Below are 54394 nucleotides of genomic sequence, written 5' to 3'. Positions count from 1 at the left end.
GAGCGGTTTCCGGCCCGGCCCCACTCTATGGGAACGCCCTCGCACTCGTCGGCGCGGTCTGTGCGGCGGGCTACGTGCTCGCCGGGCGCTCGCTCCGCCAGCGAATCCCGCTGATTCCGTACGTCATCGTGGTCTATTCGGTCTGCACGGTCGTCCTGTTCGCGCTCACGCTTGCCGACGGCGCGGCGCTCGTTGACTATCCCGCGAGCGAGTGGCTCCTTTTTCTTGGGATGGCGGTCGGTCCCGGCATCTTCGGCCACACGGTATTGAACTGGGCGCTTGCCCACCTCGAATCGAGCGTCGTCAGCGTCTCGCTGCTCGGCGAGCCAATCGGCAGCGCGCTGCTCGCGCTCGTCCTGCTCGGTGAGGTGCCGAGCGTCATCACCGTCGTCGGCGGAGCGGTCATCCTCCTCGGCATCACCGTCACCGCACGGTCCTGACCGTCGGGCCGAACGGCCTGCGATAGCGGCGGCGCGCGATGAATCCGGCCGGAGGCCGGAGAGCGCGCGAGGGATGAACGAGTGAGCGACCAGAGAGAGCGAGCGAAGTGAATCGGCTGGGGAGGGTGTGACATGGTGCTGTGCGGTGATGGTAGCAGTCGAACCGCGAGCGACCGGAGGGAGCGAGCGGGAGTTTTCAGTCCAGGTTTTTGCGAGGAGTGGTTGGCGAGCCGAGCGGGACCGAAGGTCCCGCTGGCCGTGCGAACGGGCGGCGAAGCCGCCCGTGAGCAGACGAAACGAGCCAACCCGAGGAGTGAAAAGTGGGTGGCGGTAGGCTGAAGGGGCGACCGGTCGCGGTCTCGAACGGAATGGAAAATTCGACCGAACCCGTCGGCGCGACGAGAGCGAACAGAGCCGCCGCGGCGTTCGGGATGCTCTCGATTGTCGTTTCGCTTGGAGCAATCGGGGTGGCGATGCTGCTCTCGGTGCGATTCTCGATGGCGACGAGTGCGCTGTCGGACCTCGGGCGCGCTGGGTGGACCACGACGGCGGTGTTCAACGGTGGCCTTCTCGTGGCGGGGCTGCTCGCGCTGCCGCTCGGTATCGTACTCGCCAGAAACGCACGAACGCTGCTCCACGCCGCCGGGAGCGTCGCCTTCTCGCTTTCGGCGGTCTGCCTCTCGCTGGTCGGCGTGTTCGCACTGCCCGCCCCCGAGCACGGTCTCGTGGCAATCGGCTTCTTCCTCGCGTTCACCGTCGCGTTCGTTCTCTATGGCGCGGGCGACGTGCGCACCGGGGCGCGGGGCCGCGGTCTCGCAACGCTCGCGCTGGCGCTCGTGCATGTCCTCGGGTGGGTGGTGTGGCTCGGCGCGGGCACACCGGGCGGGCTGGCGATACCGGAACTCGTCGGCTCGGCGTGTCTCTCGGCGTGGGTGCTCGCCACGGCCGCGCGGCTGTGGTAGGTCAGTCGATGCGTTCGGCCGAGCGGTCGTGGCGCTTCGCCAGCTCGACGTAGTGCTCGCCCGCATGGGTCCACGGCGACTCGTCGACTTCCTTGCGGACTTCAGCGGGCGTGCCGGCGACGAGCGTGTTCGGCGGAATATCCATGCCTTCGGTGACGACGCTGCCCGCGGCCACGAGGCTCTCCCGTCCGACGTGTGCACCGTCGAGCACGGTCGCACCCATCCCGACCATCGCGCGCTCGCCGACCGTCGCCGCGTGGACGATGGCCGTGTGGCCGACGGTCGCGTGCGGGCCGATCTCACAGCCCTCGTGACAGACGGCGTTGTCCTGGACGTTCGCGCCCTCGCGGAGGACGATTGTGCCCGAATCGCCGCGTAGCGTGACGTTCGGCCAGACGCTGGCCTCGGCTTCGACGGTGACGTCGCCGATGACGACCGCCGATTCGTCGATGCGCGCCGACTCGTGGATGTTCGGTGTGGTGCCCTCGAACGAGCGGATAACCATGCACTTCGGCCGGCCCAGACACGGATAAACGTGCTTCGCGCCGAGGTGACCGTCGTTGGCGGCGCTTCGGACTCGCGTTCAGGACAACACTCTCGAACCGCGCTTCGTCTTCACCGGCGGTCTTCGTCCTCCGATTCGGTGGATGAACCGGTTTCCGCGAGCGTGCGGACCCGATAGAGCGTGGTCGTCCCGCTGAGTTCGTTTCCCACGGCAACGACTGGCTCGTCCACGGGACTGTCTGCCGCCGGGATGAATGTCACTCCTTCGGGACCGAGGTCGCCAGCGTCGCTCACGTCGGCTTCGCCGTCTTCAACATCGGCGAGCGGGTCGACCTCGAAGTTGCGATTGTTGATGTACTGGACGAACGACGGGTCGGTTGGCTCGGTGATGTCGTAGACGACGAGGCTGGCGATGCGTTCGAGACCCACAAACGCATACACACAGTCCCCGATACGTCCGACATCGACGCCTTCGGGTTCCGGCCCCTTCACCGTGCTCTGAGAATAGGGCGTGTTCCGGAGACCGTCGGTGTTGAAATACTCGGGGTGGTGCATCGCCGTGAGGAGTTCGAAGTCCGCCCCGCTGTCGGCGACGAGCGTGCCGTCCGTCCGCCAGATGGCGAACGACCGTCCGCCGAAGGCGTAGATGTCCTCGTGACGCCCGTCGCCGTCGATGTCGCCGAGGTGGGTCGTCGTGAGGAGGTTCCCGAGGTTCTCCGGACGCTGTAGGTCCTCGATAGTTTCGACGCCACTCACATTTTCGAGGTCGAACGCGTCGCGGTCGAGGGCCAGTTCACCCACTGTGGTGACCTCGCTGAACCCCTCGTAGTCGCGCATTCCACCCTCGTTTGCGGTGACCAGATACGTCTCGTCGTCGCCGGACTCCGTCCGGCTGCCCGAGGCGTCCCCCGACGCCTCGCTGTCCACTTCATAGGAGGTGATGGCGTCGGGCTGGTACATTCCATAGATGGGCCAGTTGCGGACCGTGAGTCGGTCGACGTCGCTCGCGTCGAGTTCGTTGCCGGTCGCGTCGTGGTCCTTGTAGCCAAAGGGGTGGATGTCGGTCACGGTTGCGGTTTCGATGTCCACGACGGCGAAGGCGTTGTTGACCTGCAACACGACGTAGGCGGTGGTGGAATCGGCCGAAACGGTGAGATACTCGGGTTCGAGGTCCACGGAGGCGCTCGCGTCAGGCCCGAACACCCGGACGCCGCGCTCGCGGAGTTCGTCCTCGCGGCCGTCGTAGGCGGTGAAATCGACCGACTCGACGGTCGCGTTCTCGATACCATCGCCGATGTCGATCAGGCTGACCGTCCCCGGCGGGTCGGTGGTGTAATCCTCGCTCGGCTCGCCCGAATCGGCCGTGAGGACCGTCTCGCCGTCGGGCGCGAACGTCACCATGTCCGGAACCGCGCCCACCTCGACCGTCGTCAGCGGCGTGTGTTCCGCAGCGTCGTAGAAGACGACTCGACCGTTCTCCTGCGAGGTCGCGGCGACCGTGGCGACCGCAAGCACGCTCGTCGCTCCTCCATCTTCGGCGGACGTGGCCGCTTCGGGTCGTTCGAGCGGAACGTCCTCCCGTAGAGCGATGTTCGTGACTTCGCCCGCGTCATCCCACACGTCGGCGAGAATCAGTCGGTCCACCCGTTCGGGAGTGTCCGGCGACGTTACATCGAGCACGTCGATGCCACCGACGTCTGCGTTCACGACGTACAGATGCCCGGTTCGGGCGCTGTGGGTGATGATCTCCGCGGCGTCCTCGTTGAACTGGCCCGACTCGTACCGGCCGACCTGTTCGAGGACGATACTGCTGTGCCCGTCCGTGCCCGGTGTCGTCGTGGAGTCACTCATCGTCCGTACTCACCCCGAAAATCCACGGGATATTGATTGTTTCTCCCGGTCGATACTCGAACCTCGGGTGTTCGACCCGGGGGACACGAAACTATACGGTCCCCGAAGCCGCGGTTGTGGGCGTATGCTCTCACTATCCGATACGCGAGTCATCGACCTGAGTCTTCCAATCGAACCGGGTGTGGCGAGCGAGCCGTGGCCAGCCGACATCGAACGCTTCGACCACGAGACGGGCGCGGACCTCCTCGCCGACGACCTCCACGACCTCGGCATCGAGGACGTGACGGGCGAGGACTTCCCCGACGGGATGGGACTTGCGTGGGAGGAAGTGCAGGCAATCACCCACACAGGAACCCATCTCGATGCGCCGTATCACTACGGTCCCACAGTCGGCAACGAACCCGCAAAAACCATCGAGGATGTGCCAATCGAGTGGTGCTGTGGCGATGCGGTCGTGCTCGATTTCACGTGGAAGGAGAGCGGAACCGAGATTACGCCCGACGAACTCGACGCCCAACTCGCAGACCTCGACCACTCGCTCTCGCCCGACGAAATCGTTCTCATTCACACCGGAGCGGACGAACTGTGGGGCACTCCCGAATACCTCACCGACTTTCCGGGCATGAGCGCGGCCGCGACGAACCATCTCACGGAGCAGGGCGTGCGGGTCATCGGCACGGACGCCTACGGCTTCGACAAACCCTTCGCGGAGATGGGGCGTCGGTACGTCGAAACCGAGAACCCGGAAGAACTCTGGCCGGCACACTTCGCTGGTCGCGAGGTCGAATACTGCCAGATAGAGAAGATGGCCAACCTCGATGCACTCCCGCGAAAAACGAACGTCCCGCTCGTGACGACGCCGGTCGCCATTGAAGGAGCGAGCGCCGGGTGGGTGCGGCCGGTCGCACTGTTCGAGAGGAAGGCATGAAACTCGCCACCTTCGAAGTCGATACGCCGCTCGGTCCCGTACGACGCGTCGGCATCCACACCGAATCGGGACTCATCGACGCGACGACAGGCTCTGCCTGCGTGTTCGAAGAACAAGGCGACGCCGCACCGGTCGAACTCGCTGAGGCCATCGTACCGCCGGAGATGCTCGCCGTTCTCGAACGCGGCGAGCGCGCCATCGAGACCGTCCGGGAAGTCGTCTCGTTCGTCGAGAGCGGCGGGCGCGAGCGCGGCCCGAACGGCGCGCGTGTCGTCTTCGACCCCACAGAGGTAGAGCTGCTGAGTCCGCTGCCGCGCCCGAACTCGTTGCGTGACTGCATGGCGTTCGAAGAACACGTCGAAAACACGATGGGCGAGGACGTGCCCGACGTCTGGTACGAACAACCCATCTACTACAAGGGCAACCCCGATTCGGTTTGTGGCACCGGCGAGACGGTTCTCTGGCCCGACACCTCGAATCTAATGGATTTCGAACTCGAACTCGCAGCGGTCATCGGGCGCGAGGGGCGCGACATCACAGTAGAGAAGGCCGACTCGTACATCGCGGGCTATACGATATTCAACGACTTCAGCGCGCGCGACGTGCAGGGCCGCGAGATGGAGGGGAACCTCGGACCGGCGAAGGGCAAGGACTTCGCCAACGCGCTCGGCCCGTATCTGGTGACGCCCGACTCCTTCGACGTCGAGGGCGCGACGATGACGGCCGAAGTCGACGGCGAGACGTGGTCGGAAGGCACGCCCGGCGCGATGGAGCACTCCTTTGCGGAGATCGTCGCCCACGTCTCGAAGGACGAGACGCTGCATCCCGGCGACGTCATCGGCAGCGGCACGGTCGGCGAGGGCTGTGGGCTGGAACTCGGGCGCTTCCTCGACGATGGCAATCGGGTCGCGCTCTCGGTCGAGGGTATCGGCACGCTCGAAAACCGGGTCGTGACGGACGAGGATTGACCGCCCGCGTTTCGCACTGGCGATTACGGCTCGACGACCGGCGTCTCGGATTCGTCGAGCGAGTCCGGCGTGTCGCGTCCGTCGAGCGCGTCCTCGATGGACGGTTCGAGGTCATCCATTTTCTTTGCGACGTGCTCATCGTCGCGCTCGTGAAACGCGGGCATCATTTCCTCGGGGAACTCATCGAGCCACGCTCATGTTCGACCACCCGTGTCCGTCATGCCACCCCCAGTTTCTCGCTCGCGGCCCAGTAGCTTCTGCACCGGATGAGTGGCTGTATAAATACCCGCTGATGCAACGGGATAGGCCCATTACAGAGTCGACACAACCGGACACAACGGTTCGGCCGCCGGGGCCGGGCACGAGGCCAATCATGTCACAGACGAACTTCGACGACCTCGAAGCGGTGTTCGAACAACCCGACGGGGAGTTCAAGGCGAACCTCCCGGAAGCGCTCGACGGCGCGGCGGAAAACATCGAACACCTCCTCGCGCTCCACCCCGACGCCTTCGAGACGCTCTCGACTCGGATGAGCACGCTCGACGACATCGGGACGGACGCAACCGAGGAACCCGGGACAGTCAGGGAATTTATTACTGTTCTCTGGGACGGTCTCTCGCTCGTCACCGAGATGGTGCCGGCAGTCAGTGAGGAAGTCACCGAGGAATACGCCGTCAACTGGAAGCCCACCCATTCGCCGGTGTCGTTTCACATGACAGCCGACCCCGAGACGGGCACGGTTGCGGGCGGGCTGGGGTTGCTCGACGACCCGGGAATCGGGTTCGAGCGCACGACCAACGTCATGTTCAGTATGCTCAACGACGACTCGTTCAACGCGACGCTCGCCTATGTGCAAAATCGCTACGAGGTCGTCGGCTCGCTCGAACGCGCGCGGAGCTTCAACGACATGATGGACACCGTCACCGAAAACACCGAGAACCTGAACCCGGAGTAACCGCCGACACCACAGTTCATGCCCCAGCAAAACACAGCCACGACGGACGCAAAGCCCATTCCCGGACCGAGCGAAACGGGGTTGCTCAAGCAGGCCGCCCGACTCCTCCGGGAGGACACGGCGACGATGTTGGAAGACCTCCGGCAACGCTACGGGCCAGTCGTCCGGCTACGGACACCGACCGACGGCACCGAGGCGTATCTGCTGGCCGAGCCGGCGTATGTCCAGCACGTCCTCGAATCGAATCAGGGAAATTATCGGAAGGCTGCGGTGTACCGCGACGAACTCGGCGAACTGTTCGGTCGCGGATTACTCACGAGCGAGGGCGACCACTGGAGCCGCCAGCACCGAACCATCCGGCCGATGTTCCGCTCGGACTCCGTGCGCTCGTTTGCCGATTTGGTTGCCGAACAGACCGACGCGATGCTCGATAGGTGGGCCAACCATGCAGCACGCGACGAGCCGATAGACCTGCTTGCCGAGATGGAGCGCGTAACCTTGCTCATCATCGGCAAGGCGATGTTCAGCACCGACATGGAGACCCACGCCGAGGACATCGCCGCGGCGCTCGACGTCTTGCGCACGGAGTTCCAGCGCCAGACGAACAGCGTCCGCCCCACCATCCCGGAGTGGCTCCCGACGCCGCACAACCGTCGGGTGAGCGTCGCGCGCGACGAATTAAATGGCATCGTCTACGATCTCATCGAGCAGCGCCGCGGACAGGCAGGAGAGTACGACGACCTGCTGTCGGCGCTCATGGCCGCCCGCGACGAGGAGACCGGCGAACGGATGGACGACGAGCAAATCCGCGACGAGATCATGACGTTCCTGCTCGCCGGTCACGAGACCACGGCGGCCGCGCTGACGTGGACGTGGTATCTGCTGGCGCGAAATCCCGCGGTCCACGAGGAACTCCACGAGCAGATTACGACAGCGTCGGGCAGGAGGGATGCGCCGTTCTCGTTCGGCGGCGACGACCCCACCTACGCGAAACGATGCGTGCAGGAGGCAATGAGAATCTACCCGCCGGTGCCGGTCTTCGTCCGCGAGGCGCGCGAGACCGACACCATCGACGGGTACGAAATCCCCGCCGGAAGCGAGGTGCTCCTCAGCCAGTACGTCATCCACCGCGACCCCGACCTCTGGGACGACCCATCGAGATTCCGGCCCGAGCGGTTCGCGGCCAGGACCGACGAAGACCGTCCACGATACAGCTACTTCCCCTTCGGCGGTGGCAGACGGATATGCATCGGTCGGCAGTTCGCGCTGATGGAGGACCAGATCGTCCTCTCGCGCGCGGTCGGGCGCTACCGCCTCGACCTTCGCTCGCCGAGGACGGAGCCGGGTGTGGATTCGGCGGTGACGATGGTGCCGGACGAACCCATCGAGATGCGTGTCACCGAGTGGTAGCCGCGGCGACGGTCGATGGGGTATGCGGCTCCGGAATCCACCGCTGACCCGAAAACGTGTGGGCGAGCGCCCCGCAGTTATCGCGTCCGCTCGACGAAATCGACGATTTCCGCGGCTATCGCCTCGCCGGCGTCCTCCTGGAGGAAATGCATCGCCTCGGCGACCCAGACGTCGGGTTGGTCGCTCGCGGTCGGAATCAGGTTCCGAAGCGGGTCGCGGTTCGGACCGGTGATCGGGTCCGAATCGGCGAAGAGGACGAAGGCCGGTTTCTCCCATTCGGAAAGTCGTTCTGCGGCTGCCTGCGTGGTTTCCGCGCCGTCGCCGCCGCCCTGCCGAGGCACCATGTCGGGCCAGACCCGTGCACCGGCCTTGTGCTCCTCCGTGGGGAACGGGGCCTCGTAGGCCGCGAGCGTTTCACCCCCGAGTTCGGTCGCCGTGGCGTTCTGGATGAGCATCCCAATCGGAAGTTCGTCGACACGCTCGACGAAATCGCGGAACTGCTCCCATGCGTCGGGCATCTCTTGGTTCCCGCTCGGAATCCCGGTATTCATCGGTACGAGGCGCGCGAAGCGTTCGGGGTGATGGCCCGCGACCGACAGCCCGAGAATGCCACCCCAGTCCTGACAGACCAGCGTGATGTCGTCGAGGTCGAGCGCCTCGATGAACGCGACGAGGGAATCGTAGTGCATCGAAAAGGAGTACTCCTCGGGGTCGTCGTACTTCTCGGAGCGGCCGAAGCCGACGAAATCGGGAACGACGACCCGTCCCTCTTCTGCGAGCGTCGGGACCATCTTCCGGTAGAGATACCCCCATGTCGGCTCGCCGTGGAGACAGAGAAACGTCTCCTCGCCGCTGCCCTCGTCGACATAGGCCATCTCCGGCCCGCCGACGTCGACGTACTGTGGCTCGTAGGGGTAGCCCTCGATATCGGCGAATCGCTCCGCGGGAGTGTGAACGAGTCCCATCGCGCCAGTCTATCAGGACCGACCACAAGTGCGTTGTCCCCGTTCGCCATCGCGGTATGAGCCCGCGGTGAAAATCTGCCGCGAAGACGATACCTATCGGTGTGTCGTGCGAGCGTTTCCTCATGCCCTCGGATCGGGAGCCGGCACTCATCACGGGTGCGTCGGCGGGCATCGGCCGGGCGCTCGCCGCGCGCTTCGCCAGGGCCGGCCACGACGTGGTGCTCGTCGCTCGCCGCGAGGAAAAGCTCCGAGCGCTCGCCGATTCGCTCGAAGACCGATACGACATCGCGGCCTCGGTCGTCGTGCAGGACCTCGCCGAACCCAGAGGACCCGAACAGCTGTACGAGACGGTGACCGAGCGCGGTCTCGACGTCGGCGTGCTCGTGAACAACGTCGGCATCGCCACGCAGGGGACGTTCACCGACATCGACCCCGGCCGCGAGCGCGACCAGCTCCGTCTCGACGTCGAGACGCCCACGGTCCTCTCGAAACTGTTCGGCCGCGAGATGGTCGCACGCGGCCGTGGGAAGATCCTCAACGTGGCGTCGAGTGCGGCGTTTCAACCGGGTCCGTTCATGGCCGTCTATTACGCCTCGAAGGCCTACGTGCTCTCGTTTTCGGAGGCCATCGCCGAGGAACTCCGCGAGGACGGAGTGACGGTGTCGGTGCTCTGTCCCGGTCCGGTCGATACCGAATTTCAGGAACGGGCGTCGATGGCCGACACGCCGCTCGGCAGCGGCCCGATGCAGGACGTCGAGAGCGTGGCCGACGCCGGCTACGAGGGGGTGATGGTCGGCGAGACCGTCATCGTCCCGGGCTATGGCTACAAACTGCTCTGGCATACAGTCGGAGTAATGCCACGCCCGCTCGTTCGCAAGACCGCGCGTTGGCTGAACGAGTGAGTCAGTACGACCGCGGCAGCCCGAGGTGGTGTTCGGCGATGAAGTTCTTGACCATCTCGTTCGAGACGGGTGCGGTCTGAGTCAGGCGAGCGTTCTGCCAGAGGTCATACACTTCGTATTCGGGCGTGAACCCGTTGCCACCGTGGGTCTGGATGGCTTGGGAGGCCGCTTCGGTGGCGAACTCGCTCGTCAACAGTTTGGCGGCGTTTGCCTCCATCCCGCAGTCCTCGCCGTCGTCCCACTTGGCGGCGGCATCGTAGGTGAGCTGCTGGGCGGCGGTGAGTTTGGCGTAGTACTCCGCCAGCGGGTGCTGGATTCCCTGATGGGCACCGATTGGCTGGCCGAAGACGTCCCTGTCCTTGGCGTACTCGACCGCGAGGTCAATGGCGCGCAGCCCGCCCCCCAGAGCGCTCGCCGCGCCGCCGATGCGTTCGGTGTTCAGCGTGTCGAAGAGGAGATAGAGTCCCCCATCTTCGGTCCCGAGGATGCGGTCCTCGTGAACCCGCAGTCCGTCGATGTCGACCTGATACTGGGTCTCGAACCACGGCACGGTGGTCTCCACGGGAGTGAGCGAGATGTCGTCCTGCTCGGCCGGTTCCGGGACCAGAAACATCGAGACCCCATGAGTGGGGTTCGAGCGGTCGAATTCTGACGTGCGCGCGATGAGTAGCATCTCGTCGGCGTTCTCGACACCGCTGATGAACGTCTTCTGCCCGTCGAGGACGAACTCATCCCCATCGCGCTCGGCCTCGGTCTCGATATTGAGCGTGTTCGTGCCCGCACGCGACTCGGTCAGCCCCATGCAGAACCGCATCTCGCCGTTTGCGATCTTCGGGAGGTACGTCTCCTTTTGGGCCTCCGTCCCGTGACGCTCGATACCGATACCACCGAAGACCGGTGTGAGGACGAAGATGATTCCTCCTTGGCCGCCGCCCCGGGAGAGCTCCTCGATGACGATGGCCATCTCCAACATGCCCATCCCCTCGCCGCCGTACTCTTCGGGGATGGCGACGCCGAGCCAGCCGTTGTCCGCGAGGTCCTGCCAGTATTCCTCGGGAAATTCCTTGTTGTTGACGCATTCGCGCCAGTATTCGGCGTCGTACTGGGCGGCGATGTCCCGCGTCGCCTCACGAATCATCCCGTGCATCTCCGTCTCGAAGGCGGCCATGCACACTGTGAGCGTCCACCGAACATAGTAATTGTGCCGGTCATCGAAGGCCGAATCGGGCGGGCGGCTTGTTCCGACCCTCCGCTGTGGCTGCCGCCGCAGTCTCAGAGTTCCTCGGCAGTCGATTGCAGCGGCTCGGAAAGGCGTTCGTCGGCGTCCGCTTCGAGTTTGTATCGCTGGACTTTCTGGGTCGCGCTCCGCGGGAGTTCCTCGACGAAGAACACCCGTCGCGGGTGGGCGTAGCTCGCCACGCGCTCCAGCGCGAACCGCCGGAGGGCCTCCTCGGTGAGGTCGGTCCCCGCCTCGGGGACGACGAACGCGACCGGGGCCTCGCCCTTCACATCGTGGGGTGCGGCCACCACGGCGGCCTCGGCCACGTCGGGGTGAGCGTAGAGGGCGTCCTCGACCTCGGCAGGATAGACGTTCTCGCCACCGACGATGAGCATGTCGTCGGCGCGGTCGACCATCCAGAAGTACCCATCCGCGTCGACGCGCGCGATGTCCTCGGTGTAGAACCAGCCCTCGTCGTCGAAGACTTCACTGTTCTTTTCGGGCCGTTCGTAGTACCCCTCGAACACCTGTGGGCCACGGACGGCGATTTCACCGGTGACGCGCTCGTGGTCTTCGAAGTCGATGTCCGGATTGGCGAACGGCGTGAGGTCGTCGGGCGCGACGAGCGTCTCCCTCGTTTCGGGGTCGACGAGTTCGAGGTCGATATTGGGCACTGGCGGCCCGATACAGCCCGCCGTCTTGCGCACCCCACGGGAAGGTTCTGTCGTGCCCGCGGGCGCGGTCTCGGTCATCCCCCAGCCCTCGGTCATCGGCACGTTCCACGCCTCCTCGATCTCCCGGCGGGTCGAATCGGCCAGCGGTGCGGCCGCACAGACCACGTTTTCGAGCGAGGAGAGGTCGTAGTCGTCGGGCTGCTGTCGGTATTCCCGAAACATCATCGTGTACATCGCGGGCACGCCAGCGAACTGCGTAATCGAGTGCTCGGCGATGGCCGAGAGCATCGGTTCGGCCTCCGGTTGGGGCTGGAGCACCATCGTCGCGCCCGTATAGAGGAACGTGCCCATGACCGCGTTCAGCGCGTAGATGTGGAACAGGGGAAGCACGAGCAGAATCGAGTCCTCGGCATCGACGTTGAGACCGCCCGTGTCGTACGATTCGATTGTCGAGAGGAGGTTCTCGTGGCTCAACAGCACGCCCTTCGGCTTGCCGGTCGTTCCGGAAGTATAGGGCTGGCAGGCCACGTCGTCGAACGCACGGTCGGGACCATCGAACTCGCTGCTGGCCGCGTCGAGTTCGTGAGAGTAGTTGACGACGCCATCCTCGGCAACGCCCGGCAGAAAGGTCGTTTCCACGCCAGCAGCATCGGCCAGCCCCGTCGCCTCCTCGGCGAGCAGCGGCGAGGCGATCATCGTATCGACGTCCGCATCATCGAGGACGAACGCGAGCGTCTCGGGGTCCATCCGCAGGTTGAGCGGAATCGGCACCGCGCCCGCACGGATGACGCCGAAGTACGCACTCGGGAACTGGAGCGTGTTCGGGATGAACAGCCCAACGCGCTCGCCCGGTTCGATGCCGTGCTCCCCGAGGACGTTCGCCACTCGGTTCGCCTCGTCGTCGAGTTCCGCGAAGGACTGTTCTTGCCCGAAGGCGACGAACGCGGTCTTTTCGCCGTAGCGATGGGCAGCCATCGCCGGGAGGTCGCCCATCTGTCGAAGGGGGCCGCCGTCGTGATACTCCATGCTATACGCCAACACGTATTTGCCGGCTGTATTAAGTGTTGGTGCGTCGGTGGCGACTACCGCGTGTAGCGGGCGACGCCATCGACGAGTTCCGCCTCGATTCGACCGGCGGCTTCGAGATGGGCGAGCGCCGCGACCACCTCGGGCAGGATGTAGGTGGTGTCGTTTGCACCGGCTCGCTGGTCGGCGATGTCGGCGGCCGTCCGGGATTCGTCGAGCGCTTCGACCGTGCGGTCGAGCATCCGGTCGAGGCTTCGGCGGTCGCGCTCGATGACGCGCCCGAAGTCGGTGTGAACGGGACCGTGACCGGGATAGACGCGGTCGGGGTCGAGCGAGGCGAGTCGGTCGAGCGCCTCGTAGAACGCTTCGATGGCCTCCTCGACACCGCTGTCGAGACCGGTATGGAGGGTCACAGGACGGAAGGGCTCGATGGCCATGTCGCCGGCAACGAGTGCGCGCTCCTCGCCCCGGTCGACGAAAAAACAGCAGTGGTCGGCCTGATGGCCGGGCGTGTGAATCGCCCCGACTGGCGTGCCGCCGATGTCGAGCGTTTCACCGTCCTCGACCCAGATATCGACCGATTCCGGCGGGAGGAGGTCACGATTTCGTTCGAGCGACTCGACGGCCTTTTCGATAGCACTGTCGCGGTCGTCACCGGTGAGACCCGCCCGCGTCGCGTTCTCGCGGACGGCAGCCGCGAGGTCCTCCGTGTCGCGCCCAAACCGCTCGCGGACGCCGGCAGGCGCGTACACTGTGGGGTCGGCCGTCACCATGACGGTCCGGGCCTGTCCGATGTGGTCGACGTGTGGGTGGGTGAGGACGAACTGTTCGATGTCCGCGAGGTCGTAGTCGATGGCCGCGAGTGCCTCCCGAAGCCGTCGTTCGGCATCGCTACCCGGCATCCCGGCATCGATGAGCGTCGGCCGCTCGCAGTCGATGAGGTAGCTCGCCACGTGGCCGGGTGGCCAGTCGACGTCGAATTCGATGCGGTGGACGGGCACCGCCCGCTCGCGCTGGGCCATTACCGCCGAGAGTCGCGTGGTGCGAATAAGCGTAACGCCCCTGATTCGAGACGTGATACCTCGAATACGGCGCAGTAGTTTGAAAGCATGGGGGTGAGAGACAGGGGTATGGAAGTCGACGTCGGCGAGGACATCGACGACGAGACCGCCCGCGTCATCGCTACCGCGGTTGCGGAACACCTCGGCCGGTCGGTCGAAATCGTCGCCGAGGGCGAGCGGGTCGCCGATGCCGGCGAGGGCGACTGGGACGAGGCCGGCACGGTGATAACCGACCGCGAGCAGCGTCTGCGGGACGACATCGAGAGCATCCTCGGCGGCGGTCCCGAACGGGGTCACGAGAAAATCGAGGAGTTGGGCAAGGCCTTCGTCCGCGACCGCCTCGACATGGTGTTCGACCGGATCGAGTACGAGGACGGCACCTTCGCCCGCCACAGCGACGATGACGACCTCGCTGCCGACGGCCTGCTCACCGGTATCGGAACCATCGACGGCCGCCGGGTGGCGTTCACCGCGAACGACTATACCGTGAAGGCGGGCTCGCTCGGCCGCGAAGGCATCGAGAAGGTCATCCGCATCGAGGAGCGCGCGATGGACCTCGAAATTCCAATGGTCCGCCTCATCGATTCGACGGGCGCGCGGCTCAACGCCGACGAACGCGAGCCGGGCGACACCCACATGGACCGCTACCACGGCGGGAAGATGTTCTACAACCAGTGTCGGCTCTCGGGACAGGTCCCCCAAATCGGCGTCCTGTACGGACCGGACATCGCCGGCTCGGCGTATACCCCTGTGTTCTGTGATTTTCTGATTATGGTCGAGGACATCTCCGGGATGGCAATCGCCTCACCGCGCATCGTGGAGGCGATGACCGGCGAATCCGTGGACATGCAGGACCTCGGCGGACCGGACGTCCACGCGACCCAGAGCGGGAGCGCCGACCTCGTGGTCGAAGACGAGGAACGCGCCGCCGAGAAGGCGCGGGAAATACTCTCGTATCTCCCGCAGAACTACGCCGAGAAATCGCCCGAGTGCACGCCGAAAGCGCCGCTCAAGAACCCGAAGGGTCTCGATGGCGTCATTCCCGAAGCACCCAACAGGGCCTACGACGTCCACGAGACCATCGACCGCCTCGTCGACAGGGAGTCGTTTTTCGAATGCAAGCCCAGATTCGCACCCGAACTCGTGACGGGGTTTGCACGCATCGACGGACGACCAGTCGGCATCGTCGCCAACCAGCCAGACCACATCAGCGGGGCCATCTTCCCCGATTCTGCCGACAAGGGCGCGGGGTTCGTCTGGACCTGCGACGCCTACAACATCCCGCTGGTCTATCTGTGCGATACGCCCGGATTCATGATCGGCTCGCAGGTCGAACGCGAGGGCGTCCTCCGGAAAGGGCGAAAGTTCATCTACGCGACCTCCAACGCGCAGGTCCCGAAGTTCTGCGTCATCACCAGAAAGGCCTACGGCGCTGGCATCTACGCGATGTGCGGTCCCGCCTTCGGCCCGGACGCGACGCTCGCGCTTCCGAGTGCGGAAATCTCGGTGATGGGTCCCGATGCCGCGGTTCACGCCCTCTTCGGCGACCAGATAGCCGACATGGACGGCGAGACGCGCGAGCAGTTCATCGAGAGTGCGAAAGCGGAGTTCGAGAAGTACGTCGACATCGAGGCCCAAGCCTCGAACATGGAGGTCGACGAACTCGTTCCGGCCGGCGACCTGCGCGAGCAACTGGAGGCGCGCCTCGCGACGTTCGCCACCAAACGCCGGGACGAGCGGCCCCGCCACCACGGCACCGTGCTGTTCTAAGGCGCGAACGCTCGGTGTGCGCCCCGTACCGCCCGCCACAGCCGCCCCCGGTCGGTATCGAAGGCCAGATACGACTCGCATTCACAATCCGAGGCACCGAAGCCCGCCACCGGTTGGCCGGGGAGCGCGCCGGCGACCGCACATTCGACCTCGGCGTCGGCCGTCCGCGCAACCGCCGCGATACGACTCGTGGGATGGCCGAGCAAGTAGTCGATATGCCAGTGGCGGGTGTCGTTCTCGCCGGCGGCGACCGCTCGGTGGCGCTCGATGCGGACGAATCCGCCGGAGCCGAGCGCACTGCCGGTGTAGGCGTACCAGCCCTGTTCGAAGTCATGTTCGCCGAGCGCACCGACGATGATGTCGGCTCGTTCGGACAACTCGACGAACAGGGTGTACGTTCCGCCGGGCATGGTCCGTTCGATGGCCGCCGGTCGCCTAACGGTCACGGAACGCCTCAAAACGACGTCGGGGCGAGCAACTGGCCGCCGTCGACGGTGAAGTAGCCGCCGGTGACGTAGGCAGCCGCGGGACTGGCAAGAAAAAGCACAGGAGGAACGCAGTCGGCGGGCGTCCCGAAGCGGTCCGCGGCCACGTCGTCGAGAAACGTATCGGGCAGTTCGCCACCGGCGGCCTCGGTCACGCCCTCTGTCTCGATGATTCCCGGTGCGACCGTGTTCGCCCGGATGCCGTGACTACTCCACTCGCTCGCCACGGTCTGCATCAGGTTGTGGACGCCCGCCTTTCCCGCACCGGAGTGGGCGTGATACGGCGCACCTCTCCGTGAATTGGTCGCGCCCATCGCCAGAATCGCGCCGCCGTCGTTTTCCCGCATGTGCTCGCCGACGGCCATCGTACAGTAGGCCGTCCCGTCGAGGATGGTGCCCACGACCGCGCGCCAGCCGTTCGGCGTGAGCGACTCGGTTGGGGTCAGAAAGTTCGCACCTGCGTTGTTCACGAGGACGTCGATGCCGCCGAGTTCCGCCACAACTGTGTCGACCATCGCCTCGACCGCCTCGTACTCCCGGACATCGACCGTGGTCGCACACGCCCGCGCGCCGCGCGCTTCGAGTTCTTCGGCCACGGGTTCGAGGTGGTCCATCTCGCGGCTGGCGATGGCGACGTCCGCACCGCAGTCGGCAAAGGCAAGCGCGATTTCCCTTCCTATCCCTGTGCCGCCGCCGGTCACGAGCGCGACCTCGCCGTCGAAGAGGTCGTCGGCGAACAGTTCGTCGGCGGGTGGCGTCTCGCCGAGTCCCGCCATCACTGAAGCCCCATGATGTCGCGTGCCTCCTCTGGCGTCGCGGGTTCGCGGCCCACGTTGCGAGTTAGCTCGGCGGCTTTCCCGACGAGTTCGGGGTTCGTGGACATCTCACCGTTCGGAAGATAGAAGTTGTCTTCGAGACCGACCCGAACGTTGCCGCCCATCGAGAGCGCACCCGCCACCAGCGGCCATTGGTCTCTGCTGATGCCGATGACCTGCCAGTTCGCGCTGTCGGGCAGCTGGCGCACCTGATGGGCGAGGTTTTCGATACTCGCTGGAATCCCGCCGAGCACGCCCATGATGAGACTGAATTGCAAGGGATGGGTGAGTTCTCCCTTCTTCAACAGCGGTCGGACGTTGCCGATGTGTCCGGTATCGAAGCATTCGAGTTCGGGCCGAACTCCCGCAGCCTCCATCGCGGTCACGAACTGGCGAATCTCGTCGAAGGAGTTCTCGAACACCATATCGAAGACGAACTCCTCGCGCGACTCGGAGTATTTCGCGTAGTTCATCGACCCCATGTTGAGCGCCGCGATGTCGGGTTCGACCTCCTCGACGTATTCGATGCGCTCTTCAGGTGGTGCGTGGAGGGCACCCGTCGAGAAGTTGATGACGATGTCGGTGCGGTCGCGGATTTCGTCGTGAATCTCCTGATAGATGTCGGTCTCGTAGGTCGGAGAGCCATTTTCGGTCCGGGCGTGGATGTGGGCGATGGCCGCGCCGTTTTCCCGTGCTTCGGCCGCGTCCTCGGCGATTTCCACAGGAGTATAGGGAATCGCCTCGCACTGGTCGCGGGTGGTGAGCGCGCCTGTGAGCGCCGCCGAGATGATGGCTTTGTCGGGGTCGTTGCCCTTGACTGATTCTTGGTCTCGTATCGTCATTGTCTATCGACCGCTCCAGTCGGGTTCTTCGTCCATCAGGAAGGCGTTGATGCCCTCCTCGGTGTCCTCACTCATGGCGATGAGCGCGATGACTTCGCGCATGTAGGAGAGGGCTTCGTCGAAGCCCATGTCGCGCTGGGTGTAGTAGGCCTCCTTGCCCATCTCGATCATCACCGGCGAGGAGGAGGCGAGGTCATCGACCAGAGTATCGAGTTCGGTCTCGAAGTCCTCGGCGGGAACCACATCGGTCGTAAAGCCGATCTCGTGGGCCGTCTCGGCGTCGATGTGCTCGCCGGTGAAGAGGAGTTTGAGTCCCTGTTTTTCGGTGACCGTTCTCATAATCGGCACCAAGGCCTGTGCGGGGAAGAGACCGATATCGACCTCCGGCGTGCCGAAGGTCGCCTCCTCGGTGGCGAGAATCATGTCACACGCCCCCGCAAGACCCATCCCGCCCGCGAGACAGTAGCCCTCGACGGCAGCGACGACCAGCGCACCCGTCTCGACCATCCGCTCCATCAGATTCGAGAGACCGGCAAATCCCTCGCGGTAGGCCTGTGACCCCTGTCCGATGGAGGAAGCCATGCTCTTGAGGTCGCCACCGGAGCAGAAGGTCCCGCCCGCACCACGGATGACGACCACCCGCGTTGGACCGTCGTCGGCGGCCGCGAGCACGTCCAGCAACCCCTGAATCACGTTCTCGTTCAGCGCGTTGCGCTCGTCGGGTCGGTCGATAGTCGCCCGAACCACCAACCCGTCGTCGCTCTCGCGCACGCCGAGGTCGGCGTTCCCGTCCATTGGTCGGTCGGTCATGTCCACTCGCCCGAGCCGTTCCGCTGGCCGCGTTCGTTCTTCATAATGCGTTCGTTCGTGATTTGCTCACACGTGTGGATGATAACTGTACTCCATCGGATGTGCGGGCGTTTTTCCGTTCAGGCCGGACTCGGCGTCTGGACGCCCGAGAGATATGCCGCGAGGTCCGAGGAGGTTATCATGCCGATGACGCCGTCCTCGTCGCTTTCGACCGGCACGTGGTGGAAGCCGTGCTCGGTCATCGCGTCGGCGACCGCGCGGATGGGGTCCTGTGCGGCCGCCGTGACGATGTCGGTACTCATGTAATCGGCAACCGGCGTTTCGGCTTTCGGCCGGCTCTTGGCGACGATATCGACGAAATCCGTTCGCGTGAGGATGCCCCGTAGCTCGCCGTCTTCGACCACCACGACCGACCCGATGTCGTTGTCGAGCATCAGCTCCGCCGCGCCGGCGACGAGCGTTTCGGGGGCCACAGTGTACAGTTCGGTCGACATCAACTGTCCGACGAAGACATCGTCCATGACGGCAAACCGTGTTGGTCGTTGATAAACGTTCACCCAGTGATGACATCTGCCAAACCACCAGCGGCGAGTCGGGACGAACGACCGCCCGATTTATTCGTGGCGGGACGCTCTACGGCTTATGGACCTGCTTCACACCTGTCTCAACGTCACGGACATCGAGCGCGCGCTCGCGTTCTACACCGAGGAACTCGACTTCGCCGAGTCGTGGTCGTTCGAGACTGAAGACGGCCGAACCCTGAACCAGTACGTCGCTGCGGACAACGGCGTCGAACTCCAGTTGTCGAAAACCGAGGGGCAAAACCAGGTCGAAGGCGGCACTGCGTGGGACCACCTCGCCGTGGGCGTCGAGAACGTTGACCGGACGTTCGAGGACATCGACCACTACGGCGTGGTGCAAGAGCCGGCCGACCAGCCGGCCGCCGGCGCACGAACGGCGTTCGTCGAGGACCCAGACGGACACGTCGTCGAGTTCGTCGAACCGCTCGAAGACTGAGACCGAATCTACTGCCGAACGAACGGCGAGCGAGACGGAAGTCGTTTGTCCACAGCGCCACTGGTGAACGCCAGTGACGGACCCGAACGCGAGCGAACAGTCGCCGGAGAGCGAGGAGGGGTCGACGGACGAGACCGCCATCACCGCCGCCGCGTTCCGGGCAGCGCTCGAAGAACTCGGCGAGCCGGTGGCGACCGCGAGCGCGGTGGCGCGCGTCCTCGATTGCACCCAAACAGAAGCGAGCGATGCGCTCGACGAACTAGCCGACGCCGGGAAACTCGAACGGATGGACGTGAGCGACGACCCTGTGCTGTGGTATCCCCGCGGGTTCGCCGACTTCGTCGACCCCGAACACGTCATCGTCTTTCCCGAACGGCGCGAACTCGTCGTCGAACGGCCCGAACAGTTCACGCGCGCACAGCTCACGCAGTTCGCCCACCTCGTCGATTCCTCGGCGGATGCCTATATCTACGAGATCCGCGAGGAGGACGTCTGGTGGGCACCCTACGACCACATCGACGGTCTCATCGGAACGATGCGCGACGTGCTGGGGGAGACGCCCGAACTCGAAGAATGGGTCGAACGCCAGTGGACGCGTGCCCGGAAGTTCGCGCTGACGACGCACGCCGACGGCTACACGGTACTGGAAGCCGAAAGCCCGGAACTCATGGGCAACATCGCCCGCCAGAAGCTCGACGAAGACCAGCTCCACGGGCCGATTTCCGACACCGAGAGCTGGGTGGTCGAGGGGAAAGAGGGCGCGATTAAGCGCACGCTCTACGACGCTGGCTACCCGGTGCAGGACCAGCGCGAACTCGAAGGTGGTGCGGTGCTCGACATCGACCTCGATATCGACCTGCGCGAGTATCAGGAGGACTGGCTCGACCGGTTTCTCGATACCGGGGCGGGCGTGCTCGTCGGGCCACCGGGCAGCGGCAAAACGGTCGCTGCCATCGGTGCGATGGCCGAAGTCGGTGGCGAATCGCTGATTCTCGCGCCGAGCCGCGAGCTTGCGGGTCAGTGGCGCGAGCAGTTGCTCGAAAACACCTCCCTCGACCCCGAACAGGTCGGCGAGTATCACGGCGGCGAGAAGTCGATTCGGCCGGTGACCATCGCCACCTATCAAACGGCAGGAATGGACCGCCATCGCAAACTGTTCGACGAGCGGCGCTGGGGTCTCATCGTCTATGACGAGGTCCACCACGTCCCGGCGTCCATCTATCGGCGCAGCGCCGACCTCCAGGCCAAACACCGCCTCGGGCTGTCGGCAACACCGATCAGGGAGGACGACAAGGAGGGCGAGATATTCACGCTCATCGGCCCGCCCATCGGGACTGACTGGGCGAAATTGTTCGAGGCGGGCTTCGTCGCCAAACCCGAAATCGAACTGCGGTACGTGCCGTGGCGCTCGGAGACCGACCGCACCGAGTACGCGAGCGTCGAGGGCCACGAGCGCCGGCAGGTCGCCGGCACGAACCCCGCAAAGCTCGATGCCGTGCGCTCGCTGCTTACCGAGCATGGGGAGGCGAAGACGCTGATTTTCGTCGAGTGGCTCGACCAAGGCGAGGAGTACGCCGAGGCACTCTCGATTCCGTTCATCAGCGGCGAGACGCGGTATGCAGAGCGCGAGCGGCTGTTCGACGAGTTCCGGCGCGGGGCGCGCGAGAGGTTAGTCGTCTCGCGGGTCGGCGACGAGGGTATCGACCTGCCGAGCGCGGAAGTCGCCATCGTCGCTTCCGGACTCGGCGGCTCGCGCCGGCAGGGGTCACAGCGCGCCGGCCGAACGATGCGCCCGACGGGCAACTCACAGGTCTACGTGCTCGCCACGCGGGGCACCCGCGAAGAGGAGTTCGCCAGAAACCAGCTGCGCCATCTCGCCGGCAAAGGTGTTCGCCTGCGCGAGACCGATGTGAGCTAGCCATCGCGCTTTCGAGCCGCAGCGTGCCTCATACTGTCGGACAGGGGTTCGTGTGAACATGACTGGCGTTCCAGCGTGCAGTCGAGCGATTCATCGGCTGTTCGGGACAGAATATCGCTGTCCGACAGTATCAGAAGGTGAGATAGCCGAGATACATGCCGCCGAATAGCAGCGCGAACAGCACCACGAGCAGCAGCAAAATCCCCATCAGGTACTGGTAGGCTCCATCGACCGTCGTCAGCTGTGGAACGTTCATGCGTGAGTCGTTGCGTCCGAACCTTTTAGTGCTACCGTCCTCCGTCGGCGGCATATCAGAGTGCCCCACGGAGCGCGTCGATGTCCTCGTCGGTGTTGAACGCATGCACCGAGACCCGGACGGCCGCCGGCGACGGCAGCGAGCGAATTACGATGCCCTCGTCGGAAAGGCGCGAAACGGTGGCTTCGGGGTCGTCGGCTGCAACCGTGACCAATCCGGACTCGTATTCCCGTGGACTCAGCAGTCGGTCGTCGTCGATGCCCGCTTTGAGCCGGTCGGTAAGTCGCTCGATTCGTTCCTCGATGGTGTCGATGCCGATGGATTCCATCATCTCGATGGCCGCCTGTAGCCCCGCGTACGGCGCGGGCGAGGTCGTGCCGACTTCGAGGCGCTTTGCACCCGCCGCGAACGCGTAGTCGTCGGCGTTCGGGTCGGTCACGCTCCGGTAGCCCACCCGGTCGGGATCGAGCGCGGCGGTCGCCTCGTCGTCGACGTAGAGGAAGCCGGCACCCCACGGCCCACAGAGCCACTTGTGGCCAGCGCCGACGGCGAAGTCAGCGCCCCACTCGTTGACATCGACATCGACCTGTCCGGGTGACTGGACGGCATCGACGAGCACCCGCGCGCCAGCGTCGTGGGCGATGTCGGTGAGGTCCGCAATGGGTAATCGAGTGCCATAGTTCCACGTGATGGAACTCAGACAGAGCAAGTCGGCCCCCGAGAGCATCTCGGTTGCCTGCTCGCGGTCGATTCGTCCCGCATCCGTTTCGAGCACACGCACCTCGATGCCGTGGCGGTCACGGAGTCGCTTCCACGGCAAGATTCCTGCCGAATGCTCGCAGTCGGTGCGGACGACCACGTCGCCTTCCTGCCACGGCAGCGCGGTTGCGATGCGGTTGATGCCGTCGGCGGTGCTGTTGGTCAAGGCGATTTCGTCGGTGTCAGCGCCCAGAAAGTCGGCGACGCGCTCGCGGGTGTCCTCGAAGCATCCAAATAGGGCGGGGTAGGCTCCCTCGCCGCCGGGAGCGACGTACTGCTGGCGTTCGATTTCCTCGATGGCGGCGTCGACGACGCTTCTCGGTGCTGGGCTTGCAGCGCCCGTGTTCAGGTAGGTGACCTCGTCGAGAACCGGTATCTCCTCCCGGAGGGCGAGCGGGTCCATATACGGAGGAAAGGGGCCGGATGGAAGGATGTTCCCGTTCGCTCCCGAGTGGACACCGTTATCCCGTGGCCCGACCGACCGCGGGTATGTATCTCGCGGATCGGACGTGGCCGGAACTGGATGATATGGGGTCGCTCGCGGTCGTTCCCGTGGGTTCGACCGAACAGCACGGTCCCCACCTCCCGCTCGCGACCGACCATCTCATCGCCGAATCGCTCGCCCACGAGGCCACCGACCGCACAGGGATACTCTGTACGCCCACGGTGAACGTCGGCGTCAGCCCCCACCACCGCCAGTTCAACGGCACGATGTGGGTCGACCCGCCGGCCTTCCGGGACTACATGGCAAGCCTCGCGCGCAACCTCACGTATCACGGCATCGATAGAATCGTCTTCGTCAACGCCCACGGCGGCAACGTCGTCCACCTCCGCGAAGTCGGCCGTCGCCTGCGCGAGGCGGGCGACGCCTACGCCATCGAGTGGATGTGGAACGATTCGATTCCCGACCTCGTCGACGAACTGTTCGCAACGAACGGTCCCCACGGCGGGCCGAAGGAGACCGCGATGATTCAACACATCGCGCCCGACCTCGTTCGTGGCGAAGAATTGGAAGCCGCCCGCGACGGCGGACTCGTCGAGTTCGACGAAGACGAGATGGCAGTCCACGGCGCGCGAACGTTCTACGATTCCATCGACAACACCGAAAACGGAGTGCTCGGCGACCAGACCGACGCCACCGCCGAGAAAGGTGAACGACTGTTCGAGGCCGCCACCGACCAACTAGTTCAACTGCTCGACTGGCTCGACGAGCAGCCCCGCGACGCGCTGCTGGCGAAACCACACGTCTGAGCCGCCGTCCACACCGTTTGCATCCCACCCACCGGCGGTTGGTTCGGGTATTCATGTACCGCGTCCACACGGGCCAACCTACTTACGGGCAACCATGCTAGACTGGGTATGCGAGATGCGTACATCGTCGACGCAGTTCGGACACCCTTTGGCAAGCGCGATGGCCAGTTCCGCGACACCCATCCGCAGGACCTCGCGGCCGCTCCCCTGAACGCGCTCGAAGAGCGGGTCGGGTTCGACCCCGAAATCGTGGAGGACGTGGTGTATGGCTGTGTGACGCCGGTCGACGAGCAGGGGATGAACATCGCGCGGCTCGCGCCGATGGTCGCCGGGTGGGGCGACGGCGTACCGGGCGTGCAGTTGAACCGGATGTGCGGGTCGGGCCAGCAGGCGATCAATTTCGCCGCCGCACAGGTCCAATCGGAAAGTCAGGAGGTCGTGGTCGCCGGCGGCGTCGAGCACATGAGCCGGATACCGATGGGGTCGGATGGGAACAGCCTCACCGATACCTACTTCGAGCATTTCGAGGAACTCACCACGCAGGGCGAGGGAGCCGAGCGCATCGCCGAAGGGTACGACATCACCCGCGAGGAGGTCGACCAACTCGGCGCGGATTCCCAACAGCGCTGGGGCAAGGCATGGGACGAGGGCCGATACGACTCCCAAATCGCTCCCGTTAAGACCGAACTCGACGGCGAATCCATTACTGTGGAGAAGGATGGCCATCCGCGACCGGGCACCGACCGCGAGACGCTCGGCGAGCTTCCGCTCTCCTTCCGCGGCGAAGGCAACGGCGTGCTCCACGCGGGCAACTCCTCGGGCATCGTCGATGGGGCTGGCGCGCTCGTTCTCGCCAGCGAGGCGGCCGTCGAGGAACATGGCTGGGAACCGATGGCGCGCATCGTCGAGCGGGAGGTCGTGGGTGTGGACCCGGTCACGATGCTCACCGGCCCGATTCCGGCGACCGAGAACGTGCTGGAGAAGGCGGACATGGCTGTCGATGACATCGATGTCTTCGAGGTGAACGAGGCGTTCGCGCCGGTCGTACTCGCGTGGCTCGATGAGACCGGTGCCGACTGGGCGCGCACGAACGTCAACGGTGGAGCCATCGCCCACGGCCATCCCCTCGGCGCGACCGGTGCGGCGCTCGTGACGAAGCTCGCCCACGAACTCCAGCGTACAGAACAGGAGTACGCGCTCTCGACGATGTGCATCGGGTTCGGACAGGGTGTCGCCACGATCATCGAACGGGTGTAGGCCGCCGGTGGTTCGACCGCCGGCCGGAGGGTCGAAGTGGATTCGGTTCCCAGAGACCTCATGAAACCGTACGAGCGAAAACAGCTCCTCGCGCGCATCAACCGCGAGGGCGCGACCGTCGGGGCCGATATCCCGGACGAAATAACTGTTCAGGACGAGCAACTCGCGCTGCGGGAGTTCGTCTTCGAGACGCGCTCGCGCGGGTCGGTGCCGGCCGACGAGCGCGAGACCGTCGAGCGCGCGAAACGAAACCTCCGGCGCGAGCGCCTCGCGCGCAGACAGCGCCTTGAAGAGGGCGACATCAGCCGCGAGCGCGGCGAGGAACTCACGGAGAGCATCATCGGCATCGAGCGCGCGCTGCACGCACTCTCCGACCTCGGCACGGCGGACGTCGAACGTGAAGCGACCGCGAAGGAGGCCGCCGACCGCAAGCGCTGGATGAACTTCCTGCAGCAGGCGCTCGGGCAGGACGAATCGAGGGCGCGCCGATGAGGGAAAACGACGCCGTCGCCGACCGCTTCGAGGAGTTCGCCGCCCGCCTCGAAGCCACAGGTGTCGAATACAAACCCCAGTCGTACCGCCGGGCGGCCGAGAACGTCCGCGCCCATCCCGAGTCCGTCGAATCACTGGTCGCTGAGGGGCAAGACGCCGTCGAGGAAATCGAGGGGGTCGGCGAGGCACTCGCAGAGAAAATTATCGAGTACGTCGAGACCGGTGAGATAGCGGAGTTGGCGGAGCTACGCAACGAACTCCCTGTTGATATGGCGGCGCTCACACGCGTCGAGGGTGTCGGTCCCAAGACCGTTGGCACCCTCTATGAGGAACTCGGCGTCGAGGACTTGGACGACCTCGAAGCGGCCGCGCGCGCAGAGCGCATCCGCGAGGTCGATGGTTTCGGCGCGAAAACGGAGGAAAACATCCTCTCCGGTGTCGACTTCGCCCGACAGGCCGGCGAGCGCTCGCTGCTCGGCGACGCTCGTCCGCTCGGCGAGGAAGTACGGGAGTACGTCGCGGCATCCCAGGCGGTCGCCGACTGCGAACTCGCGGGGTCACTGCGGCGCTGGCGCGCGACCATCGGTGACATCGATGTGCTGGCCGCGAGCAACGATGCCGAATCGGTCGTCGAGCGGTTCATCGACTGGGAACGAGCGGACGACATCATCGAGGCCGGGACGGGAAAGGCAAGCCTTCGCTCCGACGGCGTGCGCATCGACTTGCGGGTCGTCGTGCCCGAGGAGTTCGGCAGCGCGCTCCAGTATTTCACCGGGAGCCGCGACCACAACATCGGGTTCCGCAATCGTGCCATCGAACAGGAACTGAAGGTCAACGAGTACGGCGTCTTTAACATATCTGAAGTCGAGGATGTCGAGGCCGGACAACGGGTCGGCGAGCGCGTCGCTGGCGATACGGAAGAAGGGATGTACAAGGCGGTCGGACTGCCATGGATTCCGCCGGAACTGCGCGAAGACAGTGGCGAACTCGCCGCCGCAGCCGACGGCGAACTGCCCGACCTCCTCGCAGAACCGGACGTTCGCGGCGACCTCCACGTGCATTCGGAGTGGTCGGATGGCGACCACACAATCGGGGAGATGGTCGAAGGCGCGGCCGCGTTCGGCCACGAGTACCTCGCCATCACCGACCACGCGAGCGGTCCGGGAATCGTCGCCGACATGGGCCTCACTGATGAGGACCTCGAAGCACAACGCGAGACCATCGAGGACGCGGCGGCGGACGCGGATATCGAGGTACTTGCGGGTGTCGAGGCGAATATCGACGCCGACGGCGGGGTTTCGGTCGGGGATGGCGTGCTGGAAGACCTCGACATCGTGGTCGCGTCGCCACACAGCGGTCTCGACGGCGACGGCACCGAGCGCATCGTGGGGACCATCGAGCATCCCCACGTCGATGTCATCGGCCATCCGACGGGGCGGTATCTCAACCAGCGCACGGGTCTCGAACTCGATTTCGAGCGGGTGGCCGAGGTGGCCGCCGAACACGGGGTGGCGCTCGAAGTGAACGCGAACCCGCGACGGCTCGACCTCTCGGGAGGCGCGGTTCGGACGGCAATCGAGACCGAGGCCACGGTGGTCATCGACACCGACGCTCACCAACCGGCGAGCTACGACCTGCTTCAGTACGGGGTGCATACCGCCCGGCGCGGCTGGGCTGAGGCTGGTGACGTGCTCAACACCCGCGATGGCGACGAGTTACGGGACTTTCTCGACGGGTAGCTCAAAACGGTGCGTCGGTCTCGTTGCCGGACGGGACCGCGCGGTCGTCGCCGGAGGTGTGTTCGGCAGCGGTAGCGAGCGGGCCGTCCCACGCTTCGAGACCGCCCGCGAGGCTCTCGACGGTGGCGTCATCGACCGCTTCGGCCGAGCGGAGCAACTGGGCGGCCTGCAGGCTGGCCTTGCCGTGCGGGCAGACCGTCACGACGTGCTCTGCGTCATCGAAGCGCTCGACGCGCCGTGGTAGTTCCTCGAAGGGAACGTTCTCGCTGTCGGGGATGTGGCCGCGCTCGAAGGCGGCCGACGAGCGGATATCGACGACGCGCACCGGCTCGTCGGCGTCGAGCAGGCCGGCGAGTTCGTCGGGCGTGATTTCGTCGCTCACGGTAGCCATATCGGCTTCGGGCGAATAAAACCGCCGTTCGTCAGAGCAGGCCCTCCTCGCGCGCGAGCAGCAACCCCTCGATGGTGGCGTCGTTGGCCGGTTCCGCGCGCGCCACGGCGAGTGCCTCGTCGATTGGTATGGTCGTCACGGTCAGAAACTCGTTGTCGTCGAGGTCGCGGTCAGTAGGTGAAAGTCCCTCGGCGAAGACGATGGCGCGGCGGTGGCGGAGTACGCCGGTGGCAACCCAGAAGTCTTCGAGCAGCGAGACGCCCGCCGCCTCGAAGCCGGTCTCCTCGCGGAGTTCGCGCGCGCCCGCCGTGGTGGCCGATTCGCCGTCTTCGACGATGCCGGCCGGGAGTTCGAGACAGCCCTCGCCGATGGCCGGGCGGTACTGGTCGACGAACACCAGTTCGTCGCCGCTGCGGGCGACCACCACGACCGCAGCCGGCAGCTCCGCCCAGTAATACTTCTTCTCGCTGCCGTCGGGCTGTTCGACGCGGTCGTAGCCACCCGTGTACCAGCCCGTTTCGTACTCGACCACCGATTCGAGAACCGGCCAGTCGTGGTCGGCCTGCTCGCTCATGCCTCGACTGTGCGCGCCGCGCGCTAAACGATGGCGCTCGGCGACGGACTATTACTCCACCTCGTGGAGGCGCTCGCCGCGGTGCAGGCGCGTCGCAATCGAGAAGGTTTGCTCGGCGGCGCGGCGCGTCGGGAAGTGGGCGGCCATGTAGCGCGCCGTCGCCATCAGCGCCGTCCGTTGCTCCTCTTCGTCGCCGACGTGCTCGAAGCGCTCGATGGCCGCCGTCAGGTTTTGCAGCGTGTGGAAATCGGCGTCCTCGCGGAGCAGCCCGCGCCCGAGCGTGCGTTTGAGGTCCCCGGGGTCGCCCTCGGCATCGAAATGCTCGCTCACGAGGATGGCCGCCTGATTGACCTGCCCCTGTTCGTCGAACGCATCGAGCAGGCCCGTGCGGATGTCCGCGGGTGCGCGGTCTGACTCGCCGGGGTCTGGCACCGGCGCGCGCGGCGCGTTGAGAAAGCGGTCGAGATACACACTCATTGCGCCGTCGAAACACGCCCGGTAGAGTTCGCTCGCGTCGGTCTTTTCGGTCGCGCGGTGGAGTGCGTTCGCGTAGGTGAAGGTGTGGTGGACGGTGTTCCAGTCGTTGAACTCGTTGTTCGTGGCGAACCACAGCACCCGGCGGGTGGCCGCACGCGCGACCGCATCCGCAAGCTGTTCGGTCGTCGCACCCGCCCTGATGGCGTCGGTCAGCGCGTCGATGATTGCCTCCGCGTCCTCCGAAAGCAGCGTCTCCACGAACTCCTCGGGGCGCTCCCACTGCTTCCCCTCGCCAGCGGCAACGAGATCGGGCAGGAGATCGTTCGCATCCGCGCAGAGACCCGCGATATCGACGGGTTGCCGCCACGAGGAGAGTTCTTCCGAACGGGTGGCGTTCGTGATTTGGGCGACCGTCGCGGCGAGCGCGGCGTCGGCATGTTCTTCCCACCCGAGGTGCTGGGCGGTCTCGAAGGCGGTATTGATGAAATCGAGCGTATGGCCGACGTTCATGTAGCGATGGTCGGTTGCGGCCGAAAAGACGATTTCAGCGACCTCCTCGGGCGCGAGACAGTCGATGGCCGTGAGCAGACACCGCTCGGCTCCGTCGGTGTCGCGCACCTCGCAGGTGTCCCGGAACCACGACTTGAGTCGGGATTTCGAGAGGTCGCGGTTGTCGAAGGCGTACTGCTGGAAGCGTGGCGGTTCGCCAGCGGAGTCGTCGGCGACCTCCCGGACGCCCATGAACATCGCGCGGCGCTTGTCCCGGCCGCCGACGTGGTCGTAGAGGTTCGCCATACACCCCAAGGTGGTGAGACCGCGACCCCACCCCATCGCGCGATAGCGCGTCCCGAAGTTGACAGCCGTCTCGACGGGCGTGTAGAACCCTTCACCCTCCTCGTCCAATCCGATGACGGATTTCGCCATCACGAGCGAGATGTTCTCTTCGAGACCGTCGGCGAGTCGATTTCGAAATCGTGTTGCGGGCGGCACGTCTGGTTCGGGGTCGGGGTCGAGATACACTGCGCCGTCGTCGATTGCGGTCGGGAAGGTCTGCACGTCGTCGGCGAAGAGGTCGAAGGTGTCCCCCTCCTCCAACTCGAAGCGGGCGTGGTGCCAGTGACAGGTCAGGATGCCGTCCTCGACGGTCCCGCGAGTGAGCGGGAAACCCATGTGCGGACAGCGGTTGTCGACAGCGTAGACCTCGCCCTCGTGATGGAACAGGGCGATTGGTCGGCCGTCGCTGCTCACGACTTTTCGACCCTCGTCTTCGAGGTCAGACAGCGTTGCGACCTGCACGTACTCCGTGTCTTCGACCGCCATGACTGGGAATTGGTGGCACCCCTACAAAATGGTTCGCTGAAACGATGTTTTGTAGCCGAATTAACCATTCGGATGGGTGCTCGACGAGTCGTGACTGGATGGGCGTGGCGGCGCGGCCGCCGCGGTGCGGTGGCGGTGCTGCGGCTGTGCGGTCCTGGCGGATGAAGGGCGAGGGCGAGAACGGAGTGAGCGCCCGAGGGCTTCTGCGGTGCTGTGCGGTCGGCGGTTGCGGGGAGGTGCAGCATCCGCGCGAGTGGAACGAGCGCGGTTCGCCGCTCGCGCGGTTTGCGAGCGGGAGTTTTTGGTCCAGATTTTTGCGAGTAGCGAGGGAGCTTCGCTCCCTCGGACCGTGCGAACGGGCGCGAAGCGCCCGTGAGCAGAGGGGTGAGCGCGCCTGGGCGCGCGATGCCTCGAAGTAAAAAGGTGGGTGGTTAGAACGCGCCGCTTTCGATGGCAATGTCGGCGTGGAGTTCCTCGCGCAGCGCCGCGTGGACGTGGCAGATGTCCTCGCCGCGTTCGACGAGTTCGTCCTCGTCGCCGTCGAGGTCGGCCTCGACACGGATGTCGAACCGAATCGCAGTGAGGTCGTCATCGTCGTCGAGGTCGCCCTCGGCGTCGATTTCGATTCGTCCGAGGTCGTCGTAGTCACGCTGTTGGGCCCCGACGCGGAACGCGGGGATGTAACAGGAGGCGTAGTCGGCAACGAGCGTCCCGTTCGGGCTCGGACCCTGCTCTTCGGTGGCGTCGACGGTGAGTTCGAACCCGCCGACCCGACTGGTCGTGGCGAATCCCTCTTCGGACGTACTGCTGACGTTGATGTCTGCCATTGCACCGGCCATGCGAGCGCCGCGACCGTAAGCGTCCCGGTCGTGCGGGCGGTTCACACTACCGGTCAGTCGAGCGTGAACGAGCCATCGTCGTCGAGGACGTGGACCTTGCTGTCGGGTGCGCGTTCGGCGACCGCATCGGCGAACTCCTCGGGGTCGGCTTCGAGCGGCGGCATCGTGTCGTAGTGCATCGGGAAGACGTGAGGAGCCTCCAGCCACTCCGCTGCGATGGCTGCCTGCCAGATGCCCATCGTGAAGTGGTCGCCCATCGGCAGCGCCACGGCGTCGGGCTGCAAGTAGGGGGCGATGACGTCTTTCATCTCGCTCATCAGGCCCGTATCGCCGGCGTGATAGAAGGCCGTGCCCGTGCCGTCGGGACCCGGTTGCTCGTCGCTGACGAGATAGCCGGCGGGGTTGCCGAGTTCGTACTCGTAGCCCATGTCGATGCCGCTGGTGTGGTCGGCCCGGTGCATCGTCACGTGGGCGTCGCCACATTCGACTGTCCCGCCAATGTTCATTCCCACAGTATCGTCGGCCCCCATCTCGCTTTCGACGTAGGCGGCGACCTCGACAGGGGCGACGATTGTTGCGTCAGTGAACGCGCCTGCGTGGGCGATGTGGTCGGCGTGGCCGTGAGTGAGCAGCACGTAGTCGGGCTGGTCGATGTCCTCTGGTTCCATCGCCGTGTGCGGGTTGTCGAAGAACGGGTCGATGAGCAGACTGGTGTCGCCAACGGTGAGATACCACGTCGAGTGGCCGTGCCAAGTGAGTTCCATTGCATCCTCCGATACTCGCGTCGCGCACTTAATACTGTAGGCGAGCGTGCGGAACCGGAACACGAGCGGGTTCGCGTACGTTTATACCATCCGGCGACGAGAAGCGGGTATGCACCGCGTCAGGTTCCGCGACCCCGACGGCGAGGTTCGCACCGGCAAGTGGGACGCAGACGAGAATCGCATCACCGCAAACGCCGGTCCCACTGGACGAGTTGCCTTTCCCGACGACACCTATTCGCCCGAGGACGTCGACGTGCTCGCCCCGACGGAGCCGTCGAAGATCGTCTGTGTCGGGCTGAACTACGCCGACCATGCCGAAGAACAGGACAGCGAGGTTCCCGAGCGCCCGATGTTGTTCCTGAAGGGGCCGAACACCGTCGCGAGTCACAACCAAACCATCGAGTTGCTCCCCGACAAGGAACGCATCGACTACGAGGCCGAGCTCGGCGTCGTCATCGGAACTGAGTGCCGAAACGTCCCCGAAGAGAAGGCGATGGACGTCGTGGGCGGGTTCACCTGTGTCGACGACATCTCGAACCGCGACGACCAGTCAATCGAGCAGAATTGGGTGCGCGGGAAGGCCTTCGACGGCGCTGCGCCGATGGGACCGCTGCTCGCAAGCCCCGACGAGGTGCCGGAAGACGCGACCATCGAACTCCGCGTCAACGGCGAGCGCAGGCAGCACTCCTCACGGGACCAGTTCATCTTCTCGATACCCGAACTCATCGAAGAGATAACGGCCTACATGACTCTCGAACCGGGTGACGTCATCGCGACGGGGACGCCCGCCGGCGTCGGGCCTCTCTCGGATGGCGACCGCGTGGCTATCGACATCGAGGGTATCGGCACGCTCGCCCACTCGGTCACGATTCCATGATCGATTCGAACCAGCGCCGGAGGGTGGGGCTGACGTAGGCGACCGCGCCGAGACCGACCAGCGCCACCCCGAGCGGGAAGACGAGCGGGTCGATTGCGACGCACTGGTTCAGCGAGCCGATGGCCGCATAGTAGCGTTCACCCTGATAGGTGATGAGTGCGCCCTCGCGCAGCGCGTTCGTCCGAATCTGCCCGTCGATTTCGGCCTCGCTCGTGAGACCGGTGACTGCCTCGACGAACGCTGCGTGCTCGGCGGGTGAGAGGGAGTTTGCGGGGAGGCTGGGAACGTCGTCGCCGTACGTATTCGACGAACTGACTTCGAGAATCGGGTTGCCACAGAGACCGAGGTCCTCCTGGACCAGCGCATAGCCGCCGACGACGGCCGCACCGATGCCGATGGCGAACAGCACCGCGCCCAGAAAGCGCATCGTGAAGGCGATGGTATCCGTCCGATTCATTCGATATCCGCTTCTCGCTCGGGTCGATTATGTGCTTTCGGATGTCAGCAAGCGGGCAAGGAGGGCGAGGTGGTGAATCGGGGCCATCGGCGTGTGAGTATCCTTAAACCTCGCCGCCCGCTTTTCGAACCATGCAGCCACGGGACCTCTCCGACCACGCCGTGTACGCGGCGGGCCGGGGTAGCGAGGAGGTCGCCCGCGAGCTGGGTCTCGCGCCCGACGAACTGGTGACGCTCTCCTCGAACGAGAACCCACACGGCCCGAGTCCGGCGGCGGCCGCCGCCATCCGCGAACAGGCAAGTGCGGTCCACACATACCCCAAAAGCGCCCACACCGACCTCACCGGGGCGATTGCCGACCGATGGAACGTCGAACCGGCACAGGTCTGGCTCGCCAACGGCGGCGATGGCGCGCTCGATTACCTCTCGCGCGCGCTGCTCAACCCCGGTGATTCGGTGTTGGTCTCCCGACCCGGCTTCGCCTACTACGCGATGAGCGCACGCTATCACCACGGCCGTGTGAACAGCTACGAACTGAAACAGTCGAGCGGGTTCGCACAGACGCCCGACACCGTGCTCGACGCCTACGACGGCGAGCGCATCGTCTATCTGACGATTCCACATAACCCGACCGGGACGACCGCGAGCCTCGAAACAATCGAGCGCATCGCCGCCGAAACCGACGAGGAGACCCTGATAGTGGTCGACGAGGCCTACGGCGAGTTCGCCAGTGTCGAGAGCGCGCTCGCGCTCGTCGAGGGGCGAGAGGAGTGGAGTGCCCGCGATGACGTTGCCGTGCTCAGAACGTTCTCGAAGGCCTATGGACTGGCGGGCGTGCGACTGGGCTACGCCGTGGTTCCGGACGAGTGGGCCGGGGCGTACACGCGCGTGAACACGCCGTTTGCGGCCAGCGCGCTCGCCTGCCGAGCCGGTCTCGCCGCACTCGACGACCGCGAGCACGTCGAAAGAACGGTGGAAACAGTCGAATGGGCACGCGAGTTCATGGCCGAAAACCTCGATGCACACACCTATCCGAGTGCGGGCAACTTCGTGCTCGTCGATGTCGGCGACGCCACGGCGGTCGCGGAGGCCGCCAAACGGAAGGGCGTCGTCGTCCGGGACTGTTCGAGTTTCGGTCTGTCCGACTGCATCCGGGTTTCGTGTGGCACAGAGGAAGAAACCGAACGCGCGGTCGAAGTGATAAACGAGGTGCTCGCGTGAACATGCGGGTCGTCGTCACCGGGACGCCCGGCACGGGCAAGACGACCGCGACCGAGCGCCTCGACCGCGAAGTGGTGCATCTGAACGACCGCATCCACGAGGAGGGACTCGATGCGGGAACCGACGAGAGCCGTGACAGTCTCGTCGCCGACATGGACGCGGTCGAGGCGTTTCTCGACGAGCGAACGAGTGGGGACATCGAACTCGTCGAGTCCCACCTCGCCCACCGGCTGCCGGCCGACCGCATCGTCGTCCTGCGATGTGACCCCGATGAACTCGGTGAACGACTCGCCGCGCGGGGCGAGTCGGAGGCGTCGGTCGCGGAGAACCGAGAGAGCGAGGCGCTCGACGTGATTCTTGCCGAGGCCGTGGAGGAACATGGAGCCGATAGCGTCTACGAGATCGATGCAAGCGAGCGCACCCCCGAGGAGGTCGCCGCCGAAATCGAGCGCGTGGTCGCCGGCGAGCGCGAACCGAGCGCCGGAACGGTGTCCTTTCTCGATGCGCTATCATGAGTGAGCACCGATGACGCTCGACCAGTATCGCTCGCTCGCCGACAGGCTGTTGGAGCCGTTCGTCGGCTGGGCCGCTCGCGTGGGGCTGACGCCGAACGCCGTGAGCGCGCTGGCGTTCGCCCTCGCCAGCGCGGCCGGTGTGTCCTACGTGCTCGCGGGCGGCGAGTCGCTGTGGTATCTCGTCGGCGCGGTGCTGGTGGGATTCAATGGCGCGCTCGACCTGCTCGACGGTGCACTCGCGCGCCGACTCGAGACCGCCTCGCGGGCCGGCGACCTGCTCGACCACGTGCTCGACCGATACGCCGACATCGTGCTTGTCGTCGGACTCGCGGTCGGCATCGAGCGGGAGCTGTTGGGCATCGTGGCCGTCACCGGTGTATTGATGACCTCCTATCTCGGTACGCAGGCCCAAGCGGTCGGTCTCGACCGGGTGTATGGCGGGCTGCTCGGCCGCGCGGACCGCCTCGCGCTCATCGGCCTCACCACGGCGCTGGCGGCGTTCGTCGAGTTCTCGGTGCTCGGCGTGAGCCTCGTCGGCTGGCTACTGGTCGTCCTCGCCATCGTCGGCCATCTGACCGCACTCCAGCGCCTCTCACATGCGTGGGATGTACTCGTCCCGGGGCGGTAGCGCGGCGGACGTTTTATACGCGCGGGTAGCCTTCGGCCGACATGGTTCAGTGTGAGATGTGCGGTGCGGAAACGTCTTCTCCGACGACGGTGGAAATCGAGGGTGCTGAACTCGACGTCTGCGACGACTGTGCGGACTTCGGCACCGAGGTCGAGCAGCAGTCCACAGGAGAACCCTCGACGAAGTACTCGACCGGCTCGTCGTCGGACGGGTCGGCAGGCTCGTCGAGCGCCGGCGGGTCGAGCGGTTCGAGCGGTGCGCGCCGACACGACATGTTCGACGACATGGAGGAAGTCGTCCAAGACTACGACGAGCGCATCCGTACCGCACGCGAGTCGGCAGGACTGAGCCAGAAGGAATTGGCACAGGAACTCAACGAGAAGGCGAGCCTCATCCGGAAGCTCGAACGCGGTGCGAGTCTCCCGAGCGACAGCGTGCAGAGCAAACTCGAACGCAAACTCGACATCACGCTCACCGAAGGTGGCGTTTCGGATACCGAGTGGGAGGGCGGAGCCTCGACGGGTGAATACACCCTCGGCGACGTCGTGCAGCGAAAGGACTCCTGACGCCTCGCACCCGAAGCATCCGCCAGCGACCGACCTCGCAACCGATACTGTCGGCTGGAAGTCCGTCCATCACGATGTGGAAAGCCGAGAAACGGGAAGTCACTGGTGGGATTCGAACGGCGCTCGGCTTCAACCGACAGTATATTTGTCCGTCGCGGGTTCGCTCAAACCATGTTCGTCCTCGTCAATTTGAAAGCCTACGCGGCCGATGCGGTCGAGATCGCCACCGCTGCGCGCGAGGTAGCTGGCGAATCGGGCGCGCGAATCGCCGTCGCGCCCCAAACGTCGCAGCTCGCAGCGGTCGCCGACACGGGAGTCGAGACGTGGGCACAGCACGTCTCACCCGTCGAGCAGGGCAGTCATACGGGAAGCACGCTCGCCGAGGCGGTGGTGGCGGCGGGCGCGGTCGGAACCCTGATAAACCACTCCGAGCGCCGGCTCCGCCTCGCCGACATCGACGGGGCACTCGACGCCGCCGAGAGGGCGGACCTCGAAACGGTCGTCTGTGCCAACAACCCAAAGCAGGTGGGTGCGGCGGCGGCACTCGGGCCGGATGCAGTAGCGGTCGAGCCACCCGAACTCATCGGCGGCGATATCTCGGTGAGTCAGGCCGACCCCGATGTCGTCGAGGATGCGGTCGCGGCCGCCGACGCTGTCGACGAGTCCGTCGGCGTGCTCTGCGGTGCGGGGGTCTCCTCGGGCGCAGACCTCGACGCAGCGGGTAATCTGGGCGCGGAAGGTGTGCTGCTCGCGAGCGGCGTGGCGAAGGCCGACGACCCGCGTGCGGCGCTTTCGGAACTGGTCGAACCGCTCGCCTGACACCGGCCAGCCATCGTATCGCGCTCACGGGAACATATCACTACGGAGGGAACATGATTGATGGTGGATGTGGCGTTATTCGGGGTATGGCAACGCACAACCTGACCGATTACGAGGCCGCGCGCGAGGAGTTCTCGTGGGAAGATATCTATGCCGAAGCCGACTGGGACGCCCCCGAGGCGTTCAACATCGGCCACGAGGTCTGTGACCGCCACGCCGACGGCACAGGAAGGGTGGCACTGGAGTACGCCGGTACCGACGGCGAGCGCGAGACGCTGACGTTCGACGACCTCGCCGAACGGTCGAGCCGGTTTGCAAACGTACTCGACTCGGCGGGTATCGAGCGCGGGGACAGAGTGTTCACCTACCTGCCCCGGATTCCGGCCCACTACGTCGCACTGGTGGGAACGCTGAAGCGGGGTGCGGTCTTCGGCGGCGTCAACGAACGGTTCGGTCCCGAGGGTATCGCCTACCGACTGGACGACTGCGATGCCAGCGCGGTCGTGACGACCTCCGAAAACCGCGAAACCGTCGAAGAGGCGCTTGCGAACGTTTCGAGCGTCGAGACAGTGATTACGGTCGACCGGGGTGACGGCGTGGCCAACGATGACGTGGATTTCACCGAGGCGATGGCCGCGGCGAGCGCCGAATACGACGCGGTGGCAACGAGCGGCGAGGATAATGCCTTACTCTACTACACGAGCGGCACGACCGGGCTGGCGAAGGGCGTCCTCCACAAACACCGCTGGGTCGCCGGTGTCGCGGCCACCCAGCGCTACGCGGTCGACCTGCAAGAGGACGACCTCTACTGGTCGACGGCCGATTTGGGCTGGCTCACCGGTCCCATCAACGCCCTCGGCGCGTGGTTCTGGGGGACGAGCCAGCTCGCCTACGAGGGGGAGTTCAGTCCTGAAGAGTGGGCCGACCTCCTCGACGAGTTTCCCGTCACAGTGTTGTTTTCGGTGCCGACGGCCTACCGGATGCTGCGGACCAACGAGACGGTCCTCACGGATGTGGACCTCGATTTGCGCCACGCGCTCTCCATCGGCGAGCCGCTGTCTGCGGGCGTCGTCGAGTGGGGCGAACAGGCATTGGGAGTCACGATTCTCGATACGTATGGGCAGACTGAAACCGGGAACATGGTCATCAACAACTACCCGACGATGGAACTCCGACCCGGAAGCATGGGCAAACCCCTGCCCGGTGTGGAGTCGGCCATCGTCGACCCCGCGACCGGCGAGACGCTCGGAGCCGGCGAGACGGGCGAGATCGCTCATCGTGGGGAGTTCCCGTGCTTTTTCGCCGAGTTCTGGGAGAACCCCGAAAAGACCGCCGACTGTTTCGTCGACGGTTCGGATGGCGAGTGGTATCTCTCGGGCGACCTCGCCCACCTCGATGAAGACGGGTACTTCTGGTTCGAGGGCCGCGCCGACGACGTCATCCTCTCCTCTGGCTACCGCATCGGTCCCTTCGAGGTCGAAAGCTCGCTGGGCGAACATCCAGCAGTCGCCGAGGCCGCCGTCGTCCCGAAACCCGACGAGGAGCGGGGCAACATCGTCAAAGCCTACGTCGTGCTCACCGAGGAGGGAAGTGGTTCAGAAGACCTCGCCGAGGAACTGAAAACCCACGTTCGCGAGGAGCTGTCGGCCCACGAGTACCCCCGCGAGGTGGAGTTCGTCGAGGACCTGCCGAAGACGGTAACCGGGAAGATTCGACGGACGGAGCTACGCGACAGGACCGCGGACCCGACCGCGTAAGCACTATCAGCGGACGAGATACGGCTGGTCGTCGGGCATGAACCGCCCGAGGTCGGCCTCGCGGCGGTAGTCGGTGGCGAGCAGCGTTTCGAGGGACTCCGTCAGCCGTGCGGCTGAGCCGTCCTCCCAGTCGGCAGGGTCCGCTATCGGGACGACGAGCCAGCCACTGCCGCGCAGTTCGCCCGCGTGAAGGGTTTCCATGTCGAGCGGTCGCTGTGGAGTGCGAGCGGTGTAGGTTCGGAGGATGTGGTCGGTCGCGCGCTCGCCGACCGGGAGAAGGACGTGCGCGCCGATGGCCCGGAGTTCGGCGTCGAAAAACCGCTCGCAATCGGCGTAGGACTCCGGCGTCGGGTCGTCGGCACAGAGATGGAGATAGGACAGAAACAGCTCGCCGAGGACGGGGGCGTCGGCATCGGGGTCGTCGACCAACCCCACGTCGGCGAGGACGGCGAGCAGGCGACGGCCGGCGGCGTTCGTGAACGGGACGCCCGTATCGAGACCACCGTGGACAGCGGGGTGGTCGCCGATGAGGTGAAACGCTGCGTTCGCATCGCCGTACCCGGGAACGAACTCCTCGCAGGGCGGACGCATCCCGAAGGGGTTGCTCGTGCGGTCGGTGACGTTTTGCACGGCGGGCGTCCGGCCGCTGCGGACAAATGTGTGCCGGGTTTCGACCACGGGGGTCAGTAGACGACGTACGACAGCAGATAGACGACGATGCCGAGCGCGAACGAGACCATCCACAGCGAGGCGGCGACGCGGCCGACCCGTGGGTGGTTCGTTGTCGAGAGCGCCTCGGCGGGACGGGTGAGCGCGAGCAGGAGGACGTAGTACAGCAACGGAATACAGACGATGGCGAGCGAGACATGGATGGCGAGCACCGGAAGGTAGACGAACTGATACACTGTTTCGGGGCCCGGAAACGGTGCCGGCCCGAGCAGCGAGACGCGATAGAGATAGAGCACGAGAAAGGTGACGAACAGCGCGAGCGAGACGCCCATCAGCGCACGATGGCGGGCGACTGCGCCGCGCCTGATGGCTCGCCAGCCCGTGGCGATGGTGACGATGGCAAGCGCGCTGACGAGGACGTTGACGAAGGGAATGGCCTCAAGCACCGCCGTCGGTGCTCGGGGAAGCGTTCCCTCGAACGCGCCGAGGACGGCCCCGAAGACGAGCGCGAGCGACACCACCGAGAGCAGTCCCGCAAGCGCCGGCACGTGATTACGTGCACGAAACTCCATATCCGAGATGGGTGTCTCGACGGTTTGTAGCTATCCATTCTCCACGAAGTCATCGAATCGAGTCTGACCGGCCGTCGAGGTCGCCGTGGCATCCGTCGTATCGGTTCGCTCGACGCCGCCATCGGCCCGCCCGCCGCCGCGCGATTCGAAGCCGTCGAGGCTGGCCTGTTCGCCCGATTCGAAGGCGAGGTTCGACACCCTGACGCCGACCTTTCTGACGGTCGCATCGTCGAACTCTTCGAGGAGGTCGAGCGCCACGTCCGAAACGAGGTCGGCGTCGGCCACCGGCCCGGGCAGCGAGCGCGCACGGGTGTTGACATCGAACGGCGGCGTGACGACCTTGATTCCGATGGTGCGATAGAGTGCGCTCTTGCGGTCGGCACGCTCGGCGACGGCGGCCGCGAGCGCCGTGACGCGTTCGCGGAGTGTGGCCATCTCGTCGGTGGCATCGGTGAACGCCGACTCGCGTGAGAGGCTCTTCGGGCGGCCGACGGGCGTCACGGGTCTCGAATCCTCACCACGGGCGAACGAACGGATTTCGCGGCCGCGCTCGCCAAAGCGCTCGTCGAGCCTGCCGGGCGAAGCCGCGGCGAGGTCGCCCGCCGTCTCGATGCCCATCTCGCGGCATTCGCGGGCGGTGACGGGACCGACGCCGTGCACAGTATCGATGTCGAGCGGCGCGAAGAACTCGGCCACCGCGCCGGGTTCCACAGTAGTAAGTCCGTCGGGTTTGTCGCGGTCGGCGGCGACCTTCGCGGCGCTCATGTTGGGGGCGACACCGATACTCGCGACGACGCCCACCTCGTCGTGGATGCGCTCTTTGATGTGGCGGGCGTAGCCCTCGGCGAGCGTCCGGCCGTCGACGCGCTCCCACGACGTCCGTTCGGTGACGTCGAGCGCCGCCTCGTCGATGCTCACCTCGCGAACGACGTCGGCGCAGTCGTGAAGGATTTCCCGCACTTCCTCGCCGACCGTCTCGTAGTAGTCGAGGTCCACAGGAATGTAGTGGCCGGCCGTCTCGTTCGGGCTCGCGTCCTCGATACGGGGGAGTCGGTCAAGTGCCGTCGAGATGGCCTGCGCGCTCTCGACACCCTCGGCGCGGGCCTCGTAGCTCGCGGTGGCGACCGCGCCGTGGGTCTCACCGGCCTCGTAGCCCATCCCGACGACGACCGGTTCGCCCCGGAGGGCGGGCTCGCGGCGGCGCTCGCAGGCGGCGTAGAAACAATCCATATCCACGTGGAACACGATGGGGGTATCGCCCTCGTCGATACCAGGCAGGCGTTGCCCGCCGCGTTCGACCATACCGAAACGACGTGTGGCACACCAATGAGCGTTGGCAAACGGCGGTGGGTTGTACCCGCGACCAGTTGGTTCGACACAAAGTTTATTACACATACTGTAAAATGGTGGCATGCGTCAGACAGCATGACGACGATCAGACATCCCCTCCGGCGGCTCCGGTCTGCGCTCGCACTCAGTTACACGCCGGAAGAGAGCAACACGAGCTATATCGACGAATCGTAATCCCTAGTCGGGTTCTCAGTATCGTCACGTAGAAACGGAAACCAATCCTTCGGCCTTGGCTTGCCACGTAGCGCCGCAGAGTATGGGGTCGGAGGGATTTGAACCCCCGATCGACTGATATCTCCGGTCGCGCCTCGGTCCTCCAGAGGGTCGTCACGGCGGGCGATGATCAGTCGGCCGCTCTGTATATCAGTCTGGAGTCTCGTCCCGGGCGCGGTGCCTCTGGAGTCAGTCGCCATACCTGGCTTGGCCACGACCCCGTAGGGAAGCATAGAACGAAACCACCGAAAACGATTTCGGTTGCTACCCGCGGTCGGTCGCGCTCCACTCACAGTCTTGGCATTTCTGACCGGTGACGAACTCGGTAATCGACGGCATGTAGCCGACTTCGAGCACGCTTCCCCCGCAGTCGGGACAGTCCCGCTCGGCGTCGGTGATGGGTTCGGCGTCCATCACGTCCTCGCCCTCGATGAGTTCGGCGAGCGTTTCCGGCGTGACCATCCGTCCCTCGACGACGCGGTTGTCGGCCATGCGCGGCGTTCGGGACGGTGGCCCTAAACCCTTACAGCCACGGCGCGCGGTCGGGACCGATGTCGGTCTCGTCGTCGGCCATCGCGGTTCCCGACGGCTCCGCGGATGGGTCCTCGTCCAGCTCTTCGTCGTCGGCCTCACCGGGGTCGAACGCGAGCAGCGTCGTGACCGCGAGCACCGCCAGCGCGAGCGGCGCGTCGTCGGGGACGACCCCGAGCACAGAGAGTCCGAGCACACCCAGTGCGACCGCGCTGCCGAAGCGAAAGCGGTCGATGTCCACAGTATTATGGAGCCACGGGCTGGTGACGGCGACCGCGAGCGCGAAGGCTACGCCCGTGCCGGCGGCCGCCACGCCACGCAGGACGAGAGTGATGTCGGGAACCAGCACGAGCTGTGCGTTCGCGGGGTCGAGACTCGCGACCATCCCCAGCCCGACGATGACCGCCGGGCGCGGGAGATACTCGCCGACGCGCGCGCTCGCGGTCTTGGCCGCAACCGCGAGGATGACCAGCGCGGCGAACCGTTCGAACACCGCGAGGTCGAGCAGGCTCTCGATGGTCGGTGCCAGCGCAGCCTCGACGCTGGCGAGTGCGAGAACGACCACGCCGACCGCGAGCGTCGTCTCGACGCGCTCACGGCGGCTACCGCTCATCTCGGCGAGGATGACTGCGACAGTCGCACTGCCACCGAACACGAGCAGTCCGACTTCGAGGATGCCCGCGGGGTCGTCGAGTGCGCCGGCGAGCACCATCGCCGGAAAGATGCCGTCGACGAGGGGCAGCGCCATCACGGTCGCCAGCAGGCGGGCCGCGCCGCCGACGCGCTGTTCGAGGCGGAGCGCGACCGGGTGTTGGGAGTGACTCACGGCGAAGCGTGGCTCTCTCCCGGAGCCGACGGGTGGTGTGAGTCACGGTTCGCGGGGGAGCGCCAGCCGTTCGTGACTCGCGTCGCCAGTGTAAGTTTGCACGCCGCTGTAAAAACAGTGGAGACCACGAAGTCGAGGGTCGTCCGAACGGCGGTGCGTGCGGTTGGCGGACTGGCGACGTCCATACACGGTCAACTACTGACACGATGATAAACGTTCTGTGAGACGCGACCACACGAACCCCACGAACGATAGACACAGTATCGACGTTCTCGGAACGTTTTTGCTTCGCGCTCTCACACCGATTACATGGCGACCAATCGTTCGGAGCCGTTTTCCGAGAAACTCCGCGTACCCGAAGCGCTCACGTTCGACGATGTGCTTCTCCGGCCGAAAGAGAGCCACGTCGAACCCGACGACGCCGACACCGCGACGCAGGTCTCGACGTCGGTCGAACTCTCCATCCCCGTGCTGTCGGCAGCGATGGACACCGTCACCGAGAGCGAACTGGCCACCGAGATGGCCAGACGGGGTGGTCTCGGCGTGCTTCACCAGAACATGGATATCGAGGAGACTGTCGAAGAGGTCGAGCGCGTCAAGCGCGCCGACGAACTCATCATCCGCGAGGTCGTGACCGCGGGCCCCGACCAGACGGTGCGCGAGGTCGATGCGATGATGGACGACGAGGGCGTCAGCGGCGCACCCGTTGTGAGCGACGACGGCGAGGTACTGGGCATCATCTCCGCGACCGACGTCCGACCCTATCTGGAGGTCGGCGACCGCGACGAGGTGCGCGAAGCGATGACCGACGAGGTCATCACTGTACCCGAGGACGTGAGCGCGCGCGAGGCGCTCGAACTCATGTACGAGCACAAGATCGAGCGCGTGCCGGTCGTCGACGACGGCAACCACCTCACGGGGTTGGTGACGATGCAAGGCATCCTCCAGCGCCGCGAGTACGACTCGGCCGCCCGCGACGAGGCAGGGCGGCTGCGTGTCGGCGTCGCCATCGGCCCGTTCGAAAGCGAGCGCGCCACGGCGGTCGACGAGGCGGGCGCGGACGTGCTGTTCATCGACTGCGCGCACGCCCACAACCGCAACGTCATCGAGAGCGCGCGCGACATCGCCGACTCGGTGACTGCTGACGTGGTGGTCGGCAACGTCGGGACGAGGGAGGCCGCCGAGGCGCTCGTCGACTTCGCCGACGGCATCAAGGTCGGCATCGGTCCCGGTTCCATCTGTACGACGCGAGTCGTCACGGGCGCGGGAATGCCACAAATCACCGCCGTCGCGCAGGTCGCGGACGTCGCCAGCCAGCACGATATTCCGGTGATTGCCGACGGCGGGATTCGTTACTCGGGCGACGCCATCAAGGCCATCGCGGCGGGTGCGGATGCGGTCATGCTCGGGTCGTACTTCGCGGGGACCGACGAAGCCCCCGGCAGGGTCGTGACGATGAACGGCAAGCGCTACAAGCAGTACCGGGGGATGGGCAGCGTCGGCGCGATGCAATCGGGCGGCGGCGAGCGCTATCTCAAGGAGACCGACGAGGACGAGGACTTCGTGCCCGAAGGGGTGGAGGCCGCGACGCCGTACAAGGGCAGCGTCGAGAGCGAACTCTTCCAGCTCGTGGGCGGGATGAAAAGCGGGATGGGCTACGTCGGAGCCGAAACCGTCCCCGAGTTCAAGCGCCGCGCGGAGTTCGTCCGGGTCTCTCCGGCGGGCCAGACCGAGGGCCACGCCCACGACGTGGTAATTACCGACGAAGCGCCGAATTACAGTCCCGACTGACATATAGGAAGAGCAGCCACTATTGGCGTGAGATGACCCTTGTGAGAGTAGTTCAAAACACATGAATATCGGCTCAACAAGCCCGTGAATTTCTATTTGAGCAAATGAAAATCACAAGTTAGGTCAGAAGATGATTCGTCTCGCGGCCATCGCTGCTACCACAAAGAACTGCCTATTCTTTTTGTCCAATGATTTATCGAAGAAGCATTATTCTCGACATCGGTGGCTTGTTTCTGCTGATTTCACTTTCACTCCGGTCAAGTAGCTTTTAAGTCCTCCCGGAACGTCAGTAATCAGTAAGGTCACATCGAAAACAACATGACCACAACTGAAACGTACAAATTTGGCCGGTTAACTCTCGACCAGAGTGACCTTCCGACCCCCACAGAAGTTTACGACGGTATCGACAGCCGTTTTACAATTAGAGAGGAGGAGTACGACGAAGCACGGGACGAAACTCGTGTGTTTAAGGAGAAAGGACGCGATCCCAATCTCGGAGATGACCACGAGGACTACGCCTTCTGCCATTTCACCTATGTAGCAGACACTCCTGACAGCATCCTCATCCGAAATGAGGACGATGAGGAGGAAGAAAGTGACCGACGTAAGTTGGAAACCTCTCGCATCCTGTATTTTGAAAACGGACAATTTGCGTTTGAATCTCGACAGGATCTACTCGACCTGTGGACGCCTCAATTCATCGGAAAAATAACCGACACCGAACTTGATGGGGATGACTGGCGGTTTGAGCCGCTCTCCCAGGAGATAATGTCGTCGTTCTACCAAGACCGTCCAATCATCTCGATTCTCAAAGTCGAGCAGCCGGAGGACGAAAATGAAGTAACCGGGGACTCTACTCTGGCCAACGCCGTCGCAGATCTTGCGGGCAGAGTCGCATCACAGCGATTTAGTGTTGGGAATAGAAGTGGAAACAACCTCAAAGGTGCTACCATCATCGACCAGTCAGCCGAGAATCTCGATATACTCGAAGTCTCGGGCAAGTATGAAAACAGTCACACAACGAATCTGAAGGCTACTGGGCCGGTCACTATCTCATGGAACGAAAGCGACTGGTCGGACAGTACTGCCACCGAGCAGAGGGCTGAACTGATACAGGGTAAGCTCTCACCCTTCCTTGGGCAACTAAACGACTAAGAAAGGGCGGCACAGCTCATTCGAAGTTCTTCCGAGTGATAGCGCTAGGGGATTTGAACCAGCATACGGCGCGCCACGCGCCGTTTCACTTCTCGTGAACGAACGAAGCGAGTGAGCGAGAAGGAAGTTTTATACTAAATTTTGCGAGGAGTGGTGCACGAGCGCAGCGAGGGAATCCCGACGAAGTAAAATTTAGCGGGCCGGGAGGGATTTGAACCCCCGACTGTCTGATTAAGAGTCAGATGCTCTGCCTAACTGAGCTACCGGCCCTGACGATTCGGAGTTACCCGGCCCCAGTCAAATACGTTTTCCTTCGCCAGAGGCGAGCGTGGCGGTGCTGTGCGGTTGCGGAGCGGTGCGGTGGCGTCCGCGCGAACGAAGCGAGGTTCGACCGTAGGGAGAACCTCGGAGGCGAACGGCGAACGAAATGAGCCGTGAGCAGTGAGCGCGGTTCACCGCTCGCGCGGTTTGCGAGCGGGAGTTTTTGGTCCAGATTTTTCAAGGAGTGGTTCGCGCGGAGCGCGAACCCGACGCAGAAAAAGGTGGGTCGTAATGCTTTTGATTACCCACGGTTATCGCCGGACATGGAGCTGCCGACGCCGGAGGACTTACGCGAGCACCGCAATCGCGTCGGACTCACCCAGAGCGCGCTCGCCGACCGCGCCGAGGTCTCCCAGCCGCTCATCGCGCGCATCGAGAGCGGTGACGTCGACCCGCGACTCTCGACGCTCAGGCGAATCGTCACCGCTCTGGACGCCGCCGAGGGCGGGATTCGGCGGGCGCGCGATCTGATGCATACCTCCGTGATCGCCATCGCGCCCGACGACAGCGTTCGTGAGGCCATCGACCGGATGGGAGAGGCGGGCTACTCGCAGCTGCCGGTGGTCCACGACGGCTATCCCGTGGGCATCATTTCGAATGGCGACGTCCGGCGTGCCTCCTCCGAAAACGCCGCCGAACTCCCCGTCGCGGACGTGATGCGCGAGTCGATTACGACCGTGGCTCCGGCAGCCACGCTCGATACGGTCGATACACATCTCGACCATCACGACGCCGTCATCGTCGTCGAGAGCGGACAGATGCTCGGCATCATCACCGAAGCCGACATCGCCGCCCACTTGTCCTGATTTCCCACTCGCTCCGCGCCTCAATCGAGTTCCAGTCCGTCGGCGGCGACGCCCGTACCCTCCGTAACCTCGCCGACCACCGTTCCGTCCGTGGTCCCGGCGAGCGCGTCGGCGTCCTCGGGGTCGAGCGCCGCGACGAACCCCATTCCCATGTTGAAGGTTCGATACAACTCCTCGTCGACCACCTCTCCTCGTTCGGCGACGAACTCGAAGACCGGCGGGACGGGGAGCGGGTCCGTAATCTCGTAGCGATGAGGTCCCATCCGCGGGAGGTTCGTCCAGCCGCCCCCGGTGACATGGGCCGCGGCGTGCGTGTCGTGGTCGTGCAACGGGAGGTCGGTGTAGATGCGCGTCGGCTCCAGCAGGACCTCGCCGACCGCCCTCTCGGAGTCGGGAAACGAGTCGGTGTAGCTCCCGGCGCGGGTCGTGGCCTCGCGCGCGAGCGTCAGTCCGTTGGAGTGGATTCCCGACGACGGAAAACCGACGAGTGCGTCGCCGACCTCCGCCTCGCCGAAGAGGTCCGCTTCATCTGCCAGCCCGGCACACGTTCCGGCGATATCGAGACTGCGAATCACCTCGGGCATGACTGCCGTCTCGCCGCCGACCAGCGCGACGCCGGCGCGCTCGGCACCGGTTGCGAGCCCCTCGCCGAGTTCGGCGGCCGTGTCTTCATCGGGTTCGTCGACCGCGAGGTAATCGACGAACGCCACCGGCTCGACGCCGGCAGCCACGAGGTCGTTCGCGTTCATGGCGATGCAGTCGATGCCCACAGTGGTGTAATCGTCAATCGCCTCGGCGACGAGCAGTTTGGTGCCGACGCCGTCGGTCGCGAGCGCGAGGTACTGCCCGCCGATGTCGACCAGTCCAGCATAATCGCCCTCGCCTTCCCCGGCCGCGCCAACGAGCGCCGCGGTGGCGGCCTCGCTCGCGTCGATATCGACGCCCGCCCCGGCGTAGGTGAGTCCCTGGTCCGCGTCGTCGGTCATGGCGAAAGCGCCGTCGGAGGCGGACAAAAGCCCGTCGGTGACCCAGTGAGGGTTTCGCCGGTTCAGAGGCCGAACCCGAACGTCAGGAAGACCGCGACCGCCGAACCGGCGCTCACGACGAAGGCGATGGCGAAGACGACGACGCTCCAAGAAAGGACTGTACGGCCGTCGAGCGGGCCGAACGGGAGCATGTTGAAGCCAGCGAGTAGGAGATTGATGCCGACACCGAACGCGCCGACCGTGCCGACGAATCCACTGCCGAAGAGCGCGAGCGCCGCGAACCCGAGGGCGAGAACGAGGTTCATCACCGGGCCGGCGAGTGCGATGAGACCGTTCTGGCGCTCGGTGATGCGTCCGCGGTGATAGACTGCGCCGGGTGCGGCAAAGAGGAAGCCGGCGAAGGCGCTCGCCACCGCGAGGAACAGCATGCCGTAGTCGGCACGGAAGTGTGCGACCTGCCCGAAGCGCTGGGCGACGAGTTTGTGCGCGAGTTCGTGAAGGAGAAACCCGATGCCGGCGGTGAGCATGCTGAGCGCGAACGAGCGGAACACGGGCGGCGACAGCAGCAGGTCGACATCGCCGGCGAGGAGCACTTCCCGAAGCGGGGGCGTGAAAAACAGCGCGAACGCCACCCCGAGGGCAACCCACGCGATTGTGAGGTCGACGAGTTCCCGGCGGGCGAATTTCACGTGAGCGTCCTCCAGATGAGGTCGGCGCTGTTCTCGGCACCCTGTATCATCAACTCGACGACCCCATCGACGCCGCCGACGCCGGCCGCGAGCACCGGGAGCACGACGGCGGCGAACAGGAAGCTCGCCACAATGGAGCCGACGTTGGTGAGTGCAACGACGGCGATGAGCCGAAAGAGGGCCACCTCCTTGAGGCGTGCCCAGAGTTCCTCAAGCGGGGTTTCCTCGTCGCTCAGGATTTCGTTCAAGGTGTTGATGTCGCCAATATTGACATCGAGGTAGCGGAGTTCGACGTAACCGGCGAACCAGCCCGGCGCGAGCAGCGGGTTCACGCTGGTGAGCCACGCGACCGCGCCGCCGACGAGCGCGCTCGTCCAGTGTGCGCCGCCGAGTTTGGCGAGCACGGTGGCGAAGATTCCGTTGATGAGAAACCACGCGCCGAACAGCCTGAGAAGGAAGCCGTTGCGCGCGCCGGCCATCGCCAGCAAGAGGAAAAAGGCCAGAAAGCCGAGCGTGAACAGGTAGCCGACGAGTTTGTACGGCGAAAAGCGCCGGCCGCTCTCGTGGCCGACCAGCGATGCCATCGGCGGGAGCGTTTCGGGATGGCTGAGATAGCGCTCGATACCCTCTCTGTGGCCTGCGCCGACGACCGCGACGACCCGATGGCCTTGCTCGCGGAGTGCCACTAACCGATGGGCGATGAAGGCGTCGCGCTCGTCGATGAGCGCCTCCGCACCGCCCGGCGAGAACTGCCGGAACTCTTCGAGCATGGTACTCACCACGTCGGTGTCGGTCATGTCCTCGATGTCGAATTCTTCGACGTCGTCCTCGTCGGGTGCACTCCAGACGAACGCCGTCGTGAGAATCGCCCCGACAGCGAGACCCAGACCGGTTGCGACCAACAGGTAATCGAGCGCCGAGAAAACGAGTCCCGGTATCGTGAGGCTCGCCGGCAGCACGAGTGGGCCGAAGAACGCCTCCAGCGGGAAACCGAGGAAGGCACCGGTCGCAAGACCGATGCCCAACCCGACCGCGAGCGGCGAGGCGAAAGCCAATGGGAGACTCAGCAGCATTCGAAGTTTCTCGCCGCCGGTCATCCGCGCCCAGAACCGCTGGACGGTCATCTGGATGTCGCGGTCGACGAGCGCCACGTCCAAACTGTGCTCCTCGGCGGTCTCGACGGCGGCGAGCATGTCCGCGCCGGGCGTGATGTCGAACTCGTCGCCGAGGCGGGTCTGCACGTAGGAGAGCATCCAGTAGGCGAGAAACTGGAAGACCGTGTTGCCGCGTAGGAGGTCACTGGCTTCCAAATCGTCGGGCTGTTCGCCCTTGAGTTGGCGAAAGCGGCCCTCGTCGAGTTCGACCGCCACCACATCCGGGCGCTCGTCGGCGATGGTGCGCTCGACCTCGCCGACGCTCTCGGGGGAGACGTGGGCCGTCCCGACGACGCGGACCTCGCCCTCGTCCGCCGTCGCCGTCGAATCGCTCATTGGGTGGTGGATGGACCGGCCTTTCTTACCCCTGTCGGGATGGCCCTCGCGTCGCTATCCCCGTTCGTCGGTGTGGTCGAGCGCCACCGCGCGCAATCGCTCACCTTCCTCGGAATCGACGGTGAGGTCGGGAACGGCTATCGGGTTCCCGTCCTCGTCGATGGCGACATAGACGAAGTACGATTCGGTGGTCGTCTCGCGCTCGCCGCTGGTGAGGTCCTCGCGGGAGGTCTGGAGGCGCACGTGGACGCTCGTTCGGCCGGCCCGATAGACGTAGGATTCGATGAGCGCGACGTCACCGACCCGGATGGGACGCTCGAAGTCCACTCGATTGATGCGTGCGGTGACACAGGCGTTGCCCGCAAACCGCATCGCGCTCATCGCGCCGATCTCGTCCATCCACTTCATCACGTTGCCGCCGTGGACGCTCTGGAGGTTGTTCGCGTGATGGGGCTGGACCATCTCCCGATTTTCGATGTACGTCGAAAGCAGGTTTGTCATACCGCCTCTTCGAGCGCGCTCGAATGAGTCTACTGCATTCGACCGGTTTTCACGAACCGTCGTCGGTCAGGTGTTCGTCGGCGAACGACGAGAGCGAGTCCCAGCCGGTCTTCTCGCCGATGGATTCGAGCGCCTCGCCGAGCGTCTCTTCGGGGTCGAGTTCCCGTTCGGTCTCTTCCCGTGGCACGATTCGTTCGTTCTCCCTGTCGAGGTTGCCCTCGTACAGCCTGTTCGTCGACGGTTCGTACAGCATCGGCGTGTCACCCCGTGCGAGACCGAGGTACTCCGTCTTCCGGTCGTTCGCCACCGTCCATCCCTCGTAGTTCGGTACGGGGCTATCGTTCACGTCTTGTGACATACCAGCGAATAGTTCCTCGTGAAGCCACTTGAGGGGTAGGCCTGCAGATGTCGGGTGGGGTTCGATGAGATGGATGGCGTCGATTCGTGACGTTCAGTACGGCCACTCGCCGGTGAGTTGCATCCCTGCGGCCTCGCCTTCGGCTTCGAGCGCGGCCGCGATGTCCTCGGGGTCCTTATGAGAGACCGCGAACCCGTCGTCGGCGAGTTCGACGGCGAGCTCGGTCAGGAGAATCGCCTGCTCGCGGAAGGTGCGCGCGTCGAGCTTGTCGAGCGTGTCGGCGTGGGTGTGACCCCAGCCGCGGTCCGGTCCCGTGTCGCTCGTGACGTGATAGCTCGGCACGCCCCAGCGGACGAACGGCCAGTGGTCGCTGTGCGGTCCCTGTTTCGGCACCGTCGTGATGGGGTGGTCGAATCGGTCGGCGACCCGCTCGGCGACCGTCTCCAGTTCGTCGAAGTCATGCGTCAAAAGCGAGAGCGTCCGTCCGGCGACGACGCCGTCGTTGTTGAGAACGGCTTTTACCGTCCCGAGGTCGGTCTCCTCGGCGAGATACTCCGAACCACAGAGACCGACCTCCTCGGCCCCGAAAACGACGAACTCCACAGTCGTATCGAGTTCGTCTTCCCGACTGTGGAGCGTGCGGGCGAGTTCGACCACCATCGCCGTGCCAGCGCCGTTGTCCATCGCACCCTCGGCGATGTCGTGGGCGTCGACGTGGCTCGTCACGAGCAGGCGTTTTTGACTATCGGGCCCGACTTCGGCGTGGACGTTCCGACTCGTCGCGTCGTGGATGTCAGCCTCGACGGCGACGCTCACCGTCTCGCCGCCGTACCGCCGGCCCAGCCGCATGCCGACCTCCTTCGAGACGCCGACGGCCGGAATTTCACCGATTGGGCCGTCCGTACCGCCCACGCTTCCCGTGGGCGGGAGCTGGCCGGGAACGTGATTGCGGAAGACGAACGCGGCCGCCCCGCCCGCGACCGCGCGATGATACTTCTCGCTGCGGTGGACGAAGCGGTCGTGGTGGTCGGGCACATCGCTTGCGACCAGTACGACGTTTCCGTCGATGTCGTGCTCCTCGAAGTCCGCCGGCAGGCCGTAGCCGAGGTCGACGAACTCGCCGGTCACCTCGGCGCTCGGACTCCGCGGGAGCGCGATGCAGGCGTTGTCGGCGTCGCCCGTGCGGATGGTGCTTTCGCCGCGCATCCAGCCCTGAATCTCGAATTCTTCCAGTCGCGCATCGCGTGCGCCCACCTCGGCGAGCGCATCGCGAGTGGCTTCGGCGGCACGGCGCTCGCCCTCGCTGCCGGCCATCCGGTTGCCGATGTCGACGAGCGCTTCGAGGTGGTTCCAGCCCGTGTCGCTCGTGAACGTCTCGCCGATCCAGTCGTGCATGCGATAGCTGCCGGCGAGCGCGTGCTAAGCGTTTCCCTTCGATTGGCAAACGAGCATTTTTAGCCCGTCGCCGACGCCTTCGGCGTATGCGCGACGTGCTCGCGGCGTGGCGGCCGGTCATCGACGAGGAAATCGAACGGTTGCTACCGCGCGAGATCGGTGTCGAGTACGCGACCTCCTTCTTCGGTTCGCCGACCTACGAGTACGACGCGACGGCCGTCCAGCATGCCCTCTCCGAACCCGTCTGGGACCTGCTCGACCGCGGTGGCAAGCGCTGGCGGGCGGTCGTCTGCTGTCTGCTCATAGAGGGGTTCGGTGTCGACCCGCATGAGTATCTCCCCTACGCCTGCATTCCGGAAATACTGCACAATGGAACCATCATCGTCGACGATGTCGAGGACGGCGCAACCATGCGCCGCGGCGAGTCGGCACTGCATCACGAGTTCGGGACGGATACCGCGCTCAACGCGGGCAACGCGATGTACTTCTTCCCGCTCAAGATCATCGCCCGCAACCCCGGCGACCTCGCGCCCGAGACGCGTCTCGAAATCTACGAGATGCTCATGCACGAGCTGAATCGGACGCATCTCGGGCAAGGGATGGACATCCACTGGCACAACCAGCAGGCAATCGGGATGAGCGAAGCGCAGTATCTCGAAATGTGCGCCTGCAAGACGGGCTGTCTCGGACGCATCGTCGCCCGACTCGCCGCGATTCTCACCGACCGACCTGACGACGTCGAGCACCACGCCGCACGGTATGCCGAACTGATGTCCATCGCCTTCCAGATCGGTGACGACATTCTGGATGTCGAGACCGCCACCGAGGAAGGCGGTGCGTTCGGCAAGGGCATCGGCAACGACGTGCGCGAGGGCAAGAAGACCCTGATGGCGATTCACGCCGCCGGCGAGGCCACGCCCGAGCGCGCCGCCCGGTTGGAGGAACTGCTCTGGACCGACGAGAACAGCGAAGAGGACATCGCCGAGGTCATCAGTATTTTCGAGGAGACCGGCAGCGTCGCCTACGCCCGCGAGTGCGCCCTCGACATCGCTGCCGAAGCGCGCGAGCATCTCGCCGAACTCGACCTCGCCGACGAACCCGCCGAGCATCTCGCGGAGTTCACCCGCTTCGTCGTCGAGCGCGACGTCTGAGGCGGCTGTGGTGTGGGAGCGGTTGCGGTGCGGTCGCTGTTCCTGGCGGATGAAGGCGGGCGAGCGAAGCGAGTGAGGGCTTCGGCGGTTGCTGTGCGGTAGTCAAGTGGACCCACACCGTGAACGAGCGAAGCGAGTGAGCGGCCGAGGAACCCCCGAGCGCAGCGAGGGGTGACGTGGGCTTTTTCCCCACGTTTTTGCAAGCGAGGGAGCGAGCGCTAGCAAGCGACTGGGCGTAGCAAAAAGTGGGAGTGCGTGGGACCGGATTTGAACCGGCGGACCTCTACAGGACAGCGCCCTCAACGCTGCGCCGTTGGCCTAGCTTGGCTACCCACGCGCGAGAGTGAGTATCGCCCGGTCCATTAAAAGCGCTTTCATCCCGGCGCTCCGTGGCGGTGCGTTACACAGCAGTGGCGAGCCACGGCCTAGGTATAAGATAGGTGCGGACCTGCCGGCGGTATGGCCGAACCGAACGACGCCGCAACCGAGCGATACCGGCTGCGCCCGGAGACGGTCGTGACCGACCGGGGCGAGGGTCCTGCTGTCGTGTTCGCCCACGGAACACTGATGGACCGAACGATGTTCGACTCACAGGTCAGGGCGCTCAGCGAGGAGTACCGAACGGTGGCCTACGACCTCCGGGCACGCACCGACCAGTACGCGACCGAGTACGACCTCTACGACCTCGCCGACGATGCCGATGCGCTCACGGATGCCCTCGGCACCGACTCGTTCGTGCTCTGTGGGATGTCGATGGGCGGATTCATGGCGCTGCGCTTCGCCGAGCGCTATCCCGACCAGTTGGAAGGGGTGGTTCTCATCGACGCCATCGCCGAGCCACACACCGATGCCGAGCGCGAACAGTACCGCGAGATGGCCGAACAAGCCCGAGAGGACGGCACATTCGCCGATTTCATGGTCGATGTCGCCAAAAACCAGCTGTTCGGCGCGACCACCCTCGAAGAGAACCCCGACCTCGTCGAGCAGTGGGTCGAGCGCTGGCGGACCTACCCGACCGAGGGATTTTATCAAGACTCAGCTTTGCACGTTCAGAGATACCACCCTTTTGAACCGTCTGAGCCGTCCGAGTGAAGGAAGAGATGCTCTATT

The 54394-nt window shown here is 65.1% G+C and carries 57 protein-coding genes and 3 tRNA genes (1 of these 60 cut by a window edge); 26 read left to right on the top strand and 34 right to left on the bottom strand.

Annotated elements, in window-relative coordinates; all coding sequences use genetic code 11:
- Nucleotides 1–440: the 3' end of a DMT family transporter gene (locus tag ACQUQO_RS10960; RefSeq protein WP_435078052.1), read on the top strand. The gene continues 454 nt to the left of window position 1, outside the view; the window shows 440 of its 894 coding nt (coding positions 455–894); the start codon falls outside the window, past its left edge; the stop codon is at nucleotides 438–440.
- Nucleotides 441–760: 320 nt separating this feature from the next.
- Complete coding sequence (locus ACQUQO_RS10955) at nucleotides 761–1402, top strand: DUF998 domain-containing protein (RefSeq protein WP_435078051.1); 642 nt, start codon at nucleotides 761–763, stop codon at nucleotides 1400–1402.
- A 1-nt stretch (nucleotide 1403) separates the two neighbouring features.
- Here ACQUQO_RS10955 and ACQUQO_RS10950 read toward each other — a convergent pair whose 3' ends face one another.
- Nucleotides 1404–1907, bottom strand: coding sequence for a gamma carbonic anhydrase family protein (locus ACQUQO_RS10950; RefSeq protein WP_435078050.1), 504 nt, complete (start codon nucleotides 1905–1907; stop codon nucleotides 1404–1406).
- A 110-nt stretch (nucleotides 1908–2017) separates the two neighbouring features.
- The gene (locus ACQUQO_RS10945) at nucleotides 2018–3757 is read right to left on the bottom strand and encodes a choice-of-anchor I family protein (protein ID WP_435078049.1); all 1740 of its coding nucleotides are present in this window, start codon (nucleotides 3755–3757) and stop codon (nucleotides 2018–2020) included.
- A gap of 124 nt (nucleotides 3758–3881) precedes the next feature.
- Here ACQUQO_RS10945 and ACQUQO_RS10940 point away from each other — a divergent pair, with 124 nt between their 5' ends.
- Both ACQUQO_RS10940 and ACQUQO_RS10935 read left to right on the top strand, forming a co-directional pair.
- Nucleotides 3882–4685 (top strand): cyclase family protein, encoded by an 804-nt coding sequence (locus ACQUQO_RS10940; RefSeq protein WP_435078048.1) that lies wholly within the window; start codon nucleotides 3882–3884, stop codon nucleotides 4683–4685.
- Complete coding sequence (locus ACQUQO_RS10935; RefSeq protein ID WP_435078047.1) at nucleotides 4682–5653, top strand: fumarylacetoacetate hydrolase family protein; 972 nt, start codon at nucleotides 4682–4684, stop codon at nucleotides 5651–5653. The genes ACQUQO_RS10940 and ACQUQO_RS10935 overlap by 4 nt, the downstream gene beginning before the upstream one ends.
- 23 nt (nucleotides 5654–5676) lie before the next feature.
- On the opposite strand, the gene ACQUQO_RS10930 is transcribed toward ACQUQO_RS10935, so the two are convergent.
- Nucleotides 5677–5817, bottom strand: coding sequence for a hypothetical protein (locus ACQUQO_RS10930; RefSeq protein WP_435078046.1), 141 nt, complete (start codon nucleotides 5815–5817; stop codon nucleotides 5677–5679).
- A gap of 209 nt (nucleotides 5818–6026) precedes the next feature.
- On the opposite strand from ACQUQO_RS10930, the gene ACQUQO_RS10925 reads away from it, so the two are divergent.
- On the top strand, nucleotides 6027–6608 hold the full coding sequence (locus ACQUQO_RS10925; protein WP_435078045.1) for a hypothetical protein: 582 nt from the start codon (nucleotides 6027–6029) through the stop codon (nucleotides 6606–6608).
- Between the two features lie 18 nt (nucleotides 6609–6626).
- Complete coding sequence (locus ACQUQO_RS10920) at nucleotides 6627–8018, top strand: cytochrome P450 (protein WP_435078044.1); 1392 nt, start codon at nucleotides 6627–6629, stop codon at nucleotides 8016–8018.
- A 77-nt stretch (nucleotides 8019–8095) separates the two neighbouring features.
- On the opposite strand, the gene ACQUQO_RS10915 is transcribed toward ACQUQO_RS10920, so the two are convergent.
- Nucleotides 8096–8983, bottom strand: a complete 888-nt coding sequence (locus ACQUQO_RS10915) for a haloalkane dehalogenase (protein WP_435078043.1) — start codon at nucleotides 8981–8983, stop codon at nucleotides 8096–8098.
- A 122-nt stretch (nucleotides 8984–9105) separates the two neighbouring features.
- Here ACQUQO_RS10915 and ACQUQO_RS10910 point away from each other — a divergent pair, with 122 nt between their 5' ends.
- A complete protein-coding gene (locus tag ACQUQO_RS10910; protein WP_435078042.1) occupies nucleotides 9106–9885 on the top strand; it encodes an SDR family NAD(P)-dependent oxidoreductase in 780 nt (259 codons plus the stop codon).
- A 1-nt stretch (nucleotide 9886) separates the two neighbouring features.
- Here the strand turns inward: ACQUQO_RS10910 and ACQUQO_RS10905 are convergent, their stop codons facing one another.
- The 3 genes from ACQUQO_RS10905 to ACQUQO_RS10895 form a co-directional block, all read right to left on the bottom strand.
- Nucleotides 9887–11053: an acyl-CoA dehydrogenase family protein gene (locus ACQUQO_RS10905; protein ID WP_435078040.1), complete on the bottom strand. Its 1167-nt coding sequence runs from the start codon at nucleotides 11051–11053 to the stop codon at nucleotides 9887–9889.
- Between the two features lie 104 nt (nucleotides 11054–11157).
- Complete coding sequence (locus ACQUQO_RS10900; RefSeq protein ID WP_435078038.1) at nucleotides 11158–12804, bottom strand: class I adenylate-forming enzyme family protein; 1647 nt, start codon at nucleotides 12802–12804, stop codon at nucleotides 11158–11160.
- A gap of 56 nt (nucleotides 12805–12860) precedes the next feature.
- Nucleotides 12861–13826: an MBL fold metallo-hydrolase gene (locus tag ACQUQO_RS10895; RefSeq protein ID WP_435078036.1), complete on the bottom strand. Its 966-nt coding sequence runs from the start codon at nucleotides 13824–13826 to the stop codon at nucleotides 12861–12863.
- Between the two features lie 108 nt (nucleotides 13827–13934).
- Here ACQUQO_RS10895 and ACQUQO_RS10890 point away from each other — a divergent pair, with 108 nt between their 5' ends.
- Nucleotides 13935–15635, top strand: a complete 1701-nt coding sequence (locus ACQUQO_RS10890; RefSeq protein ID WP_435078034.1) for an acyl-CoA carboxylase subunit beta — start codon at nucleotides 13935–13937, stop codon at nucleotides 15633–15635.
- On the opposite strand, the gene ACQUQO_RS10885 is transcribed toward ACQUQO_RS10890, so the two are convergent.
- From ACQUQO_RS10885 to ACQUQO_RS10865, 5 genes are all read right to left on the bottom strand, one after another.
- The gene (locus tag ACQUQO_RS10885; RefSeq protein WP_435078094.1) at nucleotides 15632–16045 is read right to left on the bottom strand and encodes a GIY-YIG nuclease family protein; all 414 of its coding nucleotides are present in this window, start codon (nucleotides 16043–16045) and stop codon (nucleotides 15632–15634) included. The two genes, ACQUQO_RS10890 and ACQUQO_RS10885, sit on opposite strands and share 4 nt — an antisense overlap.
- A 44-nt stretch (nucleotides 16046–16089) precedes the next feature.
- Complete coding sequence (locus ACQUQO_RS10880) at nucleotides 16090–16896, bottom strand: SDR family oxidoreductase (RefSeq protein WP_435078033.1); 807 nt, start codon at nucleotides 16894–16896, stop codon at nucleotides 16090–16092.
- Nucleotides 16896–17777 (bottom strand): 3-keto-5-aminohexanoate cleavage protein, encoded by an 882-nt coding sequence (locus ACQUQO_RS10875; RefSeq protein WP_435078032.1) that lies wholly within the window; start codon nucleotides 17775–17777, stop codon nucleotides 16896–16898. Before ACQUQO_RS10875 ends, ACQUQO_RS10880 begins: the two co-directional genes overlap by 1 nt.
- Nucleotides 17778–17780: 3 nt before the next feature.
- On the bottom strand, nucleotides 17781–18587 hold the full coding sequence (locus ACQUQO_RS10870; protein ID WP_435078031.1) for an enoyl-CoA hydratase/isomerase family protein: 807 nt from the start codon (nucleotides 18585–18587) through the stop codon (nucleotides 17781–17783).
- A gap of 119 nt (nucleotides 18588–18706) precedes the next feature.
- A complete protein-coding gene (locus tag ACQUQO_RS10865) occupies nucleotides 18707–19108 on the bottom strand; it encodes a CBS domain-containing protein (protein WP_435078030.1) in 402 nt (133 codons plus the stop codon).
- A 121-nt stretch (nucleotides 19109–19229) separates the two neighbouring features.
- Between ACQUQO_RS10865 and ACQUQO_RS10860 the strand changes: the two genes are divergently transcribed.
- The gene (locus ACQUQO_RS10860) at nucleotides 19230–19604 is read left to right on the top strand and encodes a VOC family protein (RefSeq protein WP_435078029.1); all 375 of its coding nucleotides are present in this window, start codon (nucleotides 19230–19232) and stop codon (nucleotides 19602–19604) included.
- 73 nt (nucleotides 19605–19677) lie between these two features.
- Entirely contained in the window at nucleotides 19678–21522 is a 1845-nt protein-coding gene (locus tag ACQUQO_RS10855; RefSeq protein ID WP_435078028.1) for a DEAD/DEAH box helicase, read from the top strand.
- A gap of 130 nt (nucleotides 21523–21652) precedes the next feature.
- Here ACQUQO_RS10855 and ACQUQO_RS10850 read toward each other — a convergent pair whose 3' ends face one another.
- Nucleotides 21653–21778, bottom strand: coding sequence for a hypothetical protein (locus ACQUQO_RS10850; RefSeq protein WP_435078027.1), 126 nt, complete (start codon nucleotides 21776–21778; stop codon nucleotides 21653–21655).
- Nucleotides 21779–21833: 55 nt separating this feature from the next.
- Nucleotides 21834–22940, bottom strand: coding sequence for an aminotransferase class V-fold PLP-dependent enzyme (locus ACQUQO_RS10845; protein WP_435078026.1), 1107 nt, complete (start codon nucleotides 22938–22940; stop codon nucleotides 21834–21836).
- An 86-nt stretch (nucleotides 22941–23026) separates the two neighbouring features.
- Here ACQUQO_RS10845 and ACQUQO_RS10840 point away from each other — a divergent pair, with 86 nt between their 5' ends.
- The 4 genes from ACQUQO_RS10840 to polX all read left to right on the top strand — a co-directional run bounded on the left by ACQUQO_RS10840 (nucleotide 23027) and on the right by polX (nucleotide 27276).
- Nucleotides 23027–23788, top strand: coding sequence for a creatininase family protein (locus ACQUQO_RS10840; protein WP_435078025.1), 762 nt, complete (start codon nucleotides 23027–23029; stop codon nucleotides 23786–23788).
- 108 nt (nucleotides 23789–23896) lie between these two features.
- Nucleotides 23897–25045, top strand: coding sequence for a thiolase family protein (locus ACQUQO_RS10835; protein WP_435078024.1), 1149 nt, complete (start codon nucleotides 23897–23899; stop codon nucleotides 25043–25045).
- A 60-nt stretch (nucleotides 25046–25105) separates the two neighbouring features.
- Nucleotides 25106–25537, top strand: a complete 432-nt coding sequence (locus ACQUQO_RS10830) for a DUF5788 family protein (protein WP_435078023.1) — start codon at nucleotides 25106–25108, stop codon at nucleotides 25535–25537.
- Nucleotides 25534–27276 carry a DNA polymerase/3'-5' exonuclease PolX gene (gene polX, locus ACQUQO_RS10825; protein ID WP_435078021.1) on the top strand — a complete coding sequence of 581 codons (1743 nt, stop codon included), beginning with the start codon at nucleotides 25534–25536 and terminating at the stop codon, nucleotides 27274–27276. The genes ACQUQO_RS10830 and polX overlap by 4 nt, the downstream gene beginning before the upstream one ends.
- A gap of 1 nt (nucleotide 27277) precedes the next feature.
- On the opposite strand, the gene ACQUQO_RS10820 is transcribed toward polX, so the two are convergent.
- The 5 genes from ACQUQO_RS10820 to ACQUQO_RS10800 all read right to left on the bottom strand — a co-directional run bounded on the left by ACQUQO_RS10820 (nucleotide 27278) and on the right by ACQUQO_RS10800 (nucleotide 31641).
- The gene (locus ACQUQO_RS10820) at nucleotides 27278–27658 is read right to left on the bottom strand and encodes a rhodanese-like domain-containing protein (RefSeq protein WP_435078019.1); all 381 of its coding nucleotides are present in this window, start codon (nucleotides 27656–27658) and stop codon (nucleotides 27278–27280) included.
- A 40-nt stretch (nucleotides 27659–27698) separates the two neighbouring features.
- On the bottom strand, nucleotides 27699–28241 hold the full coding sequence (locus ACQUQO_RS10815) for an NUDIX hydrolase (RefSeq protein ID WP_435078017.1): 543 nt from the start codon (nucleotides 28239–28241) through the stop codon (nucleotides 27699–27701).
- A 51-nt stretch (nucleotides 28242–28292) separates the two neighbouring features.
- Nucleotides 28293–30038 carry a Rieske (2Fe-2S) protein gene (locus ACQUQO_RS10810; protein WP_435078015.1) on the bottom strand — a complete coding sequence of 582 codons (1746 nt, stop codon included), beginning with the start codon at nucleotides 30036–30038 and terminating at the stop codon, nucleotides 28293–28295.
- A 431-nt stretch (nucleotides 30039–30469) separates the two neighbouring features.
- Nucleotides 30470–30865, bottom strand: a complete 396-nt coding sequence (locus ACQUQO_RS10805; RefSeq protein WP_435078014.1) for an OsmC family protein — start codon at nucleotides 30863–30865, stop codon at nucleotides 30470–30472.
- 65 nt (nucleotides 30866–30930) lie between these two features.
- A complete protein-coding gene (locus ACQUQO_RS10800) occupies nucleotides 30931–31641 on the bottom strand; it encodes a metal-dependent hydrolase (protein WP_435078012.1) in 711 nt (236 codons plus the stop codon).
- 109 nt (nucleotides 31642–31750) lie between these two features.
- Here ACQUQO_RS10800 and ACQUQO_RS10795 point away from each other — a divergent pair, with 109 nt between their 5' ends.
- Nucleotides 31751–32518 carry a fumarylacetoacetate hydrolase family protein gene (locus ACQUQO_RS10795; RefSeq protein WP_435078011.1) on the top strand — a complete coding sequence of 256 codons (768 nt, stop codon included), beginning with the start codon at nucleotides 31751–31753 and terminating at the stop codon, nucleotides 32516–32518.
- Here ACQUQO_RS10795 and ACQUQO_RS10790 read toward each other — a convergent pair.
- Nucleotides 32505–32975 (bottom strand): hypothetical protein, encoded by a 471-nt coding sequence (locus ACQUQO_RS10790; RefSeq protein WP_435078009.1) that lies wholly within the window; start codon nucleotides 32973–32975, stop codon nucleotides 32505–32507. The two genes, ACQUQO_RS10795 and ACQUQO_RS10790, sit on opposite strands and share 14 nt — an antisense overlap.
- Nucleotides 32976–33106: 131 nt before the next feature.
- Here ACQUQO_RS10790 and hisC point away from each other — a divergent pair, with 131 nt between their 5' ends.
- The 6 genes from hisC to ACQUQO_RS10760 all read left to right on the top strand — a co-directional run bounded on the left by hisC (nucleotide 33107) and on the right by ACQUQO_RS10760 (nucleotide 38480).
- Complete coding sequence (gene hisC / locus ACQUQO_RS10785) at nucleotides 33107–34195, top strand: histidinol-phosphate transaminase (protein ID WP_435078008.1); 1089 nt, start codon at nucleotides 33107–33109, stop codon at nucleotides 34193–34195.
- 2 nt (nucleotides 34196–34197) lie between these two features.
- Complete coding sequence (locus tag ACQUQO_RS10780) at nucleotides 34198–34710, top strand: adenylate kinase family protein (protein WP_435078007.1); 513 nt, start codon at nucleotides 34198–34200, stop codon at nucleotides 34708–34710.
- 10 nt (nucleotides 34711–34720) lie between these two features.
- Nucleotides 34721–35338 (top strand): CDP-alcohol phosphatidyltransferase family protein, encoded by a 618-nt coding sequence (locus ACQUQO_RS10775; RefSeq protein ID WP_435078006.1) that lies wholly within the window; start codon nucleotides 34721–34723, stop codon nucleotides 35336–35338.
- A 41-nt stretch (nucleotides 35339–35379) separates the two neighbouring features.
- Nucleotides 35380–35904, top strand: a complete 525-nt coding sequence (locus ACQUQO_RS10770; RefSeq protein WP_435078005.1) for a multiprotein bridging factor aMBF1 — start codon at nucleotides 35380–35382, stop codon at nucleotides 35902–35904.
- 171 nt (nucleotides 35905–36075) lie between these two features.
- The gene (gene tpiA, locus ACQUQO_RS10765; protein ID WP_435078004.1) at nucleotides 36076–36723 is read left to right on the top strand and encodes a triose-phosphate isomerase; all 648 of its coding nucleotides are present in this window, start codon (nucleotides 36076–36078) and stop codon (nucleotides 36721–36723) included.
- Between the two features lie 86 nt (nucleotides 36724–36809).
- Complete coding sequence (locus tag ACQUQO_RS10760; protein WP_435078003.1) at nucleotides 36810–38480, top strand: acyl-CoA synthetase; 1671 nt, start codon at nucleotides 36810–36812, stop codon at nucleotides 38478–38480.
- A gap of 6 nt (nucleotides 38481–38486) precedes the next feature.
- Here the strand turns inward: ACQUQO_RS10760 and ACQUQO_RS10755 are convergent, their stop codons facing one another.
- From ACQUQO_RS10755 to ACQUQO_RS10730, 6 genes are all read right to left on the bottom strand, one after another.
- The gene (locus tag ACQUQO_RS10755; RefSeq protein WP_435078002.1) at nucleotides 38487–39110 is read right to left on the bottom strand and encodes a uracil-DNA glycosylase family protein; all 624 of its coding nucleotides are present in this window, start codon (nucleotides 39108–39110) and stop codon (nucleotides 38487–38489) included.
- A gap of 53 nt (nucleotides 39111–39163) precedes the next feature.
- The gene (locus tag ACQUQO_RS10750) at nucleotides 39164–39721 is read right to left on the bottom strand and encodes a DUF420 domain-containing protein (RefSeq protein ID WP_435078001.1); all 558 of its coding nucleotides are present in this window, start codon (nucleotides 39719–39721) and stop codon (nucleotides 39164–39166) included.
- A gap of 30 nt (nucleotides 39722–39751) precedes the next feature.
- Nucleotides 39752–41023 (bottom strand): DNA polymerase IV, encoded by a 1272-nt coding sequence (gene dinB, locus ACQUQO_RS10745; protein ID WP_435078000.1) that lies wholly within the window; start codon nucleotides 41021–41023, stop codon nucleotides 39752–39754.
- 305 nt (nucleotides 41024–41328) lie between these two features.
- A tRNA-Trp gene (locus ACQUQO_RS10740) sits at nucleotides 41329–41505 on the bottom strand.
- Nucleotides 41506–41548: 43 nt separating this feature from the next.
- Nucleotides 41549–41776, bottom strand: a complete 228-nt coding sequence (locus ACQUQO_RS10735) for a DUF5795 family protein (RefSeq protein ID WP_435077999.1) — start codon at nucleotides 41774–41776, stop codon at nucleotides 41549–41551.
- 31 nt (nucleotides 41777–41807) lie between these two features.
- Nucleotides 41808–42641 (bottom strand): DUF5794 domain-containing protein, encoded by an 834-nt coding sequence (locus tag ACQUQO_RS10730; protein WP_435077998.1) that lies wholly within the window; start codon nucleotides 42639–42641, stop codon nucleotides 41808–41810.
- A 309-nt stretch (nucleotides 42642–42950) separates the two neighbouring features.
- Between ACQUQO_RS10730 and guaB the strand changes: the two genes are divergently transcribed.
- Both guaB and ACQUQO_RS10720 read left to right on the top strand, forming a co-directional pair.
- Nucleotides 42951–44432: an IMP dehydrogenase gene (guaB, locus tag ACQUQO_RS10725; protein WP_435077997.1), complete on the top strand. Its 1482-nt coding sequence runs from the start codon at nucleotides 42951–42953 to the stop codon at nucleotides 44430–44432.
- A gap of 318 nt (nucleotides 44433–44750) precedes the next feature.
- The gene (locus tag ACQUQO_RS10720; RefSeq protein WP_435077996.1) at nucleotides 44751–45587 is read left to right on the top strand and encodes a hypothetical protein; all 837 of its coding nucleotides are present in this window, start codon (nucleotides 44751–44753) and stop codon (nucleotides 45585–45587) included.
- 196 nt (nucleotides 45588–45783) lie between these two features.
- On the opposite strand, the gene ACQUQO_RS10715 is transcribed toward ACQUQO_RS10720, so the two are convergent.
- Nucleotides 45784–45857 (bottom strand) — tRNA-Lys (locus tag ACQUQO_RS10715).
- A gap of 314 nt (nucleotides 45858–46171) precedes the next feature.
- Here ACQUQO_RS10715 and ACQUQO_RS10710 point away from each other — a divergent pair.
- The gene (locus ACQUQO_RS10710; RefSeq protein ID WP_435077995.1) at nucleotides 46172–46714 is read left to right on the top strand and encodes a CBS domain-containing protein; all 543 of its coding nucleotides are present in this window, start codon (nucleotides 46172–46174) and stop codon (nucleotides 46712–46714) included.
- 20 nt (nucleotides 46715–46734) lie between these two features.
- On the opposite strand, the gene purM is transcribed toward ACQUQO_RS10710, so the two are convergent.
- The 6 genes from purM to ACQUQO_RS10680 all read right to left on the bottom strand — a co-directional run bounded on the left by purM (nucleotide 46735) and on the right by ACQUQO_RS10680 (nucleotide 52133).
- On the bottom strand, nucleotides 46735–47700 hold the full coding sequence (purM, locus tag ACQUQO_RS10705) for a phosphoribosylformylglycinamidine cyclo-ligase (protein ID WP_435077994.1): 966 nt from the start codon (nucleotides 47698–47700) through the stop codon (nucleotides 46735–46737).
- A 62-nt stretch (nucleotides 47701–47762) separates the two neighbouring features.
- Nucleotides 47763–48389, bottom strand: a complete 627-nt coding sequence (locus tag ACQUQO_RS10700; RefSeq protein ID WP_435077993.1) for a metalloprotease — start codon at nucleotides 48387–48389, stop codon at nucleotides 47763–47765.
- Nucleotides 48386–49879, bottom strand: a complete 1494-nt coding sequence (locus tag ACQUQO_RS10695) for a TraB/GumN family protein (protein ID WP_435077991.1) — start codon at nucleotides 49877–49879, stop codon at nucleotides 48386–48388. The genes ACQUQO_RS10700 and ACQUQO_RS10695 overlap by 4 nt, the downstream gene beginning before the upstream one ends.
- Before the next feature lie 54 nt (nucleotides 49880–49933).
- Entirely contained in the window at nucleotides 49934–50380 is a 447-nt protein-coding gene (locus ACQUQO_RS10690) for an acyl-CoA thioesterase (protein ID WP_435077990.1), read from the bottom strand.
- A gap of 49 nt (nucleotides 50381–50429) precedes the next feature.
- Nucleotides 50430–50738: a hypothetical protein gene (locus ACQUQO_RS10685; protein WP_435077989.1), complete on the bottom strand. Its 309-nt coding sequence runs from the start codon at nucleotides 50736–50738 to the stop codon at nucleotides 50430–50432.
- 93 nt (nucleotides 50739–50831) lie between these two features.
- Nucleotides 50832–52133, bottom strand: a complete 1302-nt coding sequence (locus ACQUQO_RS10680) for a M28 family peptidase (RefSeq protein WP_435077988.1) — start codon at nucleotides 52131–52133, stop codon at nucleotides 50832–50834.
- An 86-nt stretch (nucleotides 52134–52219) separates the two neighbouring features.
- Between ACQUQO_RS10680 and ACQUQO_RS10675 the strand changes: the two genes are divergently transcribed.
- Nucleotides 52220–53284, top strand: coding sequence for a polyprenyl synthetase family protein (locus ACQUQO_RS10675; protein ID WP_435077987.1), 1065 nt, complete (start codon nucleotides 52220–52222; stop codon nucleotides 53282–53284).
- A 252-nt stretch (nucleotides 53285–53536) separates the two neighbouring features.
- Here the strand turns inward: ACQUQO_RS10675 and ACQUQO_RS10670 are convergent.
- Nucleotides 53537–53621, bottom strand: a tRNA-Leu gene (locus tag ACQUQO_RS10670).
- A 122-nt stretch (nucleotides 53622–53743) separates the two neighbouring features.
- Here ACQUQO_RS10670 and ACQUQO_RS10665 point away from each other — a divergent pair.
- Entirely contained in the window at nucleotides 53744–54376 is a 633-nt protein-coding gene (locus tag ACQUQO_RS10665) for an alpha/beta hydrolase (protein ID WP_435077985.1), read from the top strand.
- The last annotated feature ends 18 nt before the right edge of the window (nucleotides 54377–54394 follow it).

Source organism: Halococcus sp. AFM35 (assembly GCF_051195015.1).
Lineage (GTDB): Archaea > Halobacteriota > Halobacteria > Halobacteriales > Halococcaceae > Halococcus.
Note: the sequence above shows the minus strand (reverse complement) of the source record. Positions and strands in the feature narration are given on the sequence as shown.

Excerpts from the sequence above, each read along its gene's own strand:
- ACQUQO_RS10695 (WP_435077991.1), bottom strand. The coding sequence starts at position 49,879 with ATGAGCGATTCGACGGCGACGGCGGACGAGGGCGAGGTCCGCGTCGTC.
- ACQUQO_RS10865 (WP_435078030.1), bottom strand. The coding sequence starts at position 19,108 with ATGGACGATGTCTTCGTCGGACAGTTGATGTCGACCGAACTGTACACT.
- ACQUQO_RS10780 (WP_435078007.1), top strand. The coding sequence starts at position 34,198 with ATGCGGGTCGTCGTCACCGGGACGCCCGGCACGGGCAAGACGACCGCG.
- hisC (WP_435078008.1), top strand. The coding sequence starts at position 33,107 with ATGCAGCCACGGGACCTCTCCGACCACGCCGTGTACGCGGCGGGCCGG.
- ACQUQO_RS10915 (WP_435078043.1), bottom strand. The coding sequence starts at position 8,983 with ATGGGACTCGTTCACACTCCCGCGGAGCGATTCGCCGATATCGAGGGC.
- guaB (WP_435077997.1), top strand. The coding sequence starts at position 42,951 with ATGGCGACCAATCGTTCGGAGCCGTTTTCCGAGAAACTCCGCGTACCC.
- ACQUQO_RS10710 (WP_435077995.1), top strand. The coding sequence starts at position 46,172 with ATGGAGCTGCCGACGCCGGAGGACTTACGCGAGCACCGCAATCGCGTC.
- ACQUQO_RS10680 (WP_435077988.1), bottom strand. The coding sequence starts at position 52,133 with ATGCACGACTGGATCGGCGAGACGTTCACGAGCGACACGGGCTGGAAC.
- ACQUQO_RS10950 (WP_435078050.1), bottom strand. The coding sequence starts at position 1,907 with ATGGTTATCCGCTCGTTCGAGGGCACCACACCGAACATCCACGAGTCG.
- ACQUQO_RS10930 (WP_435078046.1), bottom strand. The coding sequence starts at position 5,817 with ATGCCCGCGTTTCACGAGCGCGACGATGAGCACGTCGCAAAGAAAATG.
- ACQUQO_RS10770 (WP_435078005.1), top strand. The coding sequence starts at position 35,380 with ATGGTTCAGTGTGAGATGTGCGGTGCGGAAACGTCTTCTCCGACGACG.
- ACQUQO_RS10835 (WP_435078024.1), top strand. The coding sequence starts at position 23,897 with ATGCGAGATGCGTACATCGTCGACGCAGTTCGGACACCCTTTGGCAAG.
- ACQUQO_RS10900 (WP_435078038.1), bottom strand. The coding sequence starts at position 12,804 with ATGGAGTATCACGACGGCGGCCCCCTTCGACAGATGGGCGACCTCCCG.
- ACQUQO_RS10775 (WP_435078006.1), top strand. The coding sequence starts at position 34,721 with ATGACGCTCGACCAGTATCGCTCGCTCGCCGACAGGCTGTTGGAGCCG.
- ACQUQO_RS10850 (WP_435078027.1), bottom strand. The coding sequence starts at position 21,778 with ATGAACGTTCCACAGCTGACGACGGTCGATGGAGCCTACCAGTACCTG.
- ACQUQO_RS10880 (WP_435078033.1), bottom strand. The coding sequence starts at position 16,896 with ATGGCGGGACTCGGCGAGACGCCACCCGCCGACGAACTGTTCGCCGAC.
- ACQUQO_RS10885 (WP_435078094.1), bottom strand. The coding sequence starts at position 16,045 with ATGCCCGGCGGAACGTACACCCTGTTCGTCGAGTTGTCCGAACGAGCC.
- ACQUQO_RS10840 (WP_435078025.1), top strand. The coding sequence starts at position 23,027 with ATGTATCTCGCGGATCGGACGTGGCCGGAACTGGATGATATGGGGTCG.
- ACQUQO_RS10805 (WP_435078014.1), bottom strand. The coding sequence starts at position 30,865 with ATGGCAGACATCAACGTCAGCAGTACGTCCGAAGAGGGATTCGCCACG.
- ACQUQO_RS10920 (WP_435078044.1), top strand. The coding sequence starts at position 6,627 with ATGCCCCAGCAAAACACAGCCACGACGGACGCAAAGCCCATTCCCGGA.
- ACQUQO_RS10925 (WP_435078045.1), top strand. The coding sequence starts at position 6,027 with ATGTCACAGACGAACTTCGACGACCTCGAAGCGGTGTTCGAACAACCC.
- ACQUQO_RS10675 (WP_435077987.1), top strand. The coding sequence starts at position 52,220 with ATGCGCGACGTGCTCGCGGCGTGGCGGCCGGTCATCGACGAGGAAATC.
- ACQUQO_RS10940 (WP_435078048.1), top strand. The coding sequence starts at position 3,882 with ATGCTCTCACTATCCGATACGCGAGTCATCGACCTGAGTCTTCCAATC.
- ACQUQO_RS10665 (WP_435077985.1), top strand. The coding sequence starts at position 53,744 with ATGGCCGAACCGAACGACGCCGCAACCGAGCGATACCGGCTGCGCCCG.
- ACQUQO_RS10685 (WP_435077989.1), bottom strand. The coding sequence starts at position 50,738 with ATGTCACAAGACGTGAACGATAGCCCCGTACCGAACTACGAGGGATGG.
- ACQUQO_RS10830 (WP_435078023.1), top strand. The coding sequence starts at position 25,106 with ATGAAACCGTACGAGCGAAAACAGCTCCTCGCGCGCATCAACCGCGAG.
- ACQUQO_RS10910 (WP_435078042.1), top strand. The coding sequence starts at position 9,106 with ATGCCCTCGGATCGGGAGCCGGCACTCATCACGGGTGCGTCGGCGGGC.
- ACQUQO_RS10795 (WP_435078011.1), top strand. The coding sequence starts at position 31,751 with ATGCACCGCGTCAGGTTCCGCGACCCCGACGGCGAGGTTCGCACCGGC.
- ACQUQO_RS10945 (WP_435078049.1), bottom strand. The coding sequence starts at position 3,757 with ATGAGTGACTCCACGACGACACCGGGCACGGACGGGCACAGCAGTATC.
- ACQUQO_RS10845 (WP_435078026.1), bottom strand. The coding sequence starts at position 22,940 with ATGGACCCGCTCGCCCTCCGGGAGGAGATACCGGTTCTCGACGAGGTC.
- ACQUQO_RS10760 (WP_435078003.1), top strand. The coding sequence starts at position 36,810 with ATGGCAACGCACAACCTGACCGATTACGAGGCCGCGCGCGAGGAGTTC.
- polX (WP_435078021.1), top strand. The coding sequence starts at position 25,534 with ATGAGGGAAAACGACGCCGTCGCCGACCGCTTCGAGGAGTTCGCCGCC.
- tpiA (WP_435078004.1), top strand. The coding sequence starts at position 36,076 with ATGTTCGTCCTCGTCAATTTGAAAGCCTACGCGGCCGATGCGGTCGAG.
- ACQUQO_RS10905 (WP_435078040.1), bottom strand. The coding sequence starts at position 11,053 with ATGGCCGCCTTCGAGACGGAGATGCACGGGATGATTCGTGAGGCGACG.
- ACQUQO_RS10895 (WP_435078036.1), bottom strand. The coding sequence starts at position 13,826 with ATGGCCCAGCGCGAGCGGGCGGTGCCCGTCCACCGCATCGAATTCGAC.
- ACQUQO_RS10720 (WP_435077996.1), top strand. The coding sequence starts at position 44,751 with ATGACCACAACTGAAACGTACAAATTTGGCCGGTTAACTCTCGACCAG.
- ACQUQO_RS10790 (WP_435078009.1), bottom strand. The coding sequence starts at position 32,975 with ATGAATCGGACGGATACCATCGCCTTCACGATGCGCTTTCTGGGCGCG.
- ACQUQO_RS10890 (WP_435078034.1), top strand. The coding sequence starts at position 13,935 with ATGGAAGTCGACGTCGGCGAGGACATCGACGACGAGACCGCCCGCGTC.
- ACQUQO_RS10735 (WP_435077999.1), bottom strand. The coding sequence starts at position 41,776 with ATGGCCGACAACCGCGTCGTCGAGGGACGGATGGTCACGCCGGAAACG.
- ACQUQO_RS10750 (WP_435078001.1), bottom strand. The coding sequence starts at position 39,721 with ATGGAGTTTCGTGCACGTAATCACGTGCCGGCGCTTGCGGGACTGCTC.
- ACQUQO_RS10935 (WP_435078047.1), top strand. The coding sequence starts at position 4,682 with ATGAAACTCGCCACCTTCGAAGTCGATACGCCGCTCGGTCCCGTACGA.
- ACQUQO_RS10690 (WP_435077990.1), bottom strand. The coding sequence starts at position 50,380 with ATGACAAACCTGCTTTCGACGTACATCGAAAATCGGGAGATGGTCCAG.
- ACQUQO_RS10860 (WP_435078029.1), top strand. The coding sequence starts at position 19,230 with ATGGACCTGCTTCACACCTGTCTCAACGTCACGGACATCGAGCGCGCG.
- dinB (WP_435078000.1), bottom strand. The coding sequence starts at position 41,023 with ATGGTCGAACGCGGCGGGCAACGCCTGCCTGGTATCGACGAGGGCGAT.
- ACQUQO_RS10800 (WP_435078012.1), bottom strand. The coding sequence starts at position 31,641 with ATGGAACTCACTTGGCACGGCCACTCGACGTGGTATCTCACCGTTGGC.
- ACQUQO_RS10810 (WP_435078015.1), bottom strand. The coding sequence starts at position 30,038 with ATGGCGGTCGAAGACACGGAGTACGTGCAGGTCGCAACGCTGTCTGAC.
- ACQUQO_RS10870 (WP_435078031.1), bottom strand. The coding sequence starts at position 18,587 with ATGACCGACCGACCAATGGACGGGAACGCCGACCTCGGCGTGCGCGAG.
- ACQUQO_RS10875 (WP_435078032.1), bottom strand. The coding sequence starts at position 17,777 with ATGACGATACGAGACCAAGAATCAGTCAAGGGCAACGACCCCGACAAA.
- purM (WP_435077994.1), bottom strand. The coding sequence starts at position 47,700 with ATGACCGACGACGCGGACCAGGGACTCACCTACGCCGGGGCGGGCGTC.
- ACQUQO_RS10815 (WP_435078017.1), bottom strand. The coding sequence starts at position 28,241 with ATGAGCGAGCAGGCCGACCACGACTGGCCGGTTCTCGAATCGGTGGTC.